The sequence below is a fragment of the Erythrobacter sp. genome, from assembly GCF_038133525.1.
Lineage (GTDB): Bacteria > Pseudomonadota > Alphaproteobacteria > Sphingomonadales > Sphingomonadaceae > Qipengyuania.
Window position 1 is genome coordinate 19,817 of record NZ_JAYPTL010000003.1, and the last position, 56,508, is coordinate 76,324.

Sequence of the window (56,508 nt, forward strand, 5' to 3'; positions counted from 1 at the left end):
GATCGCTATCGTCGCAACCCTGCGTTTCGCCGTTGGGCGAAAGGCGTACGCCAACCCGGTCCGCGCCCCAGACGTCGACCAGTGCGGTCAGAACTTCACGCAGGAAACGCGTGCGATTTTCTGGTGAGCCACCATATTCGTCGGTGCGCAGATTGGTCTTGTCGCGGAGGAACTGGTCGACGAGGTAACCGTTAGCGCCGTGCAATTGCACACCGTCGAAGCCGGCCTTCTTGGCGTTTTCCGCGGCATGGCGATAGTCCTCGACCACGCGGGCGATTTCTTCGACTGACAGCTCGCGGGCCTGTTCGTACGGCTTGCGACCCTCAGGGGTATGCGCGTGGTCGGGGGCAGTGGTCGCACTGGCGGAAACAGGGGGCTGACCACCCAGGAAGATCGGGTGGACCAGGCGGCCCATATGCCAAAGCTGCATGACGATCAGTCCGCCTTCGGCGTGGACCGCATCGGTGGTCAGCTTCCAACCTTTGACCTGTTCTTCGCTCCAGATGCCCGGAGCGGCCGGCCAACCCGAGCCTTCGACGCTGATGCCGGTGGCTTCGGAGATGATCAGCCCGGCACTGGCGCGCTGGCGGTAGTAGGTGGCCATCATCTCATTCGGGATCGAACCGGGTTGGTCCGAGCGGCCACGGGTGAGTGGGGCCATGAAGATGCGGTTCTTCGCTTCGAGGGCACCCATTTTCAAAGGCTGGAAAAGTGGCTCGTGCATGCGGGCAGATCCTTTTTGCTGGCGCGTCTGGTGCATTGAGCTAGGTGCCAGTCATGGGCAGCGCAACCGGGGCAATGGACAAGAATGGCTTTCAGCCCAGCGCATGGCACTTTGCCGCGCTGCTGGGTGGCAACGCCGCGCTGGCGATCGGGCCGTGGTTCGTGCGACTGGCCGACACGGGACCGGTTTCGCTGGGTTTCTGGCGACTATTGCTGCCACTGCCGATCCTGCTGCTGTTGGCGCGACGCGAGTCAGGCGAGCAGCGCCTCGATCGTAGGCGCGTTTTCTGGATCGCTTTTGCAGGCATCGCTTTCGCGCTTGACCTTGTTGCCTGGCACATCGGCATTCACCTGACGCGCCTCGGCAACTCGGTATTGCTGGCCAATTCGGGCAGCCTGTTCCTGATGATCTGGGGCCTCTTCCAGTTGCGGCGGGCACCCCACGCAAACGAAGCGGCGGCGATTGTCGCCGCCCTTGCCGGGGGGGCGATCCTATTGGGGCGCAGCTTCGAGATTTCGGCAGAAACGTTGCTCGGGGACCTGCTTTGCCTCACGGCGGGTGCATTTTACGTGTTGTATTTGATCCCAGCGCAGAAAGCCCGCCAGGGGCTGGGACAGTGGACCGTCCTGTCGCTGGTCAGCATCGCAGGTGCACCTGTGCTGTTGCTAATCGCGCTGGCCGCGGGAGAGCCAGTCTTGCCTAGTACGGCTGGCTGGCTGCCCGTCGTTGCCATGGCCACGACAGGGCAACTCGTCGGCCAGGCACTGATCGTCTATTCTTTGCGGCACTTCCCCCCATTGATCATCGGTCTTGCGCTGCTGAGCCAACCCGCGCTTGCCGCGCTGGTCGGCTGGCTGGCTTTCCGCGAGACACTGGCGCCTGCGGACGTCCTCGGCATGGGCCTGGTGGCCGCAGCGCTGCTGATCGCGAAGCTGGCAGAACCGCGCTCAGCGGCACCGCGCCGACGGTAGGCTATTCCTTTCCGCTGCCGATCTCACGGTTCAGGAAGGCGAGTAGTAGCGCTGCACGCTTGGCGTCTTCCTCGTGATCGGCGCCGACCGAATGGCCGCCCTCCTTGTACTCGTGATAGTAGACCGTCTGACCCAGCGCCTCGTGTTTCGCCGCCATCTTGCGCGCGTGGCCCGGGTGGACCCGATCGTCGAGCGTTGAGAGATAGTAGAACACCGCTGGATAGTCACTCACCGCCTCGAGGTTCTGATACGGAGACCAGGTGCGCATGAAGTCCCAATCTTCAGGCACATCTGGATTGCCATATTCGGCGATCCATGAAGCCCCGGCGAGCAACTTGTTGTAGCGCCGCATGTCGTCGAGTGGACTGCCCGAGATGACCGCGCCATAGAGATCAGGACGCAGGTTCGCCACCGCACCGACCAGCACACCGCCGTTCGAACGGCCCGATGCAGCGATGCGGCCCGGTTCAGCGAGCCGTTCCTTCACAAGGTCGTCGGCCACCGCATTGAAATCGTCGAAGGCATTGATGCGCTTCTCGCGCAGCGCGTCCTCATGCCAGCTTGGTCCGTATTCGCCCCCGCCGCGGATATTGGCGAGGACGTAGGCATTGCCGCTTTCCAGCCAGAGCAGCGCCAGCGGGCCGCTGCGGTAGGGTTCGGCGGTGAGGTACTTCGGCGTCTGTGCGCTACGGAAGCCGCCATAGGCGTGGATCAGCGTCGGCAGTGGACCTGCGGTGCCCTTGGGCCGGACAATGTAATAGGGAACGCGCGTGCCATCTTTCGAGGTGGCGAAGCGCTGCTCAACCGCGAATTTGCTGGCGTCGAACTGCGCGGGCTGGCTGGCGACCACGCGTGCCTCTCCCTCGGCAGACACTGCATAGAGGGTTGGTGGGGTCAGCATGCTCTCGACTGTGACGAAAGCTGTGTCACCCTTGCCGCTGGTCGTGGCGAGCTGGATCGTGCTGTTGACCGGCAGGTCCATCGCGCGACTGCTCCAGCCGTCGGGGCCGGGTGTCAGCTCGAGCAGCTTGCCCGAGACATCGTCGAGCACCTTTACCCATAGCTTGGCTTCCGAATTGTCGACTTCCTCGATCGCCTGCGACGCGGTGGGTCGGAAGACCACCTCAGGGGTCACCTCGCGGCCGGCGACGGCATCATCCAGCGACCATGCAACCAGGGCGCCGGCTTCGATCTCTCCCCCGGGCAGAGCGAGCGGGGAATTGAGTTTCGCAATTACCCGGCCAGCCAGGACCGCCTCATATTCCGCATCTTCGGGGAGGGGCAGGGCAACGGACGATCCGTCATCGCGGACCAGCGCGTAGCTATCGGTCCAGAAGGTCACGCCCCGGCGAATGAAGTGCCAGCGCGTATCGCCATCGAGGACCGAGAAACCGTTCAGGCTGATGTCGCTCTCTTCCCCTTCAGCGATCAGCTCTGCCTGTGTGAATTCGGTGCCGCGCTTCCACAGCTTCACAAGGCGGGGATAACCTGATTCGGTGAGGCTGCCCGGACCCTCGTCGGTGCCGACGAACAGCGTATCTTCGTCGAACCAGTCGACGTTCGACTTCGCCTCGGGGAGGGTGAAACCGCCTTCGATGAACTCGCCTGTCGCAAGGTCGAACTCACGCACGACATCGGCATCGGTCCCGCCCGGGCTCAGTGAGACGAGGCAGCGGCGATACTCCGGTGCGAGGCAGTTTGCCCCGTGCCAGACCCAGCTCTGCCCTTCGTCCTTGCCCAGCTGATCGACGTCAATCAGCACCCGCCATTCCGGCTCGCCAGTAAGGTAGCTGTCGAGCGATGCGATCCGCCACAACCCGCGGGGATTGGCAGAGTCACGCCAAAGGTTGACGACTTGGTCGCCATAGATCGCCGTGGGCATGGCGATCTGCCGGTCGTCGTCGAGTATCTGTTTCGCCCATGCGCGGGCGACGGGATATTCGGGAGACTTGGTCAACAACTCTTCGGTCGCCGCGTTCCAGACATCGACCTGTTCGAGCGCACGCTCGCCCTTGATCTCCTCGAGCCAGATGTACGGGTCCTCCGCGTCGGTATCCTGCGCGAGGATCGGGCTTCCCCCAAATGCGAGCGCGGCGGCGAGCGCCAGGCGTGCGACCATCTCTTTATCTCTCCTGCTATGTTTCGTCGGCAAGATACCAGCTTGCGCCTGCATTGGTGCCGTCTGGCATGCTGCGAATTTCTCGGATCGAATCGATCGTCAGCCGAGGTTGGTCCCACGGGGATGTCACCCGAGCGAATGACGATGCAAATTCCATGCGAACCAGCTCTTTAGCTGCTTCTCCAGCTTCATCGGCGTTTTGGGCCAGGACAAAACGAGTGGCGAAGAAGCCGAACCTATTCTCGGGCTCACCGATTGGGTCCCCCGCAAAATTGTGGCCTTCCAGCATGACCTCAAAGGCTGCCATTAGGCCCTACCTAGATCACCCTTGCCGATCGTGCCGCTGGCCATTTCCAGCATGCGGTCGAGGCTTTGCTTGGCCTTAAGGCGCAGTCCTTCCTCGATTTCGATCCGCGGTTCGAGGTCGCGCAGACAGGCGTAGATCTTCTCCATGGTGTTGAGCGCCATGTAGGGGCAGATGTTGCAACTGCAGTTCCCGTCCGCGCCCGGAGCGCCGATGAAGGTCTTCTCTGGCAGTGCCTTTTCCATCTGGTGGATGATGTGCGGTTCGGTGGCCACGATCAGCGTGTCGCCATCGAAGGTTTTGGCGAACTGCAGGATGCCACTGGTCGACCCGACGTAATCGGCGTGGTCGATGATCACCGGCGGGCATTCCGGGTGAGCGGCAATGGGGGCGTTCGGATATTGCTCCTTGAGCTTGAGCAGCTCAGTCTCGCTGAAGGCTTCGTGGACGATGCAAACGCCCGGCCACAACAGCATTTCGCGCCCGAACTTGCGCGACAGATAGCCACCCAGGTGCCGGTCGGGGCCGAAGATGATCTTCTGCTCTTTGGGGATCTGGCTCAGGATCGTCTCGGCGGAAGAGCTGGTCACGATCACGTCGGACAGCGCCTTCACCTCGGTCGAGCAGTTGATGTAGGTCAGCGCAATGTGGTCGGGGTGCGCCTCACGGAACGCCTTGAACTTTTCGGGCGGGCAGGAATCCTCGAGGCTGCAGCCAGCGTCCATGTCGGGTAGCACCACAATCTTCTCCGGCGAGAGGATCTTGGCGGTGTCGGCCATGAACTTGACCCCGCAGAATACGATGACGTCGGCGTCGGTTTCCGCCGCTTTGCGGCTCAGTTCGAGGCTGTCGCCGACGAAGTCCGCCAGATCCTGGATATCCGCTGTCTGGTAGTAGTGTGCGAGAATGACCGCGTTCTTTTCCTTCCGCAGTCGATTGATCTCGTCGAGCAGGTCCTGCCCGGTGAGCGGCTTGGTCTGGTCGGTCATTCTCTTTCCCGTGCAATGCTTTTGCGGCGCTTATAGCCACAACGGATGCGAAGGCGAGTGCGTTCCGGTCAAGCGCCGTTGCGCGCTTCTCACATGGTAAAGCCGGGTGGCAGGAAGGCCTCCATCGGGCGTTCTGCGCCAGGAGTTCCGGCCAGTACCTGCTCGGTCAGCGAGACGCCAAAGGCGCTGTAGGCGATGATGTCAGAGACAATCTGCACGACGATGACCGAGCCTACGCCCCAATACCATGCTCGATGGATGCTGCCCGTGCGCCGCTTTTCAACCATCATGGCGATGATCGGAAAGATCAGCGGGATGAAGATCACTGCCCGCCAGGCGTTGGGTATCAGCAGCGGCAAAGGCAGGATCCGACCAATGCCCGGACCGGTCAGGATCGCCATCGCGCAGAACATCAGGCGACGATGCCATCCGGTGTATCGGCGGGCACGCAGTGCGGAGAACACAAGGGTCGCGAACAGCACCAGTTGCAACGAGTTGCTGATGAAGAACTCGTTCTGGTCGAAAAAGAACGGCCCACCCGTGCGACGCAGGCTGGTGATCATGATGACGAAGCCAAGCACCACCATGAGTGGAACCCAAAGAAAGGCGATGATGCCGAGCCGCCGGTGCAACGCGGTGTTATTGGCCGAAATCAGGCCGTTCTGCGCGACATAGATGGCCACCCAGCTGAAGAACACGCCGGCGTGGACGTGATAGATGACCGGCACGTCGAAAGTCGAACGTCCCATTGCGAGGTTTAACGAAAACCCGGCGACGATGACCGCCGCCATCACCAGTGCCATGATGAAGAAGAATCGCCGTTCGGCGATATCGTGTGCGGGGCGCGTGGGGGCGCCGGCTAGCGTTGCCATAAATCCCTCCGGTTGTGCGCGACCCACGTCAATCTTGTAATGGCGTGCCAATACGCCTCTGTGCTGATCAGGGGAAGTGGCGTTCAGTGACCTGGAATCGCCTGTCCGTCGATACGACGAACGACACTCACGCCGGGATTGCGTGGCGCCCTTAAATGGTCCGCCAGATACCGTCTGACCGCCGGGCCAGTCCGCGTCGCTCAAGATCGATCAAGTGGGCAGTGACCGACATCTCCGCCGCTTTGTGCAGTTTGGGATCCAGCCCCTTGTACATCTTGGGGATGAAATCGGCTGCGGCATGCGGGCCTTCCGCTAGCAGACGGACGATCTGGTTTTCGCGCTGGCGGCGGTGGCCGATCATTCCGCGCACCAGCTGGCGCGGTTTCTCGACCGCTTCGCCGTGAGCGGGGTAGTAAACGCGATCCTGTTCCCGCGCCTGGAGCTTTTCGAGGCTCTGCATATAGGCGCTCATGTCGCCATCGGGTGGGATCACCACACTGGTCGACCAGCCCATCACGTGATCACCGGTAAACAGTGCACCGCTCTCTTCCAGAGCGAAGCAGAGGTGATTGGAGACGTGGCCAGGTGTTGCGACCGCGGTGAGCGTCCAACCGGGGCCAGTCATCTGCTCACCGTCTTCCATCACCCGATCAGGTTCATAGGTGCGGTCGAACGCCGCGTCGGCGCGCGGGCCGCTGTCGTCGAGTACAAGTGGCGCGCAACCGACCACCGGGGCCCCGGTGCGCGCGGCGAGCGTCTTTGCCGCGGGTGAATGGTCGCGGTGTGTGTGGGTGCACATGATGGCGCAGACATGTTCGCCACCGAGCGCTGCATCGAGGGCGAGCAGATGCTCGGGATCATCTGGGCCGGGATCGATCACCGCACAACCGTCACCCAGGCCGACGATGTAGGTCTGCGTCCCGGTGTAGGTATAGGGGGAGGGGTTGGGCGCGAGCACGCGCCGCACCAGCGGTTCAAGTTGCATCGCTTGGCCGGTGGGCCAAGGTTTGGGGGGAGCGCCTGCCATACACTTGCATATGGGGTACCGGTTGGCCCATGTCACGCGCCGCCGCATAACAGGGAGAATCCATGGCCAACCGAATCCTCGTTCTCGACGCTGGAACAACGTCCACGCGGGCAATGATCTTCGCGCCTGACGGTGCGCTCGAGCGAGTTGCGCAGGAAGAGATTACCCAACACTATCCCGAGCCGGGCTGGGTCGAACACGACGCAACGGAAATTTGGGAAAAGACCCTCTCTTGCGCACGGCAGGTGGTGGGCGCCGCGGGGCAGAGCATTGCCGCGATCGGCATTACCAACCAGCGTGAGACTGTAGTTGCGTGGGATCGTTCGACAAGTCGACCACTAGCCCGCGCACTCGTTTGGCAGGATCGCCGCACGGCGGATTTCTGTGCCGGGCTAAAGGATTTCGGTCACGAAGAAGCGGTGCAGCGCAAGACCGGCTTGCTGCTTGATCCCTATTTTTCGGGCACCAAGATGCGCTGGCTTCTCGACAATAATGCGCAGGTTCGCGCCGCCGCCGCGTCGGGGACGCTGGCGATGGGAACGGTTGAAAGCTGGCTGGTGTGGAAGCTTTCTGGCGGTACCCACATTACTGACGCGAGCAATGCCAGCCGGACGCTGCTGCTCCCGCTGGATGGAGCGCAGTTTGACGAGGGACTGTGCGAACTCATCGGTGTGCCTCGGGCCGTGTTGCCCAAAGTGGTCGACACGCATGGAAAGCTCGCTGTGGCTCAAGCCGACTGGTTTGGTACGGAAATCCCCATCTGCGGTCTCGTGGGCGACCAGCAATCAGCTACCATCGGACAGGGTTGCCTGTCGTTCGGCGAAACCAAGGCGACCTATGGGACTGGGTCCTTCGTGCTGACCAACAAGGGGCAGGATATCCCGCATTCGGACAATCGCCTGCTGGGGACGGTGCTCTATCAGGAAAGCGGTGTGCGAACTTACGCGATCGAGGGTTCCTGTTTCGTTGCCGGAAGTCTCGTACAGTACCTTCGCGACCAGCTGGGCCTTATCGGGTCAGCAGCGGAAACCGAAGAGCTTGCCCGCTCGATCCCCGACAGCGGGGAAGTGATCATCGTGCCGGCCTTGGCGGGGCTTGGCGCGCCGCACTGGCAGCCCGAAGCCCGTGGCGTAATTGCTGGTCTCAGCTTCGCCAGTGGGAAGGCGCAGATCGCGCGTGCTGCGCTTGAAGCGATGGCGCATCAGACCCATGATCTCGCCACGGCTTTCGCTGCCGACGGTGCACCATGGTCACGCCTCAAGATCGATGGGGGGATGTGCGCCAATGACTGGATGGCACAGGATCTTGCCGACATCCTTGACCTGGAAGTCGAGAGGCCGGACTTCGTCGAAACAACAGCCCTGGGCGCAGCAATGCTTGCATCGGTGGGGGCGGGGATACACGCCACCTTGACCGACGCGGCTTCGGCAATGCGCGGCAAGACCCGCTGTTTCACGCCGCAGATGGACGCAGAAACGCGAAAGAGCCGGCTGGAGCGCTACGCCCGCGCTCGCGCGGCCGCTTGATCGGCTTATCTTTGGCCAAAGGCCTGCGCTATTCGACCTTGTAGTGCCTGAACGGGTGGGGAGGCGGCTTCCCGTTGCTGCCGCCAATCCCGATCGAGCCGTGCGACACGTGCGTGAAGCCGTTCGCTTTCATGGATCAGCTCTCGCGTTTCGGGTTCAAGCAACTCCAAGTTGGCAGGATCTGCCAGGCGCTCGTCCGGCAGGGCATTGTGGCGTCGCAACTGGCTCTCACTAAGCTCGCCCGAAAAATAAGCGCGCTGGTTGAGCAACCAGGCGAGCACATGCATCACCCGCGTGGTTGTGCGCAGTCCTTCGATCGAAAGCGCGATCTTCAAGAGATCGCTGGCCTCTTCCGCTTCCCCGCCCATTCGCAGATCGAAAACAGAGCGTGCATCATCCGCGAGAAGCAGGGCCTCTGCATAGAGGTCCTCGATGATCTCCTCGCTGATATCGCGCGATGCCATGGGACTTCATTACGCTCTTGTTACACTTGTGGCCAGCAGTCCGGAGAACGGTGTCCCGCACTGAAACGCGCCATCGCTCAGGCGATGATATCAGGGACCAGCGTGTCTTCGATCAGCGCGATCCGATCCTTGAGCTGGAGCTTTCGCTTCTTCAGGCGCGCGATCTGGAGCTGGTCGACAAAACCGTTGCGCTCCCCCGCTTCGCTTAGCGCGGCGATGGCAACGTCGAGATCGCGATGCTCTGTTCGAAGCATCTCCAGTCTCTTGCGCAGCTCTTGCTCGTTCACGCCCGTCCTTCCCGAATCTCGCTTCACCGCATGGCCTCAAGATCGGGTGTTTGTAAATCGGCAATAGTGTGGTTTGATACTGGGTCTGCGGCCCGTGCCGCACTGGCACGAGTCGCTTCTTGGGGTCGCAAACAACCCGCAAAGGAGACAACTCTATGCAATCATCCCATGTCGAAGCGCTGAAAGCCAAGCATGCCGGCCTCGAGGCCCGCTTGCATGTCGAGCAATCGCGTCCTGCGCCCGACGTAGCGATGATCCAGCAGCTCAAGAAGCAGAAGCTCCGCATCAAGGAAGAACTGGCTCGCTGCTGATCGGGTACAAGCGGATGCGGGGCCCCCAGCCCCGCTTCCGCAAACCCCCATTTTTGCTATAGGCTCGGCCTATGTCCGCTGCAGCCTCCGCCCGCCAAATCCTCACTCGCCTGCACGAAATCATGGCTGGGCGTACCCATGCCCAGCACAAGCTTGACCGCGTCGTCGAGACGATCGCCGAAAGCCTCCACTCCGAAGTCTGTTCAATTTACCTGCTGCGTGAAGGTGCGCTTGAACTTTACGCCACGCAGGGCCTTAACCCCGACGCGGTTCACATGACCCGAATGGGTCTGTCCGAAGGTCTTGTGGGGGCTATCGCGCGAAATATCGAAACGCTCAACCTGGCCGAGGCCAAGGCGCACCCGGACTTCCTCTATCGCCCTGAGACGGGCGAGGAAAAGTTCCATTCATTTGCTGGCGTGCCCATCGTCTACCGCGAGCGGGCGGTGGGTGTGCTTTGCGTCCAGCACGCTGATCCGCGGCGTTACGAAGAGGTAGAGATCGAGGCGCTACAGACCACGGCGATGGTGTTGTCTGAGCTCATCGCGCACAAAGAACTGGTCGACGATGTAGAGGCGATAGACCTCGGTAATACGAATACCGAGACTGAGGTGATCGAAGGACTCATCCTCGTTAAAGGCCTCGCGACTGGCCAGGCAGTGTTCCACCAGCCACGGATCGAGATTGACCAGGTGGTGGCTGAAGACATCGAGGCTGAACGCCAGCGCGTCTATCGTGCTTTTGACAAGATGCGCGAGCAGATCGACCAACTCGGCAAGGAGCCGGAATTCGGCAAGGGTGGCGAGCATGTCGAAGTGCTCGAGACCTACAAGATGTTCGCCTATGACGAGGGCTGGAGCCGTCGCATAAACGAAGCGATCGATAGCGGACTGACGGCAGAGGCGGCGATCGAACGCGTCCAACAGCGCACCCGCATGCGCATGCGCGAGATTGACGATCCCCTGCTGGCGGATCGGATGCACGATCTCGAGGATCTTTCGAACCGGTTGCTGCGTATCGTCTCCGGCCAACTGGGCACTGCCGCGACCCAAGGATTGCGGCGCGATTCGATCCTTATTGCGCGCAATTTGGGCCCCGCCGAGTTGCTGGAATACGACCGTCGGCGCCTAAAGGGTGTGGTGCTGGAGGAAGGCTCACTCACAGCCCACGTCGTTATCGTGGCGCGGGCCATGGGGATTCCGGTGCTCGGGCGCGTGACCGGTGTCTTGTCCAAAGTTAGCGAGGGCGACGAAGTCCTGCTCGATGCCGATCGCGGACTGGTAACCCTGCGCCCTGGGCAGGCTCTGCTCGATGCTTTCGACGCACGTTTTGCCAAGAACCGTGAACGCCAGGCCGCCTATGCGGAGCTGCGCGATGTGGAGCCGTTTACGAGGGATGGCACGCGGATAACCGTGATGATGAACGCCGGCCTGCGCGACGACATGAGTTCGCTCGCCATGACCGGCGCGGACGGAGTCGGGCTGTTTCGTACGGAGTTCCAGTTCCTGGTTTCCGCCACCCTGCCTGCACGCGATCGGCAGATGCGACTCTATCGCGATGTGCTCGATGCTGCTGGCGACAAGCCGGTAATTTTCCGCACCGTCGACATCGGCGGCGATAAAGCGGTGCCTTATCTCAATTCGCAGGTGGCCGAACGGGATGAAAACCCCGCAATGGGCTGGCGCGCGCTGCGTTTGTCGCTGGAGCGCGAGGGGTTGCTGAAAGCTCAGGCGCGTGCGCTTTTGGAAGCTGCGGCCGGCCGGCAGCTTTCGGTAATGTTCCCAATGGTGTCCGAACCATGGGAATTCGACGCTGCAAAACAGGTCTTCGAGGAGCAGCTCGATTTTCTGCGTGGGCGGCGCAGGTTGCTGCCTGAGGCTATCGAATATGGCTGCATGCTGGAAGTGCCGGCGCTGGCAGAGGTGCTCGAACAGCTGGTCCCCCGGCTGTCCTTCATTTCGGTTGGCACAAACGACCTGACTCAGTTCCTGTTCGCAGCCGATCGCGCGAACCCCAAGCTTGCCGAACGCTACGACTGGCTCAGCCCGGCGATCCTGCGCTTTCTTCAGCGGGTTGTGCGGGGTGTGGAAGGCTATCCGGTTAGGCTGGGTGTTTGCGGCGAAATGGGTGGGCGCCGGCTCGAGGCGCTGGCGCTGTTGGGCATTGGCTATCGCCGACTGTCCATTACACCAGCTGCCGTCGGCCCGATCAAGGAATTGGTGCGCAAGGTCGATTTGGATGAGATCAGCCAACAGATGACTTCCTGGTTGGCGAACCCGCCACGCAGTTTGCGTGAAGCCTTGAAGGCATGGGCGGACGAGCGCGGGATCGAAGCGGACTGATTTCGTCGCATCTGTGAAGCGGTTCGCCGGTTTGCCTTTTCCATGGTATATGCTGTGCTTGACAGGTGCCGCCCCTCTTCGCTTTCAGGTGAACCGGTCAAGAGGCGGGGTCACCTGCCAGGTCGCAAGTCGGGAATTCCATGGAAGAAGATGTCACTGCCGAAGAAACGCAAGCAAGGGCTGATGGCGTCGGGACCCGGTTGCGCAAGGCGCGAGAGCAAGCCGGGTTGGAGCTAGCGCAGGTCGCAGCGGAGACCCGCATTCCCCAGCGGCATTTGGAGGCGATCGAGCAAGGCAAGTTTTCCTCTCTTCCTTCGCGCACCTATGCTGTCGGATTTAGCCGGACATTCGCGCGAACTGTCGGTTTGGACGAGCACGAAATCATTGCTCAGGTTCGGGAGGAACTGGCTGCCGGCGATCCAGATGATCATGGCGCGCTGGCGCGCTTCGAGCCGGGTGATCCGGCACGGGTGCCTGATCGCAGATTGGCTTGGTTCGCTCTGCTTGCGACATTGCTGCTGCTTGGCGGCATTTACGCCTTCTATGAAAGCTACTTTGCTCCAGGAATTGACCCCGCATCACTCCATGACGAGCGTGTCCCTGCTGCAACCGCGTCCCAGGCAACTGCAAACCCATCCCGACAAGTCGCGCAACCGATCACGAATGGCCCAGTGGTCTTTACCAATGAGATCGACGGTACTTGGGTACGATTTTATGATGGCGCGGGCGAACGCCTTTTCGAAGGTATCATGGCTGCCGGGGATACCTATACGATCCCCGATGATGCCGTGGACCCGCAGATACGCACCGGTCGGCCCTATGCCTTTGCCATAACGATTGGTGGAAAGCCGGTGCCGCGCCTTTCGGAAAAGGATGAGGTGGTTTCGGACGTTCCAGTGGCGGCGACGGCTTTGTTGGCGCGGCCACCGGCACCGATAGCGACTCCCGCCCCCTCAGTCGTGGTGCCTGCTGTACCAGCGACTTGATGGAGTGACGCCCATTCGCCCCCTCACAAGGGGAAAAGCCCGCCTCCTACCCTCGACAGAACCGAGGGCCTGGGGCAATTTCTCAAGCTACGGATATCCCACGAGGAGCCTCACCGATGATCTTCGGACAAACCCTTCGCACGGCGGGCCTGGGCGGCGCGATAGTCGCGCTACTGGCCACAAGTGTTCCCGCTATCGCACAGGAAGAAAGCGCAGATATGCGCATTCGCCGTCTCGAGGCGGAAGTGCGTGCGCTGCAACGCAAGGTCTTCCCGGGCGGTGACGGGCGCTTCTTCGAGCCTGAGATTAGCGCTCAGCCAAATACGGCAAACACGCTCGTAACCCCGTCGACAACCGCAGTGACGGATATCCTGGCGCGCCTTGATGCACTTGAGGCACAGATTCAGCGACAGACCGCGCAGGTGGAAGAGAATTCGAACACATTACGGATCTTGACCGAGCGAGTTGCGATCCTTGAAACTCCACCCGCAGAAGTGGTTGCGGTTTCGCCACCGGAACCTGCACTCACACCGCCAAGCAGCGCCGTGTCGAGCAATGTCGAGCGCATGGCAGCCACTTCGCCGGCCAAGCCTGCGACCACTGCTGGCCCGAGCAGCGAACGACTTGCGGCAGTGCAGGCAATTGCCAAGCCGCAGACCGACGATGCTGGTGACGACGAATACAGCTATGGATTCCGCCTGTGGGACGCCAAGTTCTACCCCGAGGCCCAGCAGCAGTTGACGATGATGGTCGAGAAATATCCGACACACTCGCGCATCAGCTATGCGCGCAACCTGCTTGGCCGCGCCTATCTCGATGACGGGAAGGCCAAGGAGGCAGCACCCTGGTTCCTCAAGAACTATCAGGCTGACAAGAACGGCGCGCGGGCTGGCGACAGCCTGCTTTTCCTTGCCGAAGCAATGCTGGCTTTGAAGGACACCAAGCGCGCATGCATTGCGCTGGCGGAGTTTTCGGAAACCTACCCTGCGCTTGCGACGGGTCGCCTCCAGAGCCAGTACGATGCTGATCGTGCCAAGGTGAAGTGCAGTTGAGGTGACCCCGGATCCGCTTCTGGTCGAGCGGTTTCGCCAAGACTGCCTGCGATTGTGGGGCCAAGAGGAAGGTGATGCCCATCTGGGTATCGCCTTGTCCGGTGGACCCGACAGCCTTGCTTTAACGCTCCTGGCGCAGGCAGCCTTTCCGGGGCGGATTCATGCAGCCACGGTCGATCACGGATTGCGTAAAGAGAGTGCGGACGAGGCGCGTGAGGCCTCGCGAATTTGCGCTGCCATCAATGTAGAACATGCGATCCTCCCGGTGCAGGTCGCACAGGGAAATGTCCAAGCGGAAGCTCGCCGTGCACGATATGAGGCGCTGAGCGTTCACTTTGCCACGCAAGGGATCTTGACCTTCGCGACAGCGCACCACGCTGATGACCAGGCCGAAACCCTGCTGATGCGGCTCAATCGAGGCAGCGGCCTGGCAGGGCTCGCCGGTGTGCGATCAAAGTCCGTCTTTAAACCCCAAGGCACGACGAAGGAACTTTCGCTTGTCAGGCCCTTGCTCGGTTGGCGTAGGCACGAACTGGCTGCGATCGTCGCTGCATCTGGCTTCCGTGCTGCCCAGGATCCTTCGAACGACGATGAAGGCTTTGACCGGGTTCGCCTGCGCAAGGCTATTGCCGACCTGCCCTGGATCGACCCGTTGGCCATTGCTGCATCGGCGCGACACCTTGCCGAAGCGGAAGAGGTTATCGAGCAGCAAGTCGCCAGCGTAATGGATACCCTCATCTGGGAAGATGGTGCTTGTCTCTTCCCTTGTGGGCACCCGCGCATCATCGAGATCGGGGTGGTCGAGCGTATCTTGCGGCAATTGGGAGCCGATGATCTACGGGGCTCGGAGATTGCCAGGATGGTCGACCGGTTGCGCGAGAAAGAGAACGCATCGCTAGGGGGAGTCTTGGGTCGCCGCGTGATGTATGGGGCCGACGCCAGCCCCCAACAGGACATGATGCGTTTCGAGCCGGAGCCGCCGCGCAAATCTAGATGATGCTATCGCCCAGGCCGATTTGTCGGCCATCGGTAATCACCACCATGTCGCCCTTCTTGGCGATCGCAAACAGCCGACTGGCGAGGTCATCGGGGACGCCGACACAGCCATGGCTGGCATATCCGTTCTCGACCAGGTGACCACCGTGGATCGCCACCCCGTCGTTCGTCAGAAACAAGCTCCATGGCATGGGAGCGTTGCCGTATTTTTCCGAGACGTTGTGCCGATCCTTATAGAGGATCGGGAAATGGCCAACGGGCGTCGGATGTTCATCCGTGCCCAGCATTACCGCAGCCGCACCGATCTCATAGCCTCCCCGAAACACCGATATCACACGAGCCTGCAGGTCGACGGTCACCAGTAGCGGGCCTGGCGGGACGTCTTTGTCATCCCAATACCAGTCGCCGTACTTGATTGGCTCCTTGATCGGCAGGATACGTCGCACGGTGTAAAGTCGTTCGAAATCGGATTCTGCCTTGGCAGCGATTGCGCCCATTGGCTCAAGCTTTGGCGCAGGCGCGATCACCTCAGGCGTCACCTCGCTCATGCTCGGGACGCCGATAGCAATAGCGACGAACCCTGCGCCGACGGCCAGGGTTGCGCCCCCGATCCACTTGAGAATCGCCTCCATTGCCGGACTATGCGGCATGACATGCAGCAATTCCAGCGGAGGCATTTTGGCGTACCGTGCCGGAACACTGCCGCAGTAGTCAGTTCCTCAGCTGAAATGCCTCGCGCGCGACGGCTTCAACAGCTGTTTCATCGACTGGGCCTCGCGGGGCAACCCAACTGCCGCCGACGCAAAGGACCGGGTCGAAAGCGAGCCATTCCGGTGCGTTCTCCAGGGTTATTCCGCCAGTAGGGCAGAACCGGCATTGGCCGAATGGCGCTGCCAGCGCCTTGAGGGCAGGCAAACCACCTGCCGCCATCGCGGGGAAGAACTTGAAGTGGGTCAGGCCCAGATCGAGCCCGCGCATGATATCATCCGCGTTGGCGATCCCGGGGAGGAAGGGAATGCCCGCTTCGTTGGCCGCCTTGCCGAGGGGTTCGGTCAGGCCAGGCGATACGATGAACTCGCTGCCCGCCGTTATTGCAGCATCGAGCTCGCGTGCGTTGGTCACGGTTCCCGCTCCGACAATCGCGCCTTCAACCTGCTTCATCGCGCGAATTGCGTCGAGCGCCGCTGGCGTGCGCAACGTTACTTCCAGTACGCGCAACCCACCTGCGACCAGCGCGCGAGCAAGCGGCACCGCGTGCTCGACTTCGTCGACGACGATGACCGGGATAACTGGTGCAGTTTGCATGATGTCGGCGATAGGCATGCTCAGGTGATCCCGTGTTCGGAAGCATAGGCCGCTGCCGCGCCGAACAGGCCTGGCTGCGGAAGGACAATCAGTTTGACCGGAAGGCTAGCCATCATGGTCTCGAAGCGACCCTTTGCACGAAAGCGTTCGGCGAAGCCCGATTGCAGCAGCGTGTCGCGCAGGCGATAGCCCAGCCCGCCCGCGATCACGACGCCCTTGGCGCCATGTGCAAGCGCCATGTCCCCCGCGACGCTACCGAGCGAAAGGCAGAACCGGTCAACCGCCGCGGCAGCCAGACTGTCTTCGCCGCTCATGCCCTTGGTCCAGATCTCGATATCGTCGACCTCGGGCACCGCGCGGTTCTCCATCGCGGCCAGCGTCTGATAGATGTCGACGATCGCCGGGCCTGATACGACCCGCTCGGTCGAGACTCGAGTGTGGCGCTTGCGCAGTCGGGCGAGGATCGCATCTTCGATGCTATCGAGTGGGGCGAAATCGATATGCCCGCCCTCGGTGGCTGAAACGCGGTAGCTGCCATCGGCTTCGCGATAGAGATGGGCAACGCCAAGGCCTGTACCAGGGCCAAGTACGCTCAACCGTCCGGTTGCAGGCAGCGGGCCCTTGGGGCCAGTCAGGTGCAGGAACTGATCTTCGCCCGCGCGCGCCACGGCGTGCGCAACGGCCTCGAAATCGTTGACGATGGTGTAGTGTTCGACCCCAAGCTTTTCCTTCACCAGCGCCGGACGGATGATCCACGGATTGTTGGTGAACCGGATCACGTCGCCGCCGACGGGGCCAGCGATTGCCATCGATACGCGCGGGGGCAGGGTCCCGCCCTTGCGCTCACGAAAATCCTCCCAGGCGGTCTGGAAGCTGGCATGATCGACCGTGTGAAGCGTTTCAGGTTCGCCAAGTGTAATCGAGCCATCGGCTGCCACACTGGCAATTGCAAAACGCGCGTGGGTCCCGCCGATATCGACTGAAACGAGGTCCACGCTCAAAGTCCCCCGCTCGCAAGCATCGCCGATGCGCCGCGTTCGGCACCGTCGGCGAAGTTACGGAACATTGCGAAGAGTTCGCGGCCCATCCCCATATCCGAAGCAGGCTCTGCGGCTGGTTCGCGAGCCGACAGGTCGGCAGTGGTCGAAAGCGTCCCAGTCTGTGCGCAAACGCGCACGATATCGCCATCGCGCAGTTTGGCCAACGGCCCCCCTCCGAGCGCCTCAGGTGTGCAGTGGATAGCCGCCGGGACCTTGCCTGACGCGCCCGACATCCGACCGTCAGTGACCAGTGCCACGCGGTAGCCGCGATCCTGCAGGACGCCGAGGGCAGGGGTCAGCTTGTGGAGTTCGGGCATGCCATTGGCTCGTGGTCCCTGGAAGCGGACCACGACAACTACGTCCTTGTCTAGTTCGCCCCGCTTGAAGGCCTCGTTGACCGAAGGCTGATCCTCGAAGACGCGGCAGGGAGCCTCGATGGTCCACCGCTCGCGATCGACCGCGGACGACTTGAAGCATGCGCGGCCAAGATTGCCTTCGACCAGCCGCATACCGCCGTCAGGTTGGAAGGGATCGCTAGCCGGCCGGAGCATTTCGATGTCGCCCGATGGGCCGGGATCGCGCCATGCCAAGGCGTCGCCATCGATCCCTGGCTCCTGTGCATAGGCTTCGAAGCCATTTTCCCACACGGTCAGGATGTCGCGGTGCGCCAGCCCTTCGTCGAGCAGAGTGCCGATGACATAGCCCATGCCGCCTGCCTCATGGAAATGGTTCACGTCGCCCGATCCATTGGGATAGACGCGCGCGACCAGCGGCACTGCAGAAGACAGTTCGGCGAGGTCATTCCAGTCAAATGCGATCCCCGCGGCTCGTGCCATCGCAGGAATGTGGATCGCATGATTGGTCGATCCGCCCGTGGCGAGCAGGCCGATTGCCGCGTTGACGATTGCCTTCTCATCAACGACGCGGGCGAGGGGGCGGTAGTCGCCATCCTTGCCCATACCGACGAGGCGGTGTGTCGCTGCGCGGGTCAGTTCCTGCCGCAGCTTCGCGCCCGGCAGGACGAAGGCGGCACCCGGCACATGCAGCCCCATCATCTCCATCATCATCTGGTTGGAGTTGGCAGTGCCGTAAAAGGTGCAGGTGCCCGGCGAATGGTAGCTGGCGCTTTCGCTTTCGAGCAGTTCGTCGCGACCTACCTTGCCCTCTGCATATAGCTGGCGAACTCGCTGTTTTTCCTTGTTGGCGATGCCTGACGGCATTGGGCCGGAAGGAATGAAGATCGCGGGGAGATGGCCAAAGCGCAGGGCTCCCATCAGAAGGCCAGGGACAATCTTGTCGCAAATGCCCAGCAGCGCGACGCCGTCATACATCGCGTGGCTGAGTGCAACGACCGTCGACAGGGCAATGACGTCGCGGCTGAACAGCGATAGCTCCATGCCGTCCTGCCCCTGTGTCACACCATCGCACATCGCCGGAGTCGCGCCCGCTACCTGCGCGGTGGCGCCGACTTCGCGCGCCCAGATCTTCATCTGTTCAGGATAGCGGTGATACGGCTGGTGCGCCGAAAGCATGTCATTGTAGCTGGTGACGATGCCGAGGTTCGGCCCACGCGCGGCCTTGATCGCCTGCTGGTCTTCCTCGGCCCCAGCAAAGGCGTGGGCGAGGTTGGAGCACGACAGCGTGCCGCGATTGACCTGCCGTTCGCTCTCGCGCTCGGTCAACTCCAGATAGCTCGCACGGCTGGCGCGCGAATTCTCGATCACGCGTTGCGTCACGCGATGGATTGTATCGTTCAGGCTCTTACTCATCGTGCCAGCTTACCCCGCCGCGCTCAGCCAGGGCGATGGCCGCGCTGGGCCCCCAGCTGCCGGCGCCATAGGTCTTTGGTTTGATATCATTTTCGGACCACAGCTGGCGGATGGCATCGATCCATTCCCACTGTGCCTCAACCTCGTCGCGGCGGACGAACAACGTCTGGTCGCCTTCGACAAGGTCGAGCAATAGCCGCTCGTAGGCGATCCTGCGGACTGCACCTGAGAAAGCGTCATCCATCGCGATGTCGAGTGGAACCGGCCGGAGCCGTAGGCCTTCGCGATCGAGCCCGGGAACCTTGGCCATCATGGTCAGCTGGATATTCTCTTCTGGCTGGATGCCGATCACCAACCGGTTGGGCTGGGTCGTCGCGCCACGGCTTTCGAAAATCGAGTGTGGGATCGGGCGGAACTGGATCACGATCTCGGTCACACGCTCGGGCAATCGCTTGCCGGTGCGCATGTAGAAGGGCACGCCCTTCCAGCGCCAATTGTCGACGTGCGCCTTGATCGCGACGAACGTCTCGGTGTCGCTGTCCTTGCCCAGTTCTTCGTCGTAGCCAGGTACAGCCGTGCCGTTTACGGCACCTGCGCGATACTGCCCGGTAACCGTCTCGTCCTTTGCGACCGCGCGTAACGCCCTGAGGACCTTGACCTTTTCATCGCGCACGGCAGTCGCATCGAAACTTGTGGGTGGCTCCATCGCAACCAGAGCGAGAAGCTGGAGCATGTGGTTCTGAACCATGTCACGCAGCGCGCCACTATCATCGTAATAGGCGACGCGACTTTCGAGGCCGACCGTCTCCGCCACGGTGATCTGAACATGGTCGATATAGCGCGCGTTCCAGACCGGTTCGAACAACAAGTTGGCAAAGCGCAGCGCGAGGAGGTTCTGAACCGTCTCCTTGCCCAGGTAGTGGTCGATCCGGAAAATGCGGTCTTCGGGGAAGGCCCGCGCAACTGCATCGTTGATTTCGCAAGATGATGCGAGGTCGGTTCCGAGCGGCTTTTCGAGCCCAATACGGACGTTCCCTTCGGTCAGTCCGGCATGCTGCAAGCCTGAGATTGTCGCCTCGAACAAGCTTGGTGCTGTCGAAAGAAAGATTGCCAGGCCTTGCTTGTACTCGCCCACTTCACGGGCAAGCTCGTCATAGCCTTCGACCGTTGTCGCATCGACAGGGACGTAATGCAGCCGTCCAAGGAAGTGCTCCATTCCGCCGCGACGACACTCTGGCAGAAACCTCTCCAGTGCTTCGCGCGCGAAATTCCGGTACTCCTGGGTCGTCAGATCGGATCTGGCGGTGCCAACGATCTTCAGATCTTCAGCAAGCAGTCCGTCGACGTCGAGCGCGCATAGCGACGGGAGCAGCATTCGCTGGGCAAGGTCGCCGGTGGCACCAAATAACAGCAGGCGATCGGCTGTGAAGCTCATGCGTATGGCCTTACGGTCATGATCGTTCCCTCTCTTTGGCGGCGGTTACCAGTCCCAAGAGATTGGGGCCAGACTGCTGCATTCCTATTCTTTCGTCACGCGAACCGAGAGTGTCCCGAAGTTGCTGTGCCCGAAGCTGGTCAGGAAGCTAACGTCGGCGGCATCGCGGCCAACCCCGATGATGGCTGTTTCGCCAGGGTCGGCCATGTCGGTGGCATCGACAAGGTACCAAGTGCCAGAAGCACTGTTCGACGGGTCCGCGAGGAAGACCTCCGCGACTGCGTGAAAGTCGGGTGGGTCGACCCCCGGAGCATAGCAGGACACGTAGCGTGCGGGTATCGCGCTGGCGCGTGCAAGGCAGATCAGGACATGGGTGTAGTCGCGGCAGACACCACGCCGGGCCACGAAGCTGTCGACTGCTGTTGTTTCCGTTCCGGAGCTGCCAGGGGTGTAAGCGAAGTTCGAGGCGATCCAGGATCGAATCGCTTCAATGCGAGCGCCGCCGGAAAACGTACCGAACTCAGTTTCCACGAGTGCCTGGAACTGTTCCGCTGGGCAGTATCGACTATCGAGTAGATAGCCCACCGCCTCAGCGGGAAGTTCATGTGGAGCAAGCGAGGCAAGTTCGACCAAGGGAGGAGCAGATCGTTCGACACCTACTGAGGCACAATAGCTCACACTGACTTGACCAGAAGCCGGAAGCCAGATGCGTTCACCGATTCCCGCCTCGGCCATCACTCGGGTTAGGGTGGGGGCGGGATTTATGCGGGTTTCCGATGTCTCGACTCTCTGAGACGCGAGCCTGGCCACCTCGAACTGGAGCAACACGTCGGTTGCCTGTTCGACGGCGAAGGTAAACTCGGTTTCCAGATTGAGAATCATTTGATGGGTAATGCCCAAGAAGATCAAGGTTTCGAACAGTCGGCGGGCTGTATTCCATCAGTGTAGCCAGGACAAAAAAAGGGCTCCGTGAAGGAGCCCTTTTTGTTCGATTTGAGCAAGCTCTCAATCAAAGAGCCACTGCCAGATGTTCCAACGCATGATGGTACCTCCTGTTGATACAGTGGTAACCATCTATTAACCATATCTGTTTGTAAAGCCTAAACCATGTTTACCGCGCGGGTCTCCTGGGCTGTATCCTTGAATTCCAATAGGTTAGATAACGGGATGGGTCGCGAAAAGTAGTAGCCTTGGAGCTCGTCGCAGCCGATTTTGTTAAGAATTTCCATGTCCTGCGCCGTTTCGACGCCCTCAGCCACGATAGTGATTCGCGCTTCCCGACCCATCGAAACGATACTTGAAACGATTGCACGAGCTTTGGCGTCGCGGGCTAGGTTCGCCACGAATAGTCGGTCGATCTTCAATTCGTCGAATGGGAGTTCATAGAAGGTCTCGAAGTTCGCTGCGCCGACACCGAAGTCATCGATCGATATCCGCAAACCCAGCGCACGAAGTTCGTGGAGAATGGTCGACGCGGTTCCGAGATCGGCAATGCGCGAAGTTTCGGTGATTTCCAGCATCAGGAAGCGTGGATCGAACCGCGTCGCCTGAAGGATGTTTCTGACGATTCCGACGATACGCATGTCGCCCAGCAAGGTCGCCGAGATATTCACCGACATGGTGATCGTACGTCCGCGGAAGTGCAGAAGCTTGCCAGCAGAGCAGGCGCTTTGCAGCACGTACCGTGTGAGGTGCTCCATGCGTCCGGCTTTTTCGCACTGCTGGATGAAGTGCATCGGGTTGATGAAGCCACGGGCTGGATCGTGCCAGCGAACCAGTGCTTCTACCCCGACCATATGCCCGGTCGCGGTCTCGATCTTCGGCTGATAGACGCAGTATATCTCGCCCATCTCCATGGCTTCGTCGATCCGTGCGCGAAGCGATATGTCCCACAGCAAGTCCGACTGGATGCTGCTCTCGGCGAATTTGATGGGTTCGTGGGCTTCGGAAGTTTCCTCAGCGGCAGCCAGCGCAGCGACGATGCGACCCTGCGAATCGCCTTCGATCGCGGCAAGTCCGAACGTGATATCGACATCGATGGAGTGAGCATTGACCAACACTGGGGCGGCAAAGATGGCGCGCATGCCCTCCAGGTGCTCAATCAGTGCCTTGGTGTTGTCGCTGTGCGTGTACCATCCGATGTGGTGCCCGTCAGAATAGATCGCCAGTCCGGGATCGGCGGCGCGCAGTCTGTCGATGACCTTTATCAGATACGCGTTGCGGTCCTCGTTGCGCAGCGACTTCAGAACGCGCTCGTAGTTGTGCAGCTTGGCGATTACGACATGGCCTGAGGTCGCGCCTTCGCGGGTAAGCCGGGCTTCCAGCGCACGCAGGGTTGGAATACCGGTGTCCTGGTTGACCAGGGCGACCCAGTGCTTCCAGCGTGTGCGCGATCGGAACATCGCGTAAATCAGGCAGAGCCCTATCGCATAGGAAGCCTCAAGGCGGATGCCGAGGCGCGCCGCAACGGCGAGTGCAACCGGGATCCCGGCCGAAATCAGTGCGTATCCAACCCAACGACGCCGGCGATTGGTGCCGATCACGACCAGCAGCGTAAGCATGGCGGCAACGGCGGCCAGCATGATCCGGCCGTCGACAAAGCCAGTCCGGTCATTGCGGAGAGTTTCACCGGCATGGATTGGGATATAGCTAGCGGGGGCATTGGCGCCCTTCGGAATGCTAAGGCGAGTTCCTGAGACTTGGCGTTCATAGCCAATAACGACGTTCTTGCCCGCAAGATCGATCCTGCTGGATTTCGGGTTGCCCCTGTCCAGAAGTTCATCGAGTGAGAGCGTGGTCAGTTCCTGGCTTTGGAAGCCATAATCGATCTGGAACGTGCCTTGCTTCTTGCCGGCCCAACCACCCAACACCGCTCCCAGGGTTGGGATCTCGCGACCCTCGATGGGATAGGTGTAGCGACTGACCCATTTGACCCCGAAGTAATTCGTGTCCTGCTTGTCCGAGACTACCCGGCTTGCGTGCCCGGCAATTTCGGGAATTGTCCTGTAGACGACTTCCTGACCCTTCGCGTCGAGTTCGACCTGGTCGGCGAGGACAATGCGGGGGCCAAGATCGGCGATCGCGCGGGCAAGCGCGCCATCATACTGCGCTGACGAGGGCTCATCGAATGCGATATCGAGGTAGACCTTACCGACCCCCCGGCGTTCAAGCTCTTCGAGAGCTTGTGCCAGTTCGGCGCGGCGATGCCCAAGCCGGGGATCATCGAGATCGTCCGCTGAACTGAGGAATACGACGTTGGCAGGGGCGGTTTGACTGGCCAGCTTCGACTGGATCATCCAGGCGAATTGGTCGACTGGATTGAGCAGACTTGGAATGAGGATCGCGAAGGCAATCAACGCTGACCAGAACACGTGTCTTACGCGCGTGGACGCGCCTCCGCTGCCGAGCCGTGGCCAGCGAAGCGGTGTCCAGCGCAATGCGTTCAAGGCGCGGGTGGCGTCCATCGCAACCCTTATGGGCATCTTAAGTTTAAGAAAGTTTTGACAGAGAGCACCGCATTAGCCGCAAGCCTTGGCGATCTGCGGGATGCGATGGTGAATTTCGCGTTAGGGAATGAACTCCGCGAAAGCCCCCAAAGAGGGTGAATTTGGCTACCGGGTGCCGGAAAGGCCAGTCAAACCGGCACTCTAGATGGCAAATTTCCGCTAATCAAAGATGGTTAATTTCGCCCTGACGGCAATTTTGTTACCGAATTAGGCGGAAACAGCACCGAATAAATCGTGCGCGTCGCTTTCTTCGATATCGACTTTCACGATATCACCTTGGGTGAGCCTAGCAGGCACATTGCGCAGGAATACGTTGCCGTCGATCTCAGGTGCGTCGGCTTGCGATCGACCCGTCGCACCGATGTCGCCATCCTCGTCCGGCTCGCCAACTTCGTCGATGATGACGGAAATGGTCTGGCCAACCTTTGCCGCAAGCTTGGCCGCGCTGATGCGCTCGGTCACTTCCATGATCCGGGCGTAGCGCTCCTCCTTGATCCCTTCGGGTACGGGATTTGGCAGGACGTTTGCCTGTGCGCCCTCGACAGGCTCGAAGCGGAAGGCGCCGACGCGGTCGAGTTGCGCTTCCTCGAGCCAGTCGAGCAAGTAGAGGAAGTCGTCTTCGGTCTCACCGGGGAAGCCGACAACGAAGCTCGATCGGATAGCGATTTCCGGGCAAATCTCGCGCCAGCTCTTCAGCCGTTCGAGAACCCTAGCCTCATTGGCCGGCCGCTTCATCGCGCGCAGGACCGAAGGGCTGGCGTGCTGGAATGGGATATCGAGATAGGGCGTGAGCAGGCCTTCGGCCATCAGCGGAATTACCGCGTCGACATGCGGGTAGGGGTAGACGTAGTGCAGCCGCACCCAAGGCTGATCGCCTTCTGGTGTCTTGAGCCGTCCCAACTCGCGTGCAAGGTCGGTCATGTGGGCGCGTACGGAGCGGTCCTTCCACATGCGCTCTTCGTGGCGGGTATCGACGCCGTAGGCGCTGGTATCCTGGCTGATTACCAGCAGTTCCTTCGTCCCCGCGGCAACCAGCTTCTCTGCCTCGCGCAGCACAGCATCGATCCGTCGGCTGGCCAGTTTCCCGCGCAATTGCGGAATGATGCAGAAGGCACACGAGTGATTGCAGCCTTCCGAGATCTTCAGATAGCTGTAGTGCCGCGGGGTCAATTTGACATCGATTTGCGGGATCAGGTCGACAAAAGGACCCTGGGTCGGAGGCGCGGCCTCATGGACCGCCTCGACCACCTGTTCGTACTGGTGCGCACCGGTTACCGCGAGTACTTGCGGGAAGCGTGCGCGGATCACATCGGCTTCTTCGCCCATACAACCGGTCACGATCACGCGGCCGTTCTCGGCGATTGCTTCCCCGATCGCCTCCAGGCTTTCCTCCTTGGCGGAATCTAGGAAGCCGCAAGTGTTGACCAGAACAACATCGGCGCCCGCATAGTCCGGGCTCATGGCATAGCCATCTGCGCGGAGCTTAGTGAGGATCCGTTCGGAATCGACCAACGCCTTGGGGCAGCCAAGCGAAACCATGCCGACCTTCTTCTGGTCAGGGAGGGTGGTGGTTGTGGTCATACGCGCATGTTCCGTGAATTGCGCGGCCCCCTACACGCAACTTTGGCTTTGCGCTACCGGCAAGCCATGCGAATCACACTTACCAAGGGCGAACGAGCCGACCGTATCAATATTGATCGAGCCGACGGAACGCATGCAAGTTTCGACTTCCCGAAGAAGGGGCCGGTCCCGCACGATGCATATCACTTCTTCGTGGAGCGAGAGCTTGGAATGAAGGCGGGCTTCTGGGGCCTGGTTGCTGGAGGCATGGATCCCGAGGCGGTCGGACAAATGGCGGCGGAGGCAGGCCATGCCAGCGCCAAACGCGCGTGTGTGCCAGATGCGTCGATCGTCGAACTCCTGCAGGCCGAACGGCTGGTCGAATGCTTCGAAGCCGAGAGTTGGGGCGGCGGTTCGGACGACGCGGGGATCATGGCGATGGCCGAGCCTGGCTGGGCGTCATCGCATGTTCCCGCGCCGGCAGGAGTCGAGACTCGACTCGGTGCGATCCGCGCAGGTATCGTAGGTTTTTCAGAGACCTGGTGCGCGCTGGCTCAGCGTGAGGCAGTCATGCTGGAATGGGAGGGCTAATCTTTGGGCAATGTGAACCTGCTCACCGTTTTCCTTGCCGCACTGGCGTTCTTCGCGGTCGGCGCACTTTGGTACGGCGTCCTTTTCGGCAGACCCTGGCAGCGCGAGACCGGTGTTACTGAGGCACCGAAGGGCGGGCAGGTCGCCAAGATCATGGGGCTGACCTTTGCCTTCGAACTGCTGGTCTGCCTCATGCTCGGCCACAATATCGCGCGCACCAATCCGGCGCCGCACGTTATCATGATGATGGCGATCGGCTTTGGGCTGACCATTATGACGCCAGCGATCGGTATCAATTACCTCCACCAGAGAAGGTCGCTGACGCTGTTTCTGATCGACGCCGGGCACTTCGTTGCTGGAATGGCTGCGGCTGGCGGAGTATTCGTAGCCTTCGCTTAGGCTCGCGTGCCTTTACGACCCAACGTGCCCGTCACCGTGCTGCGTGCCGTTCACGGTGGGTATGATTTCGACGATGACGTCGCCGGGTTGCAGCGTCTGGCACTCTTCTTCCCAGAAGCCCAGCGCCTTTCCATCGCGATAGACGCGTAGGCCTCGCCCACCCGTCTTGAGTTCGGACAGGGAGCAACCGCATTCCTCTGCGGTGACTTGACGTTCGACCAGTTGCACCCGGCCGGACACCGAGGCGAGATCGGCGAGATAGTCCGCGATATGTTCGCCCTTGGCACTGCCTGCCAGCAGCAGGCCGGTAAAGCGCACGGGGTTGATGACGTTGTTGGCACCCGCCTGCCGCGCAAGCGATTCGTTGTCATCGGCGCGAACCACGGCGCTGATCGGCACTTCGGGTGCCAGTGAGCGAGCGGTCAACGTGATCAGTATGGTCGTATCGTCGCGCCCGGCGGAAATCAGCACGTTCGCCGCCTTGTCGATGCGCACGGCCTTGAGCGTCTCGTCGCGCGTAGCGTCACCTGCCATGACGTTGCAACCTAGCGCTTCGGCGTCATGCAGGCGGTCCTCACTCGGGTCGATGACGACGATGCGGCTGGGGTCGGTGCCACGTTCGATCAACTCAGCGACCGCTTCGGAGCCGGAAACCCCAAAGCCCAGCGCGACAATATGGTCGCTCAGTTTTTCCTGGATGCGGGCCATGCGCCACTGCTCCCATGTGCGTTTGATAAGGAAGTTATAGGCTGTGCCGACGAAGATGAAGAGCACGGCGAAGCGGACTGGGGTCACGATCACCGCCTCGACCAGTCGCGCCCGGTCCGAAATTGGCGCGATGTCACCAAAGCCGGTGGTGGTGATCGAGATCATCGTGAAATAGACCACGTCGAGGAAGCTGACTTCGCCGTCGAGGTTGTCCACCAGCCCGGTGCGATCCCACCAGTGGATCATGATCACCGCAAAGATCAGCAGGAACGCGGAGCCCAGGCGGATGCCGAGATCGCCCCACACCGGGATGCGGACGGCCCGGCGCAGTGGTTGGAAGCGCGCGGATCGGGCCTTGCGGCTTGCACTCATTCGCCGGCCCATCCCGCAAGCGTTGGTGCGCCCTGCTTCATCAGCCGTAACGGTCCGCCAGAGCGCCGAGCGAGGCGTGATGCGTGAGGTCGAGATGTAGCGGTGTTACCGAGATATATCCCTCGTCGATCGCTTCCAGATCGGTTCCGTGATCGAGCGTGTGCTCGATCGCTTCCAGTCCAAACCAATAGTAGTCATAGCCGCGCGGGTCACGCCCTTCGACCACTGTGCCTCGTGAATAATCATGGAAACCCTGTCGCACGATGCGAATGCCCTTCACTTCGGAAGCGGGCAGGGCGGGGAAGTTGACGTTCACCAGCGTGCGCTTCGGGAGTGGAGTTTCTAGTAGGGGGCCCAGGACCTTGGCACCCCATTCAATCGCCGCGCCGAATGGAACGTCGTCGCCCATTCCCTCGCGCGCATAGACCTGGCTCATGGCGACAGAACGCACGCCGGCCAGAGCGCCTTCGATGGCGGCAGAGACGGTACCCGAATAGGTGATGTCGTCGGCAAGATTGGCACCGCGATTGACGCCCGAGAGGATCAGGTCGGGTGGCCCGTCCATGACCTTGCGCAGGCCCAGCGTAACTGCATCGGTCGGGGTCCCCGTGACCGAGAAGCGTCGCTCGTCATGCTGCCGCAACCGCACCGGCTTGGTCAGCGTGAGCGCGTGACCCATGCCCGACTGCTCTTCGTCCGGCGCGCAGATCCAGATATCGTCACTGAATTGGCGCGCGATCTGTTCGAGAACGACCAGGCCCGGTGCGCGAATGCCGTCGTCATTGGTCAAGAGGATACGCATCAGACTTGCGGCTCCAATGTAGCGATACCGCCCATATAGGGTTGGAGAACTGTTGGGACAGTGACGCTGCCGTCTGACTGTTGGTAGTTTTCCATCACGGCCACCAGCGTGCGCCCCACGGCAAGGCCGGAGCCATTGAGCGTGTGGACGAAGGCGGTCTTCTTTTCGCCTTCGGGGCGGTAGCGCGCATTCATCCGCCGTGCCTGGAAATCGCCGGTGTTCGAGCACGAGGAAATCTCGCGCCAGGCGCCTTGCCCTGGCAGCCATACCTCCAGATCGTAGGTCTTGCGCGCGCCGAAGCCCAAATCGCCGGTGCACAGCAACACGCGGCGATAGGGCAGGTCCAGCGCCTCGAGGATGCTCTCGGCGCATTTGGTCATGCGCTCATGCTCGGCCTCGCTCTCTTCCGGACGACAGACGCTGACCAACTCGACCTTTTCGAACTGGTGCTGACGAATGAAGCCGCGCGTATCGCGCCCCGCCGCGCCTGCCTCGCTTCGGAAACATAGCGTGTGCGCGGTCATGCGGATCGGCTCGGCAAGATTCCCTAGGATCGTGTCGGCAACCGAAGCGGTCAAACTGACTTCGGAGGTAGGGATCAGCCAGCGCCCATCGGTCGTCCTGAAGCTGTCTTCGGCGAACTTGGGCAGTTTGTCGGTGCCGTACATGGCATCATCGTTGACCAGCACCGGCGGATTGCACTCGGTGTATCCGTTTTCCATGGTCTGCTTGTCGAGCATGAACTGCGCCAGCGCGCGGTGCAGCCGCGCCATGTTGCCGCGCAGGAAAGTGAAGCGGGCGCCCGACAGCTTGGCCCCGGTCTCGAAATCCATGCCGAGGGCAGGGCCAAGATCGGCGTGCTCCTTGGGCGCGAAATTGAACTCGCGCTTTTTCCCCCACTGGTGGACTTCGACGTTGTCGGATTCATCCGCCCCGCCGGGAACATCCGCAGCGGGTATGTTGGGCAGGCGGGCGAGAAGGTCCTCGAGTTCGGCCCCGGCGGCGCGCTCCGCCTCTTCCCATTCGGGCATCGACGTCTTGATCTCTGCGACCTCGGCCTTGAGTGCTTCGGCCTTGTCCTTGTCGCCTTGACCCATCGCCTGGCCAATGGCCTTCGACGCCTCGTTGCGGCGGCTCTGGGCCTGCTGGACTTTGGTCGAAGCCTCGCGCTTCGCCGCGTCCAACGCGACGATCCGCGCGGCCGCTGGCTCGGCACCCCGGCGGGCGAGTGCGGCGTCGAAAACTTCGGGATTGGCGCGGATAAAAGCGATGTCGTGCATGGCGGCGCGCTATGCCCTGTCCCCTCGCGCTTGGCCAGAGGCATGAGCGCGCTGCCACCAAACGAAAAGGGTCGGGGCACGCCCCGACCCTTCAGTCCAGGTCCTGGGAGGAGTTAGAACCTGTATTCAGCGGTAACGTAGAACCGGCGCGGATCGCCGTAGAAGCCGGTCAGGTTGCCCTCGAGGCCGAGGCGGGTCGCGGTCACGAAGTCGTAGCCCGCGACGATGTAGCGCTTGTCGAACAGGTTCTTGCCGTGGACGCCGATCGACCAGCGATCGCTGTCGTCGGTATAGACGATGCTGGCATCGACCAGGGAGAAGGCATCCTGGTCAAGCGGTCCGCGCAGTTCGAACTGGCTCGAATCGCCGCGCATCGAAACCGAACCGATGAAGTCCACGATACCCGTGGCGATCGGCAGGCCCAGATCGAAGCTGGCGCTGGCGGTGAAGTCCGGCGTGTTCTGGAACACGCGTTCGTCCGCCACGTCGTTGCCGAAAGAGTCGATGAAGGTGTTGAAATCAGCATCGAGGTAACCGATCGCCCAGTTGAACGCGAGCTGGCTGCCCGCCCCGGCGAAATCGCGCCCGACAATCGCCTTGCCTTCGACCTCGATCCCGTTGACGTCGGCGCTGCCGGCGTTCGAGGTGATGCCGATAAAGCTGTCACTTACGCCGTCGCCATTGCTGTCGAAGCCGACCGATCCGGGAATCTGGATGTCGGAATAGTCGCCCTTGAAGATTGCAAGGCCGATGAACAGGCGATTGTCGAGTAGTGAGGCCTTCCAACCGAGTTCATAGCTGTCGACCTTTTCGGGGGCGAAGCGCAGGAATTCGAACTGATCGTCATAATCACGATCGCCGTCGCCATCGAGATCGGGCGCCGCGGTCGACTGGCCGCGCGGGTCGAAACCGCCACCCTTGAAGCCCTTCGAGTAGGTGAAATACAGTGTGTGGTCGCGGTTGGGCTTGAAGGCCAGCGATGCGCGCGGTGTGAACTGCTTGAACGTGTCGCTGCCCGTGAAGTCGCTGGTAACCGCAATCGCGGTGGCCGTTGACGGCGGGAACAGGTCTGAGAAGCCACCGATGAAGGTGGTACGCAGGATCCGGCTGGACCGCTTGTCCCACGTGTAGCGCCCGCCGAGCGACAGGCTCAGTTGCTCGGTGATGTCGAAGGTGAAGTCGCCGAAGATCGAATAGGTTTCGGTATCCACGTCGCCCAAGGTTTGCGCGTTCAGGCCGGGCAGGCCGACTGCGGGCAGGGCACCGGTGGTGAAGAGCGCAACGTCGAAAGCCGTATAAGCATTGGCGTCGAGATAGTATGCGCCGAGTACGCCCGAAATCCGGTCGCCTTCGTACAGCAGCTGAAGTTCTTCGCTGAACTGCCTGTTGCGGTAGATCGCGGGAACATCGAGGTCGGCAGCAGGAAGGCTGTCGAAGTCGATCGGGGTGGTGGAGTGGTCCTTGCGATAACCGGTGATCGATTTCAGGGTGATGGTATCGCTCGCCTCATAGGCGATGGTCAGGCCGCCGCCATAGGCTTCGACTTCCTGTTCGACGACGTTGAGGCCCGCGCGCGTATCATAGACGCTGTCGAGCACCGGGGCGCCGCTGAACTGTCCGGCAAGGAGGCGGTGGCCCTGCCGAGGATCGGAGTTGTCCTTCACATAGTCGCCCGACAGGCGAATGAAGAGCGGGCCATCGTCGTATTCGATCGTGCCGCGTGCCGCCCAGACGTCCTTGTTGTAGTTCTCGACGCCAGGCTGGGTGAGGTTGTCGCCAAAGCCGCCGCGTGAAAGCCGGGCCCCGCTGGCGCCGATCTTCAGCGTGTCGCTGATCGGTGTCGAGGCGGAGAGGATAACGTCCGCCTGGTCATAGGAACCATAGGTCGCGCGAACCTTGACCTGCGTCTCGTCGGGCAGGCGGGCGGTAACATACTTGATCGCGCCGCCAATGGTATTGCGGCCGTAGAGCGTGCCCTGCGGCCCGCGCAGCACTTCGATCCGTTCGACATCATATATGTCGAGGACAGCAGCTTGCGGCCGATTGAGGTAGACGTCATCGACATAGAGGCCGACGCCCGCTTCGAAACCGGCGACCGGGTCCTGCTGGCCAACGCCGCGGATGAAGGCGGTCAGCGTGGTGTTGGTGCCGCGGCTCACCTCCAGTGTGAGGTTCGGAACTTCCTGCGCCACCTGCGTCAGGTCCTGAGTGCCCTTGAGGCCCAGTTCTGCGCCGGTGATCGCAGTAACCGACAGGGGTACGTCGGTAATCCGCTCTTCGCGACGGCGCGCCGTCACCACGATGACGTTGTCGTTTTCCTCAGCGACAGTGCCCGCATCGGCACTTTCCTGGGCATGGGCAGGAGCCGCGAGAAGGGCGATGGTTGCGACGCCGGCGGACAGGCCGGCAGCAAGCAGTTTGGTCTTGCGCATAGATTGGGTTCTCTCTCCCTGGTCTCTTTGGTACCCCAATACTGAAACCTGAACCACCTTTCAAGTTCGAACTTGTCGCAGATACATTTCCGGCTTAGGAGTGCTGCTGATGGAAGGGGTGGTAATGGATACCGCGACGAGCAATGCGGATCGTGTGCCACGCACCGATCGCGGGCGGAAAACGCTGCGCAAGCTACTGGATGCGGCGGCGAAAGAGTTCGCCGAACGCGGGTTCCACGATGCTTCGATCAGCGCGATCACCCGTAGGGCCGGTGTCGCGCTTGGCACCTTCTACACTTACTACGACAGCAAGGATGCGATCTTCCGTGCCCTTGTCAGCGACATGAGCGAGCGAGTCGGTGCAGCAGCGCGTGACGCCTTGGTGCCCGGGATGGACGCAGTCGAGGTCGAGCGTGCCGCATTGGAGGCATTCCTTCGCTTCGCGGCGGACAACAAGGCGTTGTACCGCATCATCGATGAAGCGGAATTCGTCGATCCGGAAAGCTATCGGGCTCATTATGAAACGATTGGCGACAGGATCGAAGAGCGCCTGCGTGCGGGTGTCGCTGAAGGAAAACTGCGCCCCGAAATCGGTACGCCCGAAGCTTGGGCGTTGATGGGGATGAACGTCTTCCTTGGGCTGCGCTACGCGATCTGGACGCGCGAGGGCGATCCCGACCCAACGGCGATTGCGCGAGCAGCCAATGCGATGCTGGAACTGGGCATAGCTGCCCGCAGCAAAGCGTAGATCAAGGAACCCCTTCGCGGCTCGCCGGTTCAATATGCAAAGGAGACATTTGCATGTTCGGCAAGATTATCGGAGCAGTCGCAGGCAAAAAGCTTGCCAACCAGACCAGCAAGATCGGTGGGGCCTCAGGGGCTGCGATTGGGGTAGTCGCCGCAAGTGTGCTGCGCAGAGTGAGCCTCCCAGCCATGGTTGCGTTGGGCGCTGGTGGTTACCTCGTGAAGAAATACGCTGACCGGCGGAAGGCGGCTGACGCTGGCTTTTCAGAAGGCGTGTGAGCGAGACATCTTACCGACGCGCGAACTGATTGCTCGGACGGGAATTCTCGACCGGGCAACGGGTTCCGCGATTGATCGAGCTGTTCTAAACTCTGGCCAGTTCATGTTCGGCCAAGGAGTTTTCGTGCCCAAAAATTCGTTGGATGCGTCGTTCGAATGGGCGATCGGCTGAGCCATGTGCGTCATTGCCTTCGCCTGGGACCATTCCCCGCAGTTCAAGCTCGCGCTGATCGGCAACCGCGACGAATTTTATGCGAGGCCCGCTTCCATGGCCGAGCAGTGGGATGACCGGCCACAGATTATCGGTGGCCGCGACCTCCAGGAAGGCGGAAGCTGGCTTGCAATTTCACCCGGACGCGGGGTAGCCGCGGTCACCAATGTTCGCGAAGGGGCACCGCAGGCCCGCCCGCTTTCTCGAGGATCGCTTCCCGTCCAGTTTCTCGAAGCACCGGATGAATTCCTTGAGCGGCAGGGAGATGATTTCGCCAACTATCGTCGCTTCAACTTCATCGGCTTCGTGCCCGGCCAAGCTGCCTATCGTTCCAACGCCGATGGCCTGATGGCCAAGGCACTCGACCCAGGGCTGCACCACCTTTCCAACGCAACCCTCAATGCGCCCTGGCCTAAGTCCCTAGCCTTGCGCGAAGCGCTCGATGCCTGGCTCGCGGCAGGGCAGTTCGATGATTACGATCCGCTCTTCGCAGCTCTGCGCGATACGCGCTGCGCCCCCGATGAAAAGCTGCCCGACACGGGAATAGGCATCGAGCGTGAACGCGCGCTAGGTTCACCATTCATCCGCACACCGGAGTACGGGACTCGCACCAGCAGCATCCTGCTGCTCGACCGGTCGTTTCGTGGCGTGCTGATCGAACGGCAATTCGACCGCGGGGAGCGCCAAGGGCTAGATAATTATGTCGAGATCGGCTGACCGAGCCGACTTCCCATTTCCGAACCTGCTCGAGTGGAAATGGTGGGCGCGACAGGGATTGAACCTGTGACCCCACCCGTGTGAACGACAAGATCTAGGACAAATACGGACCTGCGCGGACGCAGAATATACTTGAAAATCAAGGTCTTTCGTCTATAGTCGTCCTCAAGCGCGCGCCTGTGTTTTTCATACTTTTTTCATACTTTTTCGATTTGCGGCGCGGATGGAGAACGGTTTTCCGGACCTCAGCAAGATCGGATCGCGCGACAAATTGAAGCCGAGAGCGGACAAGGAGCCGCACTGGCAGCGCCTCCAAGCGGGCTGGTACGTTGGCTATCGACCCTCAAAGCTTGGCAGCTATGGAACCTGGTTTGCTCGCGCGTACGATGAGGATCTGCGGAAATACCGTCGAAAGGCACTCGGTCATTTCGGAACCCTCACGGGCAAGGATGTCTTTGCTGCCGCCAGAAAGGAAGCCGTTGCTTTCGCAGAGTTGGTCGAAAGCGGGGGAATTCAGGTCGAGACGCTGGAGACAGTGGCCGACGCATGTCGAGCCTACTTGAATGAAAAGCCGAGCGCGATCGCAGAAGGTGTGTTTCGACGCCATGTATTTGGGGACCCACTCGCGCAGACCAAGCTTTCAAAACTACGCAGACGTCACCTGAGTGACTGGCGAAAGCGTCTTGAAGATGCTCCTGCTTTGATCAGCAGGAGCAAAAAGGGCGACAAGCGATTCAAAGTCCGTTCGGCTGCTACTATCAATCGAGATATGGTGCCCCTCCGCGCCGCACTTTGGCGAGTTCTCGCTCCCGGCGCGCCGAGGTCGGACGCAGCTTGGCAGGAAGCACTAAAGCCTATCAAAGGTGCTGACCGGAGACGGGATCTCTATCTGGACAAGCAAGAGCGTCGTCGGCTGCTCGCCGAGCTAGACGCTGATATTGAGCCGTTTGTGCGTGCGCTCTGTCTGCTTCCGCTCCGGCCTGGTGCCTTGGCTGCGCTAAACGTCAGCGGCTTTGAAGAACGGACCAGAACACTTACGATCGGCTCGGACAAGAACGGCGTGCCCCGCCAGATTGCCGTGCCCGATAGCATCGCAAGCTTCTTGAGGGAGCAGTCCAAGAGTAAACTGCCATCTGCATGGCTGTTCACGCGCAGCAATGGAGTTCCCTGGTCGAAAGACACGTGGAAGGGTCCGATCAAGAAGGCTGTGCTTTCGGCTGGGTTGCCTACAAAAGCATCGGCGTACACCCTACGGCACAGTGTCATCACAGATCTGGTTCGCGGCGGCCTTCCTATTCTGACCATAGCGCAATTGGCGGATACAAGTGTCGCGATGATTGAGCGGCACTATGGGCACCTTGTTCGGAACGATGCCGAGGAAGCCTTGGCGCAACTCGTGCTCTGATGGTCCTACGATTCTGGGCTAGCTGGCCCCCGGCCATTCGACACGAAGCCTATGGGCTAATATGAATCGTAGTTGTTACTCTTCACGGCAATGAACCAGGCGCGCATTGAGTGCCAGAGCTTGGCGAGCGACAAGAGGTTCATCTTATTGATTGAGAATGTAGTCGCAGTGTCGAGAAGGCGCTCCGCTTGACCCTCGCCCGAACTTTCCGATCCAACTGCCTTGTCGAGAGGCAAAGACGCCAATCTCATGGCCGAGAGCGTTGCCTTCGAAAGGCGCTCGTGAAACTCGAGTCCAAATTCGATATCGGATTGCCGGACGATCGTTCCGTCGACGATGGCACCGTCAATCAGCTGAACGGAGACTTCATCTCCTGCCTTGAGTCACAACTGGTCATAAAGCGGATACCCGACCGGGAAATGTACTGGATCAAAGCTCTTTCAGTCGATCCCTGCGCTTGCTCGATCTTGGTCCTGAAATGGATGGTGTGTCGCACGTCCTTCCGCCAATTCTGGTCGGGAAAGAAACAAGTCACGATGGTGGCCCATATGGGTTGTGGGCGTGTTGGCATGGAAATATCCCGACAGCGCTGTCGAGACCTAGCTGTCCCAACGAGCCTAATTCAAGTCGCACCCCTTGGAAAAGCGGCCCCGCAAGCTTCCTCACACAACAATCGCGAGAGTGCTATCAGAGCAAATACAGCTACCGATCGAGGGCGAGGTTAACCATTTGCGGTAGTGTTTTCTGCCCGAACGCTTCCGCTGCCGGGACTTTGCTGGCCATGAGCGCAAGACCGGTAGCAGCTACGAACTGCAACTCAGATATCAATGCGGAATCGCTCTGGTATTGCCCCAGTTCGTCATAGCAATTCGACCGAATTGCGCGCCGTATTCGCTTGGGCTGACTCCAAACCGACGGGCGAAGACTGCGCGCATCCTATCGGAATCACCGAAGCCACAATCGTAGGCGATCGACTTGAGCGGCAACTCACCGGCCTCAAGTAAGTTGCGTGCGGCATCGACACGAGCCTGTTCGACGAATTCGCGCGGCGTTACTCCAGATTCTTGGGTGAAGTGCCGGCTGAAGCTGCGCACGCTCATGCCCGTCACGGCCGCCAGATCCTCCACTGAAAGCTCGTGCCGCAGGTGATCTAGAACGTAGGACGGAATGCGTGCCACCAGCGAGTCCTCTGGCGGCGTCTCGGCAAGGAAGGGACTGAATTGGGACTGTCCACCGCGTCGCTGGGTGACGACGACGAGGTGCTTGGCGACTGCGAGAGCGATCTGCGCCCCGTGATCCTGCGCGACCAGCGCCAGCGCCATGTCGATGCCGGCCGTTATTCCAGCCGAAGTGACGAGCCGGCCGTCGCGCACGAAAATGCGGTCAACCTCGACTTTCGCCTGTTTCTTTCACCGCCTCTCGCGGACAATGCGGGCCGACCAGCTATTCCGTACCCCGCGCCAATGCGCAAGCGGGTCGGGGAAGGGTGAAGGCATTCCAATGCCGCGCTTCGGGCAAGCGGCCAGGCACTTCAACATAAAGCGAGGGAGCTCGAGAAGGCCTATTCGGGCAGCAATTTCGGAACAACTGCCGCAATGCATGAACGGCAATCGCGACGATCCAGGCATACTAGTCCTTTGTCAATTCAGGCAGGGGAGTCCGCAAAATGAAGACCTGGATTGTCACCGGCGCATGGCGCGGCTTTGGCCTCCGCATTGCCAAGCCATCCCTTGAACAGGGCGACCATGTCATAGTGACCGCGCGCAACACCAACGCCATGCTTGAGCGCTCGGTAATGGCGCGCGCGCTTGAGGGTGTTTGACCCCAGTATCGTCCTCCGCGGTGGAATTCCTTAGGAGTAAGGTATCGGTTCGGCCGTGAAGCCGCTCACTATCTGGCCAGGCAGCATCACGGCCGAGCGACCGCTGACAACGATTGCGCCGAGGAGCGCGCCTGCCGTATTGCCCCTGCCTTCCTGGCGGTAGGTGCCTCGCAGCGCGTAATGTCGCCCATTGACGCTGACCTTGTCGAAGCGAACCTCGAACTTGCCCGACTTGCCTCCGATCGCCCTCCCGGTCTTCCAGACAATAGTGCCAATCACCGATGACCCGCGCGGGATGACTACGGTACCGTTCTCGACGACGTCGCCTACAGTCGCGAACGCGACCTGATCGCCTTCCTTCATACGTTTGGAGGTGATTTCCTGGGTCGGCGTAAGCTCGAGCAGGGTGCCCTCGGGGAGTACCTTCGCCAGCTTTGGCGGTACTGACTCGAGCCGAAGGCCGAGCGTCGTATCCGTCGCCTTTGGGACATCGCTCGTCGCGACCTGTGCCGCGAGAGGCGTGCCAAGCAAGAGTGCGGCTACTGCCGCAAAACTGCGAAATCCCATGAACACGACCCCTCAAAGCTAGGCTGCCACAGCGGTAGCCTCATCTGTGCCCCATCGGCCAAGTCCCTTCGAGAGGCGCCGATAAAGCCTGTTCGCTCTCGATTGCCGCAAGGTTACACGCCCTTTGTCGCATCCTTCGATCCGGCCTCGACCGTTTGCCCCGTGGCTGTTTGGAAGGGCCCGGTCGATCCGCACGGCAATTGCTTCGACTCATGGAGGGTCCGGGAATAGTCGGGGCCTAGATAAAAATCCCGTTGAGGTACTCGTCTTCAGTATTACTCAGCCGGATTGGAGTTCCACTCAGACCTTACGCAATCGCCCCTAGTGTTATCCGGCAGCGTGAAATAATCGGATACTCGCGCTATGCTTGACGCCTCAATCGACTCGGGGGATCGATTATGCGCGCTGCCCTTGCATTTGCCTCGCTGACATTTTCCGTGCCGGCCCTGGCCCAGCTCGACGAGATTCGCTTCGGGAACCTCCACGCGCATACCTCCTATAGCGACGGCAGCGGGCTTCCCGAAGACGCCTATCGCATGGCCTGCGAGACCGGCCTCGATTTCTTTGCCGTAACCGAGCACAACCATGCCGCCGCCGATGGCAAGGGCGACCGGCGCGACGGGGTGATGATCGCGACCTCGCCGCAACTCTATTCGGGCGACCCTGCTTCGCTGGTGAGCGCCGCGGACCGCATGGACGAACCTGGTGACTGCATCGCGATTTACGGGCAGGAGTTCTCGACGATCAGCCAGGGCAACCACGTCAACATTTTCGACGTGTCTCAGGTGATCGATGTCGCCAACGGCCGCTTCGACCTCCTGGTCGAATGGCTGGAAACGAATCCCGATGGCGCAGGCGATTTTCCGCTGGTGCAGTTCAACCATCCCCGCGGTGGCAAGCGTGCGGCGAGGGACTATGGGCGCGACGATTTCTCGGGCGGCAGCGAACTTGCCTGGTTGCAGGCCCTGGGGCCGCGAGTCTCCTTGATCGAGGTGTTCAATGCCCCTGCCTTGAGGCCCGGGACAGGGCAGCGCACCCACGATCATGCATCCGAATATCGCCAGTACCTGAATCTTGGTTTCCATGTCGCGCCCAGCGTCGGCCAGGACAACCACTATGAAAACTGGGGACCTTCGACCGAGGCACGCGTTGGCGTAGTGGCATCCGACTTCTCGCGCCGGGGTATCCTCAATGCTCTTCGCGCGCGCCATGCCTATGCCAGCGAGGATCGCAACCTCAGGGTTATCTTCCGTTCGGGTCCCGCGCTGATGGGCGATGTTGTCGACCCACCCGCAATCGGTGCGGAACTGCCGCTGACGATCCAGCTCCTCGACGAGGACGAGCCCGATGCCGGCTATGTCGTCGATGTCTTTCGCGATGCCGCGGGCGGGCCGCCCGCGAGCCGCCCGGTCGAACGGTTTGAAATTACCGGCAACCAACCCACACCATTCGCGCTCGAAGGGGTACGCCTGGAAGCAGTGGGGGAGTATGTTTTCCTGCGCATAACCCAGTTCGGCGACGAAGCCGCCGACGATGACGAGCATCCCGACGACGATGTCGTCTGGACGGCACCCATCTGGTTCGAGCCGGCGCATATGCATGGTGAAGCCGCGTCCCTTGCGCGGGTCCGGATGACGGCGATGATCCCCGACCCGGTGGGCGAGGACCTGGACAATGAGCAGATCACATTCAGCAACCTGGGAGATGCCGCGGTGTCCCTTGTCGGCTGGCAGGTGCGCGACCTTGCCGGCAATGTCTGGATGCTCGATCCTCTCGTGAGTCTCGGTGTCGATGCGAGCGCGACATTGAAGCGACACGGTGCCCCGATGGCACTCAACAACAACGGCGACCGAATCGAGCTGGTGTCGCCGGACGGCAGCGTCGTACAGGTCTTCGCCTATGGCAGTGTGACGGCTGGCCAGGAGCTCGAGGTGCCCGACGATGCCAACTGAAACCCGACAGGCGAAAGTCAGGGGCGCGTCGCGCAAGGCGCCGGGCAGGGACCTCGTGGTCATGCTCGACGGAACCGGCAATGAACTAGGCCGCAACCTGTCCAATGTCCTCAAGCTGTTCCGGATCGCTGCGAAGACCGAGGAGCAACGGGTGTTCTACAACCCCGGTGTCGGCACGATCGGCAAGCCCAGCCGCTGGCGGCGCCTGCGCCAGAACGCGTCGAAAGTCTTCGGTCTCATGACCGGTTACGGCCTCGATGCCAATGTGCTCGAGGCCTATGGCTGGCTCTGCCGCAGCTGGAACGAAGGCGACCGCATCTGGCTTTTCGGGTTCAGCCGCGGAGCCTGGACCGCCCGCGTGCTCGCCGGGTTCATCCACATGGTGGGTTTGTTGAGGCCCGACCAGCTCAACCTGTGCGGCTATGCGCTGGTGGCTTACAAGAAGGCCTCGGAAGAGGACGATCTGCCGATCGCCTGGCACTTCGCACGCGTAAGTGCCGCGCGGCGCGCGACGATCCACTTCGTAGGCGTGTGGGATACGGTGAGCTCGGTTATCGTGCCGCGCAAGGATCGCCTCATCCCGAGTTTGGAGACCCTCCCCTATACCGTGGCCAACCCTTCGGTACGCATTTTCCGGCATGCCATGGCGATCGATGAGCGCCGCCGCATGTTCAGGCTAAGTCGCTGGGCTCCCGGACAGAAGTTTGTCGCCAATCCCTTCTCCAGGAGCGCGCCGCCGGACCAGGATGCGTGCGAACTGTGGTTTTCCGGTGTCCACTCCGATGTCGGTGGTGGCTACCGCGAGGAGGAAAGCGCGCTCTCGAAGTACCCGCTGATCTGGATGGTGGAGGAGGCGAAGCTGGCGGGCCTCTCGATCAACACCGCTATGTTCAATCACCTGGTGAGAGGGCGGCCCCGCAAGGGCAGCGAGCATCGCTATACGCCGCCCGACGCCGCGGCCGACCAGCACAACTCGCTCTCATGGGCCTGGTGGCCGCTCGAAGTGCTGCCGAAGCTCGCGAAACTGCGCGAGACCCGGCGGCATGGATGGGGCGTCTACTGGCCGCTTGGCGAGCGCCGCACGGTCGCTTCGGACGATGAGTTGCACCCGTCAGTGAAGGCTCGGCTCAAAGCGCGTGCCGACTACAGACCCACGAATCTACACGGTGGTGTCGGCGGCAAGGTTACACGCGATTGAGACCGTAAGCTCGACCGTGGGCTACCGGCCGTTCCTTTGATCGTTGGCACGCTGAGAAGCTCTTCCAGCGTCAGAGCGGATCGAGGCCTAGGCGAGTGCGCGCAGGCGCTGCGAGACGATATCGAGGATTTGCAGCCGGTCGAGGAACTCGGCGACAATGCGTTCATCCTCGCTGAGGCTATCCGCCAGCCGGTCGAGCTGGTCGGCTATGTCGAGCAGGCCGTCGCGTGTCGTGGCGGCGGGCGTTGTCCCCAAGGTCATTCGGTGGTGCGTATCGGCGACGGGATATCGATGCTTTGCTTCCTGAACGACGCGGTCCACTTCGCCCTGGCGTGCGTGGCCTGCCGCAAGCCAGTTCTGAACATCGATGCTGCGTTCGAACCGCAATCCAGCTTCGTCCCCACTGCGGCGCAATATCTTCCCCGTTACGGATAGGCTGCCTCGCCTTATCCGGCAGCGCTCTCCTGAATGAGGTAGATCGGGTCCAGCGACCAAGGCGCCGCCAGGCGACAGATTGCGAATTCGAACCGGGGCGGACATCGCATCGGTCAGGATGGTCCCCATCACGAACGTGTTCGTACGGGCTTCCTTCCTGCGCGATCTGTCAGCAGCATAGTCGACGGCAAGCGTTTCCATATGGATTTGATAGGTTTTTACCAAGAAGATTGGCCTTACCAATAATAAGTGGGAATACGTAAATCTCGGTTTGTCCCTTCTCTCCACTTGAGGCCATTCGATTTGGACAGCACTAGGTTTTTGTGAGAACGCGCCGAAGGCAGCCCAATCACGCTGGGTATGGTGCTCTTCCTCATGTGTTGTGGCTACCCAGAGGGTGAAACCCGGCTGTAGATTTCGACGATTAAGTCGAGAGCCACACGACCCCACTACTGCCAAGGCATCGCATCCAAGCTCGTTGCTTGAACTTGCTTCCAGGGCAAACTAGCTGGGCGATGATACTCGCGCCTTTTTGCACGAGTTCGGCGCGGGAGGGGGCTGAAGATGGACAGTTTTCGAGAGAATGCGGAGACCCTGATCGTCCTGACAGCTGACATCGTCGCGGCCCACCTTAGCAATAATCGCGTCGCCCTTGAGGACGTTTCGAATCTGATATCGAGTGTTCACGCGGCTCTCTCGGGCCTGGGAGATGCGGCAACTCGTCCTGAAGGCCGTGCAGATCCGGCTGTGTCTGTTCGGGCTTCCGTGAAGAAGGATCATCTTGTTTGCCTTGACTGCGGCAGGAAGCTGAAAACGCTCAAGCGCCACCTTTCGGTGGAACACGAACTCAGTCCCGCTGCTTATCGTCAACGCTGGAGCCTGCCTTTCGATTATCCAATGACAGCTTCCGCCTACAGTGAAACCCGCAAGGATCTCGCCAGGAGGTTCGGCCTCGGAAGGAAGCCGGTACAGCGGGCAGGCAAGAAGAAGAAGGTGTAAGCTGGCCCCGTGTCGGCGGTGGTCAATAAGGATCTGGGCCATTCGTGGGCGCTCGAAGGTGGGCAGTACCGAACCACAATGACTAACCCTCGCAGCCGATCCCGTCCCCATCGCGGTCGAGATGGCTCGCATAGCCTGGCTCGCCTCGGCGGACGGGCGCTGCGCCTGCCGCCCGGGCGGCGGCACAATTGGGATAATACACTTCGCCGTTGCTCGGGGGGGAGACCGACTGGCCCGCATTGGGTCCGCGATGGCAGTGACGTCCCCCGTTCTTGCGATCGTTGTGGCAGCCATCGGCCGCCAGGCCACCTGGGTGGGCTGCAATCGGGGCAGGGCCGAACAGGACATAGACGAGGCTGGCGAGCGCGATCAGCTGCAGGGCCATCAGGATCGCAAATTCGATTTTGAGGGGTGTAAGCGGTCCGGCCAGCGTAGCCGACGGGGACTCGCTTTCGGTATCGGGCATTCGCGTCCGGCTCTTTGGTATCGATGCGCCGGAACTCGCCCAGAACTGTTACGATGGAGAAACAGTTGTCGCTTGCGGGGAAATGGCGAAGGCGCAGCTCCAGGCGATGATCGGCAGCTCCCAGGTCAGCTGCTCCGGGAAGTCGACCGACAGTTTCGGCCGTATGGTCGCTGTCTGCCGGATCGGGAATCTCGATCTGGGACTGGCGATGGTCGAAGCCGGCTGGGCAACTGCCTATCGAAACTACAGTGACGTTTACGTCCCTGCCGAGACGCGTGCCCGGGCATTGCGGACCGGCCTTTGGCAATGGACCTTCCAGCCGCCGGAAGATTTCCGGTCAGCGCAGGAAACCCGCGAAGCTCCTTCGTCCGCGAACCGCGTGCCACACCAGCGGCAGGCCGGACCTGTGCGGAGGTGGGAACGCGATGCACAATGCCTGATCAAGGGGAACCGCAATCGGAAAGGCGAGTGGATCTACCACCTTCCGGGAATGCCTTATTACGATGCGACCCGCGCCGAAGAGTATTTTTGTACCGAAGCCGATGCCCGGGCTGCAGGTTATCGCCGTGCGATAGTTCGCTAGTACAGGCGCAATCAGGCTTGGTCCGCCAGGATGGAGCTCCTGGTAACCGGCTCAAAAGGTTTCTCCGGCCGACTTGCCCCTCCTCCTCCAGCGCGCGTGTCGGGTATGGCCGCACGGGCTGCGGGGATCATCCAGCTTTGCTTCACTTGCCCGGCGTCGCTGGGGCGCAGCGCCATATCTACGCCCGGCTTCGCATGAGAATGCGCGTTACAGCGCTGCGTACCGGAGGGAATCCGGAAGCAAGCAAGCCGGCATTGCGTGCAAGACGCCCGGTCGGGCGATCGTCCGTATAGAGTCCAACGATTGCATTGGTGGCGGCGTACAGCGGCCAGGTCGCCAGCCTGTGGCCGGCTTCAAAGCGCCGTAGGACGCGGAAGTTGCCGGGGTCTCCAGAGCTGCCGAAACCACTGGTCACAAGACGGGTCAGTCGCTCGGTACCCGCCAATCCCAGATTGAAGCCGTGCGCCGTGACAGGATGCATTCCCACTGCGGCATCACCGACAAGGACAGCCCTTGGCGCCACGAAGTGTCGGGCATAGCTTGTCGTTAGTGGGTAAAGGTGGAGCCGTGTCAGCGGCCGCATTTCCCCGAAGCGCCTGGCGAACCTCCGGGTCAGTTCTTCCGCCAGGTTGCAGTCGTCCATGGCAGCGAGACGTTGCGCCTCGCTATCGCGCAGCGTGACCACAACCGAGGCCTCGTGGCTGCCTAGCGGGAGCAGGGCCAATGTCTGCCCATTGTCGAACCATTCGGTTGCGATGCTGCCATGATGCCGTTCGATCGCGACCCGGCCCACCAACATCGATTTGCCAAGCCGATTCATGCTTGCCGCAATCCCCAGCTGTGCACGTAGTTCCGAAAAGCGTGAATCGGCCGCGACCAGCAAGGATCCCGCGCAAGTGTCGCCGTCGTCGAGTTCTATTCTTGCCTCGCTCTTTCCCGTCGTTGTCGATCGGGTTGCTCGGCCAGCAAGAAGTTCGATCGCCGGTAGTTTGCGAGCGGTTTCGAACAAGGCCCGGCGAATATCGCAGTTGGATACGAGCATGCCAAGGGGTTGCGCCTTGAAGCGCGGCGGTCCCAAGGTCAGTGCGAGTGGGGACTTTCCGTTGAGCACGCGTGCCGAGGCCAGGGGGTAAATTCTCCCGGAAGGGATGTTCTGCCATGCTCCAAGGCGTTTGAGCGCCGCGATCGACGAATGCGTAAGCGCAATCTCGCGCCCATCGAATGCAGGATCGGCGAGTTCCTCTTCCAGCATGCGTTCAATCAGGGTGACTGGAACATCTACCCTTGCCAAACCGATAGCGAGAGCGAGTCCGGCCGGACCGGCGCCGACGATGAGGACAGGCTTGGCCATATACGATGTCCTGGCTTGGCAGTGAAACTACCGGGTCACGATGTCGAGCGGGCTGCGTTGGGCGAGCCACGCGATATCGACTTCCGTCGGGTTGATACGAAGATGCCCCAGCGTCGGGCGATCCGGGCCGGCAAGGGCGTGCTGCAAGGCCCAGGGGCCACGGTAGCCGCGATGAACGAGATCGCGCGCGATCTCGAGCAGATCGTCGCGGCGGAGCAAGTCTGCATGGACTGTGGTTCGAACCTCGAAGGGAACCTTCTCTTGTGAGCCCAGCAAGTCGAGCGTCGAGGAAAAACGGTCCCATGCTGTGGTACCTGTTACCCCACGGAATCTATGCCGTGGCGCCTTGTAGTCGAGTGCTACCCGGTCGATGAGTCCCTCCGCCAGCAACAATGCTATCACATCCGGGCGCAGGCCGTTGGTGTCGAGCTTCAATGCGAATCCCATCCCGGCCACGCGCCGGGCGAAAGCATGCAACCCCGGCCAGGTGGTGGCTTCACCGCCGGACAATACGACTCCATCCAGCAGGCCTTGCCGCCGCTCTAGAAACGCAAGGACTGCCGCTTCGCCGAGGGAGCCCTTTCCAAGCACGATTTGGGGGTTTTGGCAGTATCCGCAGCGCATATTGCAGCCGGCCACCCAGACAATGCACGCGGTTCGTTCGGGAAAGTCGAGCATCGTGAAGGGGGTGAGCGCATGAAACGGTGACGCGGCACTGTCTTGCCCGTGTCGTGCCCTTTTCTTCAGAGAAGCCGCAAGGTCCATGTCAATGCTGGGGAGGGAAGAGGTTGCCAACCATTGCCGACGTCTCGGTAAAGTGACGTCGTTGGCGGTGCTCGCCCTGCTTGCCCTTGTTGAAGCTGTCGACAGGCCGGAAATACCCCATCACCCGAGTCCAGACCTTGGTCTTTTCCCCGCAGGAGGGGCATTCAGGTTGTTCCCCGTCCAGATAGCCATGCGTGTCGCAGACCGAGAAGACCGGAGTCAGGGTGACATAGGGTAAGCGAAAATTGGTAAGTACCTTCCTCAGAAAATCTCGCGCCGCGCCGGCGCTCGATAACTTCTCGCTCATGTAGAGATGCAGCACCGTTCCGCCCGTATACTTGCACTGCAGGTCGTCCTGCAATTCGAGCGCTTCGAAAGGATCGTCGGTGTAGTCGACGGGAATCTGGGATGAATTGGTATAATAGATGTTGTCGCCATTCCCGGCCTGGATGATGTCTGGAAACCGTTTCCGGTCTTCCTTGGCGAAGCGGTAAGTCGTGCCCTCTGCCGGGGTCGCCTCCAGATTGTAGAGGTTCCCGGTCTGCTCCTGGTAAGTGACCAGCTTCGTACGCATATGATCAAGGATGCCGAGCGCTAGTTCGACTCCGTCATGCCGGGTCAGGTCGGACGCATCCCCGGTGAAGTTCCGGACCATCTCGTTCATGCCATTGACGCCGATGGTCGAGAAATGGTTGCGAAGGAATGGCAGGTAGCGTGACGTGAAGGGGTAAAGTCCGCGATCGTACATCTGCTGGACGAAGGCGCGCTTCTTCTCGAGCGTCGATCTGGCAATCTCCATCAGCCGATCGAGCTCGCCCATCAGGCCCGGTAGGTCACCTTTGAAGCGATAGCCGAGCGCGGCCATGTTGATTGTCACAACACCCAGCGATCCCGTCATTTCCGCCGATCCGAACAGGCCGTTGCCGCGCTTCAACAGCTCCCGCAGGTCAAGCTGCAGTCGACAGCACATCGAACGCACCGCGCCAGGCGAATAGGCCTCCGGGTTGGGGCGGCGCTCGCCCGTGGCCGGGTCGCGAATGTACTGGCTGCCGATGAAGTTCTGGAAATAGGATGAGCCCACCTTGGCCGCGTTCTCGAAGATCGCGGTCGCGACCTTGCTGTCCCAGTCAAAGTCGTCGGTAATATTTACGGTGGGGATCGGGAAGGTGAAGGGCTGGCCCGTAGCATCGCCCTCGGTCATCACCTCATAGTAGGCTAGGTTGATCAGTTCCATCTCGGGAGCAAAATGCGCGAACGTCATATCCTCCAGGTCGCGCAATCCCATGTCCCGCGCCTGGGCCCGCGCGAACAGAACCGGGGCATCGATGGCCTTGAAGAGGTGTTCGTCGCGGTAGGTCGGATAAAGAGCCCGCAGATCTTCGGGAACGACAATATCGAGAGTGATATTCGTGAACGGGGATTGACCCCAGCGCGCAGGAACATTGAGGTTATAGACGAACTGCCTGATCGCCTTCTTGACCTCGGCGAAGTCCAGGTTGTCGTAGAAGACATAGGGCGCCAGGTAGGTGTCGAAGCTCGAAAATGCCTGCGCTCCGGCCCATTCGGACTGCAAGATGCCGAGAAAATTGCTCATCTGGCCCAGCGCCTCGCGAAAGTGCCGCGGTGGGCGCGAGGAAACGCGGCCTGCTACTCCGTTGAAGCCATCGTTTAGTAGCGCGCGAAGGGACCATCCCGCGCAGTAACCGGTCAGGCAATCGAGATCATGGATGTGAATGTCGCCGCGTCGATGTGCCAACCCTTCTTCAGGGGCATAGATCCGGTCGAGCCAGAAATTGGCGATGACCTTCCCTGCGACGTTGCTGATGAGGCCAGCATGCGAATAACCGACATTGGCATTCGCCTTGATTCGCCAGTCGGCTCCGGAGATATACTCACCCACGGTTTCTGTGCAGTCGATGCTGCTGCCTCGCTCGCGTGATAGCAGGCCTGTTACATGCGGATGGAAAGTGCTTTCACCCGCAGGCGAACTCTCCAGAGCCAAACCCTCCGATTTCGCTGCCATGACCCCTGATCTCCCTTCGATCTTCAAGCAGCAGACCACCTGCTGCGTCCCAATATCTTGTGGGTTGGAGTATCCATAACCACAATATGAAGAGATTCCCTTGATCGAAATCAAGGCGACAAGAATTTTCCGCGACTCGGCAGAGGTCTGCGATCGACCCTCGGCCGTCGGCCACGGGAGCTATGAGAGATCGCTCAACAGGAGTGGAGCTAGCCACGGGTGCGCCAGTTCCCCCAATCAGTACGAAGGCATTGCCCGCTCGATAATCCCGCGCGTGTCGACGACTGCGTCCGAACTTCCGTAAATCGATGCCGGTCGTGCCAGTCGCAGGCGACAGAATGCCTCGGCGACGGGGCTTTCGCCTATTACCAGGGCCGCTGCCTGTGCCCCGAGCGCCAGTCGCTCAACATAATAACGCGCGTGGGCTTCGCTGCTATTTGCGAAATCCAGTGCCTCGACCCAGCCATCGTAGACCGAAAAGCGACCTCGCGCGCTGACCAGCCATTCCCGCAACGCGTCTACCGCCTGCGGCTCGCGGTCGATGACGCGAAGGACGTCGAGTGCAATGACATTGCCCGAGCCCTCCCAAATCGCATTGAGGGGAGATTGCCGGAACAGTCGGGGCATCGGGCCATCCTCGACATAGCCACCTCCACCGAGGCACTCCATCGCCTCATACACCATGCCCGGTGAACGCTTGCAGACCCAGAACTTGGCTATCGGAGTCAGGAGCCTGCCGAGCGGATCTTGTGCGTCGAATGCACTGGCAACCTTGAACGCAAGCGCTGTTGCCGCCTCGCTTTCCACCGCGAGATCCGCGAGTACAGCTGCCATTGCCGGTTGGTCCACCAAAGTACGCTGGAACGCCGAACGATGGCGAGTGTGCCAGAGCGCTTCGGAGAGCGCCGCCCGCATGGTCGCCGCTGAGCCGACGATGCAGTCCAAACGCGTATGCTGGACCATCTGGATGATGGTCGGCACGCCTCTCCCTTCTTCGCCGATCCGCTCTGCATAGGCTGCATGGTATTCGATCTCCGACGATGCGTTCGAGCGGTCTCCGAGCTTGTTCTTGAGCCGCATGATACGAAATCCGGCGTTGCGCTCGCCATCAGGCATCCAGCGGGGGACCATGAAGCAGGTCAGCCCCACCTCGGTATAGGCAAGGGTCAGGAAGGCATCGCACATCGGGGCAGAGCAGAACCATTTATGACCGGTCAACCAATAGGCCCCATCGCCTGGTACGGCCCTGGTCGTGTTCGCGCGAACATCGGAGCCACCCTGTTTCTCGGTCATGGCCATGCCAATGGTGACGCCAGCCTTCTCCGCGGCAGGACGGTTCGATGGATCATACCGCGACGCCTTGACCTTCGCGATCCATTCGTCCCCGGCTTCAGGACAAGGGCGAAGGGCCGCGACAGCGGCGTAGGTCATTGTTATCGGGCAGCCGGTCCCCGCCTCGGCCTGGCCGAGGAGGAAGCCGAGAGCAGCATGGAGCGTGTGCCCGGCCTCGGTGCCGTCCCAGGCAACAGCCGCAGTTCCCGCATCCAAGCCCAGTGCCATCAATTGGTGATATGCGGGGTGGAACCGAATCTCGTCCACACGATTGCCGAACCGGTCATGGGTTTCGAGAACCGGTGGATTGCGGTTCGCTTCTACGCCCCATCCGATGACTTCTTCTGATCCTGTGCGGTTCCCGAAATGATCGAGTCGATCAAAGTGGCAAGCTGCGTCGGCTAAGTCTACGGCATCGCGAAGCGCTCGATCCGCAAGGAAGCGGTTGAAATTGACCAGTGGTGGCGGCTGGTTGATGACCTCGTGGGTGTCGCTGGCCGCACTCGGATGATTGGTCCTCATGTCTTCAGGTCCTCCTTCCCGAACGTCGTACTGCATCAGCGGCAATGACCTGGACTTCGCGGTTCGGGTTCAAGAAAGTCCACCTTGCCGCTGCTGAGGTGATAGTAGGCACCGACGACCATGAGCTTTCCTGTGCGCTGGGGCTCAAGCAGGGCGGGGGATGCTTCCTCGCGCAATTCGCGCACGACGCGGCGAACATTGCTCACCGCAGCAGCATCGACAATATGGTCTGCCCACGGATCAGTTTCGAGCACTGCAGGGAGCAACGATTGAAGGACCTTCGAGATATTCCCGCTAAAGCTTGCCTTGCCCCGAGCAAGCGAAACGGCCGCGTCCAGCGCACCGCAAGCCTCGTGACCCATGACAACAATCAAGGGTACTTGCAGGTTCGTCACCGCGAACTCGAGGCTGCCGAGCGCAGTCGTGCATAAGGTGTTTCCGGCATTGCGAATGATGAACAGTTCACCAAGTCCGCGCTCGAACAGCAGTTCGGGCGGTACCCGCGAATCCGAGCAGCTCAGATAGGCGGCGAAAGGACGCTGCGCCGCTGCGAGTTCGAGTCGACGCATCCGATCCATCGAAGGCTCGTAAGTCGTGTCGTCGAGAAACCGGCGATTACCTTCCTTGAGCAACTCAAGCGCTTCGTCGGGTGTGAGTTGGGGGACCTCCTCCATCTCCTTAGCCCGCCTTTCCATCTTTTCTTGGTGAGAGGTAGATGCCGATATTCCGAAGCAGCCACGGCATCATTCCGAGGACGAGCACGCCGACCGAGAGCAACAGCGCCGTGCCCCATTCCAGTTCGATTGCCGCCCATAGCCGGGCCGCAACGGCTGCTTGTACCGCAGCGAAGGCGAGCCATGCCGCCATGGGCATCGCCAGGGGACGGCCCGAATGGCCCTGGGTCACGCGGGTGACCATTGCTACGAGAAGGCTTCCGGCAAATCCGATCAGCAAGGCGTGATCTGGGCCGCGTCCCAATACCAGGGTTGCGGCATCCAGCGCCGTAAGTGCGAAGCCCACGGGGCCCCAGGCGAAACCCCAGATCAGCGCGTTTAACAAGCCCGGCGCGCTGCTGCGTGGCCACCATCTCCACACCATCACGCCGGTCACCGCCGCAAGCCCGCCGTTAGCCACGATGGCCAGCAAGCCGACGTCGAGTAGTTCTCCTGTCAGCCGGGCAAGGAGCAAGGTCCACAGAGCGAGGATGAGCCAATCGGGGCGCCAGCGGACATAGCCTTCCACCACGTTGCCGGCGAAGAACGGGACCATGCGGTGGGCGATCGTCAGGAAAATCGGGAGAAGGAAGCCGCCGATCCCGATGCGGTTCGCGTAGACCAGATATTCCGGTGAACCGCACCCGAGAAAGACGATCGTCGATAACAGGCCGAGAAGGCCGAATGACAGACCCGCAAGCGCCGACCATGCGTGCCAGCAGGCGGGCTTTCCGGCTTTCGATCCGCCCCAAAGCACACGAAGCAACACCGGAAGCGCGAAGGTCCAGCCAAGGGCGACCAGGCCGTAGCCCGTCGAAAGAAGTCTATCGGATCCGGTGGCCAAGGCGACAAGGACTGACACAGTGCCGATTAGAAGGGGAACACTGACAGGGACGAATTCCCGCAAGGCGAGATCGGGCAGACCGATCCATCGTGGGAACACGGTGAGTAGGAAGCCGAAGATGAAAGGAGCCAGGCCGAGATAGATCATGCTCGGACCATGCAGCAGCGTTGGCGGCATATCGGTAGCCGGAATTCCGGAGAGCCCTGAATGTAGCGCCGCCAATTGTGCCAGCCACCATAACAGAAGTCCGCCAAAGGCCAGCGAGCCAGTCAGGAAGGGTATCCGGTGGGGCGCTGCCAAAAGGAGTGACGGTTTCACGAAATTGTCCTTCTCAGATCAGCCCATGCGCGCCGGCCATCGCACCAAGAGTGGTGATCAATGCGAAGGCAGACAGGATGCGATGCATCAGCACCATCAACCGAAAGTCACGTTTCGGCGTTTGGGAATTGATCATCCGGCGATGGAGAAACAGCGGCTCGGCCACGAATAGCATGAGGAAGAAAGCCAGCCACAAGGCGAACATAGCGGACATCCACCAATAGGCGGGATCGGCAAACCGCCACCACATCTCGCCGCGCCAGGTCATCCAGAAGCCGGATGCCCCGGCCAGCAGAACCCAGACCTTGGCCTGGACCGAGAATCCCTGCTCGATCCGGTGAAAGGCATGGAGTCGGTCTGCGGGCGCTTCTGCTCTCGCTATTGCTGGCATGACGACAAAGGTCACGAACCAGACGCCGCCGATCCATCCGACAACCGCCGCTACATGGACTACGCGGGCAAGAGTGAAATCGTCGATCATTGTGTCGCGCTCCATGGGTGAATTGTCGGTCCACGACTTTGACGCGGATCAAATACTTTGGCTCGAAGCCTACTATCTGGACGGCTATGAACAAACCGCTCCTCTCGCTCGTCGCCAGCTTGCTGGCCGGTCTCTCGCCTGCAACGGCAATGGCGCAATCAGGTGATGACCTGCCCTTCGACCCCTATCTTGATCTCAGATACCGGCTCGAAATTGTCGATCAGGAGAACTTGCCCGAAGATGCCACCGCTTCGACGCTGAGGGTCAGGGGGGGGATCGAAACCGATGAATGGAGCGGGCTGAGTGCGCTGGTCGAGGGTGAGGCAATCGTCAGGATCGGGCCTGAAGACTTCAATGACACGGTCAGCGGGCAGCCCCTGTTCCCGGTCGTGGCAGACCCTTCCGATGTGCTGCTCAACCGCGCCTTCGTGCGGTGGAGGCCCCATGCATCCCTGGAGGCCGTTGCCGGGCGCCAGAAGGTCAATTTCGACAATCAGCGCTGGATCGGTTCCGTCGACTGGCGGCAGAACGACCAGACCTTCGATTTGGCTCAGATCACGGTGAAGCCGGTCGAGGGAGCCGCCATCGACTATGTCCACTCCTGGCGGGTCAATCGCATATTCGGACCGGATTCGCCGCAAGGGATCTGGCGTGACACAGACATTCACAATGTCCACGCGACTTACACCATCCCCTTGATCGGCACGGTCGCCGCCTATGGCTATTTCCTCGACATACCCGATGCGCCTGCGGCCAGTTCGCAAACGTTCGGAGTGCGGTTGTCGGGTGCGCAGCTTGTGGGGGGCAAAGTCAAGTTCCTGTATGCCGCAGAATACGCCAACCAGCGCGATCTTGGATCAAATCCAGCGAATTTTTCGCTGGATTACCTGCTGATCGAACCCGGCATCGCGGTTGGTGGCTTTACCGCCCGCGCAGGCTTTGAACGGCTTGAAGGCGACGGAGCTGTGGCCCTGCAGACCCCGCTCGCCACGCTGCATGCCTTCAATGGCTGGGCGGACAAGTTTCTGGCCACTCCGCCAGAAGGGCTACGCGATCTCTATGGCGACATCGGCTTCAAGTTCGGAGACGGTTCTGCACTCACGGGCTTGTTGCTGCGCGCTATCGTGCACGATTTCGGCGCAACCGAGGTCGATCGGCCCTATGGCCGCGAATGGAACCTGCTCGCGATGTATCCTGTCAGCAGCAACATCACGTTGCTTGCCAAGTTTGCGCACTATGACGCAGACGCGTTCTCTGTCGACACCACCAAGGGTTGGCTTCAAGTGCAGGTTTCTTTTTAGCGCGGGTCAGTTGGCACAAGGTCGGGCCGAGCAAGCCGGGACAGGCGTTCGCGGTTTGCGATTGTGACTTGCGCGCCATCTAGCGCCACGCCGTGGTTCTTCAGGGTGCTAAAAGCTCTCGAGAGGTTTTCCGGCGTCATCCCGAGCAGCGATGCAAGCAGGCGCTTCTCGCCACGAAGCTCGAATTGCTCGCGATTGCCCATACGGTTGCTGTATTCCAGCAGGTAGTTGCCGAGGCGCTCGGCCGATTGGCGCACTTTCATGTCGGTGAGCGCACGGACAAGATCGCGAGACCACAGTGCTAGCTCGTTCATTGTTGCCTGCATCAGGGCAGCGTCTTCGCGGATGGCGTCGCGCAACTGGCTGGCTGGGACCAGCAGAATACGCGACGAAGCGAGAGTTCGCGCCGACATCAGATAGGGCATATCGGTCACCGCGGCCGCAAGAATGTAGCTCGATACGGGCTCGACAATGCGCATCGTGGTATCGCGCCCGTTTCCCTCGACGAAGAGTTCGACCAGCCCATCGACAAGAACGTGAAGGAAATCCGCACCCTGTCCTGCCTCGAAGAGGGTGAGCTGTGGCGGGAAGACCTGCAAATAGGAGCCGGAGAGCACGATGTCCCGCTGCTTTTCGGCCATCTCGCGAAACAACGGAAGTCGGGCGATTTCAGGCTTCTCGCCGATTCTCATTGATGTCGGAGCTCCCACGAATTCTGCCGCGAGAACTAGCGCTCCACTTGATGTTTATCAAGGAAGGACTTGATGTCTTCTAAATCACCCAAAGGCACTTGTCATGCCGAAGCGATTTTGTCCGGCTTGCAGTTTGAAGTTTGATCAAAGTCAAAGAGGATGGGTTTGGGTGTCGGCAGTCGAAGGCTGTCACGCACTACTTGATGAGGGATCATGCCATGGCGAGCCAGGCGATTTCGAGCACCAGCGAACAGAACCGGGCCCTGGGCCTCAGTACATTCGCTTTCACGATCTGTTTTGCCGTTTGGACGATTTTTGCGATCGCAGGGATCGAGATCAAATCCGAACTCGGCCTGAGCGATACCCAGTTCGGCCTGCTGGTTGGCACACCGATCCTGACCGGATCGCTCAGCCGCCTCTTACTTGGCGTCTGGACCGATCAGCATGGCGGACGGATCATGTTTCCCGTGACCATGCTTGCCTCGGCGCTTTCGACTTTCCTGCTTTCCTACGCCGAAAGCTATGCCGTCATGCTGCTGGCGGCGCTCGGATTGGGCCTTGCCGGCGGTGGTTTTGCGGTCGGCGTTGCCTACGTCTCGAAATTCTATCCGCTCGAGAAGCAGGGCGCGGCACTCGGCTTCTTCGGCATGGGCAATGTTGGTGCTGCTGTTACGAAGTTCCTAGCCCCCTGGGTCATGGTCGCGATCGGCTGGCAAGGTGTCGCGCAAGTGTGGGCGGGCGCGCTCGCACTGGTAGCCGTGCTGTTTTACGTCTTTGCCGAGGACGACCCCGAATTCGCGGCCCGTAAGGTCAGCGGTGTCAAGGCACGAGGGTTGCTCGAACAGCTCGAGCCGTTGCGCAATGAGCAGGTGTGGCGCTTCTCGCTGTATTATTTCTTCGTGTTCGGAGCTTTCGTGGCACTGGCACTGTGGTTGCCCAACTACATGGTGGGCCTCTACGGCATCGACGTGAAACTGGCTGGCATGCTGGCGGCGACCTTATCGCTCTCGGCCAGCGTGTTCCGCGCCTATGGCGGCGTGCTGTCGGACAAGTACGGCGCGCGCAAGATCATGTATGCGACCTTTGGTGTCTCGCTGATTTGCCTGTTCATGCTGTCCTATCCGCAGACGGACTACATCATTCACGGCATCAAGGGCGATATCACTTTTTCGACCTCGATGAGCCTCGTGCCCTTCGTGGTAACCGTGTTCGTGCTGGGTTTCTTCATGTCGCTAGGCAAGGCGGCGGTCTACAAGCATATCCCGGTTTATTACCCTGAACATGTTGGTTCGGTCGGCGGGCTGGTCGGTCTGGTCGGCGGCCTGGGAGGCTTTGTCCTTCCGATCGTCTTCGGCGCGGTCAGCGACCTCACCGGCATCTGGACCAGTTGCTTCATGGTCCTGTTCGCTCTGGTCGGTATTGCATTGACGTGGATGCATATCGCCATTCGCCAGATGGAACAGAAGGCGAGTGGAATGGACACGCGCTCGCTACCCGAGTTCCCGGAAATGGCGGAGCTGCACGACCAAGCAAAGCATGCTGCCGCCACGCCAAGCAAGGTTCTTGTCGAGTGGAAACCGGAGGATACCGATTTCTGGGAGCAGACAGGCGAGAAGATCGCGCGGCGCAATCTCTATATCTCGATCCCTGCGCTGCTCCTGGCATTCTCCGTGTGGATGGTATGGTCGATGGTGGTCGCAAAGCTGCCGTCCATCGGTTTTGATTACACGACCGACCAGCTCTTCTGGTTGGCGGCGTTGCCTGGACTTTCCGGTGCGACGTTGCGGATATTCTACAGTTTCGTGGTGCCAATCTTCGGCGGGCGGCTGTGGACCACCATGTCTACCGCATCGCTGCTGATCCCGGCTTTCGGAATCGGCTATGCCGTCCAGAGCCCTGACACGCCTTACATCATCTTTCTGGTGCTGGCGCTGCTGTGTGGCTTTGGCGGCGGCAACTTTGCTTCTTCCATGTCGAACATCAGCTTCTTCTTTCCGAAGGCGCAGAAGGGGAATGCCCTGGCGCTCAATGCCGGGCTGGGCAATCTTGGCGTCTCGGTGATGCAGTTTCTCGTCCCCATCGTCATTGTCGCGGGGGTGTTCGGCGCACTGGGAGGAGGGCCGCAGCAGACCGCCGAAGGCGGCGAGTTGTGGTTGCAGAATGCAGGTTTCATCTGGGTGCCGTTCATTATGGCCTCCACCCTGCTAGCATGGTTCGGGATGAACGATATCGCTGATGCGAAAGCGAGCTTTTCCGAACAGTCGGTGATCTTCCAGCGCAAGCACAACTGGTTGATGTGCTGGCTCTACACCGGCACTTTCGGCAGCTTCATCGGATTTTCAGCCGGCCTGCCGCTCCTCGCCAAACAGCAGTTCCCCGACATCAACGTCCTTCAGTTTGTCTTCCTCGGGCCGCTGGTCGGTGCGCTCAGTCGCGCGGCCACGGGCTGGGTCTCGGACAAGTGGGGCGGGGCGCGGGTCACCTTCTGGGTGTTCGTGTCGATGATGCTCGGCGTTCTCGGCGTGATGTACTTCCTTCAGGTTGCCAGCTGGTGGGGCTTCCTGGGAATGTTCATCTTCATGTTCTTCATGACGGGTGTCGGCAATGCCTCCACCTTCC

Annotated in this window: 53 protein-coding genes (1 of these 53 running past the window's edge); 21 read left to right on the forward strand and 32 right to left on the reverse strand. The window is 60.8% G+C overall.

The features are described 5' to 3' along the window. A partial coding sequence (locus AAFM29_RS01330) for an alkene reductase (protein WP_341711016.1) occupies positions 1–724 on the reverse strand: 724 nt, incomplete at its 3' end. Positions 725–777: 53 nt separating this feature from the next. On the opposite strand from AAFM29_RS01330, the gene AAFM29_RS01335 reads away from it, so the two are divergent. Further along, positions 778–1,695: a DMT family transporter gene (locus AAFM29_RS01335; protein ID WP_341711017.1), complete on the forward strand. Its 918-nt coding sequence runs from the start codon at positions 778–780 to the stop codon at positions 1,693–1,695. Position 1,696: 1 nt separating this feature from the next. On the opposite strand, the gene AAFM29_RS01340 is transcribed toward AAFM29_RS01335, so the two are convergent. From AAFM29_RS01340 to AAFM29_RS01360, 5 genes are all read right to left on the reverse strand, one after another. Further along, positions 1,697–3,814, reverse strand: coding sequence for a prolyl oligopeptidase family serine peptidase (locus tag AAFM29_RS01340; RefSeq protein ID WP_341711018.1), 2,118 nt, complete (start codon positions 3,812–3,814; stop codon positions 1,697–1,699). Positions 3,815–3,830: 16 nt separating this feature from the next. Continuing rightward, positions 3,831–4,121 (reverse strand): hypothetical protein, encoded by a 291-nt coding sequence (locus tag AAFM29_RS01345; RefSeq protein WP_341711019.1) that lies wholly within the window; start codon positions 4,119–4,121, stop codon positions 3,831–3,833. Beyond that, on the reverse strand, positions 4,121–5,107 hold the full coding sequence (gene nadA / locus AAFM29_RS01350) for a quinolinate synthase NadA (protein WP_341711020.1): 987 nt from the start codon (positions 5,105–5,107) through the stop codon (positions 4,121–4,123). Before nadA ends, AAFM29_RS01345 begins: the two co-directional genes overlap by 1 nt. Before the next feature lie 89 nt (positions 5,108–5,196). Next, the gene (locus tag AAFM29_RS01355; protein ID WP_341711021.1) at positions 5,197–5,979 is read right to left on the reverse strand and encodes a hypothetical protein; all 783 of its coding nucleotides are present in this window, start codon (positions 5,977–5,979) and stop codon (positions 5,197–5,199) included. Between the two features lie 151 nt (positions 5,980–6,130). Next, positions 6,131–7,006 (reverse strand): MBL fold metallo-hydrolase, encoded by an 876-nt coding sequence (locus AAFM29_RS01360; RefSeq protein ID WP_341711022.1) that lies wholly within the window; start codon positions 7,004–7,006, stop codon positions 6,131–6,133. 62 nt (positions 7,007–7,068) lie between these two features. Here AAFM29_RS01360 and AAFM29_RS01365 point away from each other — a divergent pair, with 62 nt between their 5' ends. Beyond that, entirely contained in the window at positions 7,069–8,532 is a 1,464-nt protein-coding gene (locus AAFM29_RS01365) for a glycerol kinase (protein ID WP_341711023.1), read from the forward strand. Between the two features lie 5 nt (positions 8,533–8,537). Here AAFM29_RS01365 and AAFM29_RS01370 read toward each other — a convergent pair whose 3' ends face one another. Together AAFM29_RS01370 and AAFM29_RS01375 are read right to left on the reverse strand one after the other, a co-directional pair. Beyond that, positions 8,538–8,996: a DUF1465 family protein gene (locus tag AAFM29_RS01370; protein ID WP_341711024.1), complete on the reverse strand. Its 459-nt coding sequence runs from the start codon at positions 8,994–8,996 to the stop codon at positions 8,538–8,540. A gap of 77 nt (positions 8,997–9,073) precedes the next feature. Further along, positions 9,074–9,283: a YdcH family protein gene (locus AAFM29_RS01375; RefSeq protein ID WP_173215112.1), complete on the reverse strand. Its 210-nt coding sequence runs from the start codon at positions 9,281–9,283 to the stop codon at positions 9,074–9,076. 155 nt (positions 9,284–9,438) lie between these two features. Between AAFM29_RS01375 and AAFM29_RS01380 the strand changes: the two genes are divergently transcribed. The 5 genes from AAFM29_RS01380 to tilS all read left to right on the forward strand — a co-directional run bounded on the left by AAFM29_RS01380 (position 9,439) and on the right by tilS (position 14,971). After that, positions 9,439–9,594, forward strand: coding sequence for a YdcH family protein (locus tag AAFM29_RS01380; RefSeq protein ID WP_341711025.1), 156 nt, complete (start codon positions 9,439–9,441; stop codon positions 9,592–9,594). A gap of 71 nt (positions 9,595–9,665) precedes the next feature. Beyond that, entirely contained in the window at positions 9,666–11,936 is a 2,271-nt protein-coding gene (ptsP, locus tag AAFM29_RS01385; RefSeq protein ID WP_341711026.1) for a phosphoenolpyruvate--protein phosphotransferase, read from the forward strand. A gap of 140 nt (positions 11,937–12,076) precedes the next feature. Beyond that, positions 12,077–12,922 carry a helix-turn-helix domain-containing protein gene (locus AAFM29_RS01390; RefSeq protein WP_341711027.1) on the forward strand — a complete coding sequence of 282 codons (846 nt, stop codon included), beginning with the start codon at positions 12,077–12,079 and terminating at the stop codon, positions 12,920–12,922. Positions 12,923–13,038: 116 nt separating this feature from the next. Beyond that, positions 13,039–13,974: a hypothetical protein gene (locus AAFM29_RS01395; protein ID WP_341711028.1), complete on the forward strand. Its 936-nt coding sequence runs from the start codon at positions 13,039–13,041 to the stop codon at positions 13,972–13,974. A 1-nt stretch (position 13,975) separates the two neighbouring features. Beyond that, the gene (gene tilS, locus AAFM29_RS01400) at positions 13,976–14,971 is read left to right on the forward strand and encodes a tRNA lysidine(34) synthetase TilS (protein ID WP_341711029.1); all 996 of its coding nucleotides are present in this window, start codon (positions 13,976–13,978) and stop codon (positions 14,969–14,971) included. Here the strand turns inward: tilS and AAFM29_RS01405 are convergent. From AAFM29_RS01405 to rimO, 8 genes are all read right to left on the reverse strand, one after another. Beyond that, complete coding sequence (locus tag AAFM29_RS01405; RefSeq protein WP_341711030.1) at positions 14,964–15,647, reverse strand: L,D-transpeptidase family protein; 684 nt, start codon at positions 15,645–15,647, stop codon at positions 14,964–14,966. The genes tilS and AAFM29_RS01405 overlap by 8 nt on opposite strands. Before the next feature lie 34 nt (positions 15,648–15,681). After that, the gene (gene eda, locus AAFM29_RS01410) at positions 15,682–16,293 is read right to left on the reverse strand and encodes a bifunctional 4-hydroxy-2-oxoglutarate aldolase/2-dehydro-3-deoxy-phosphogluconate aldolase (RefSeq protein WP_341711031.1); all 612 of its coding nucleotides are present in this window, start codon (positions 16,291–16,293) and stop codon (positions 15,682–15,684) included. A 2-nt stretch (positions 16,294–16,295) separates the two neighbouring features. Then, the gene (glk, locus tag AAFM29_RS01415) at positions 16,296–17,270 is read right to left on the reverse strand and encodes a glucokinase (protein ID WP_371830702.1); all 975 of its coding nucleotides are present in this window, start codon (positions 17,268–17,270) and stop codon (positions 16,296–16,298) included. 2 nt (positions 17,271–17,272) lie between these two features. Beyond that, positions 17,273–19,084, reverse strand: a complete 1,812-nt coding sequence (edd, locus tag AAFM29_RS01420; protein WP_341711033.1) for a phosphogluconate dehydratase — start codon at positions 19,082–19,084, stop codon at positions 17,273–17,275. Next, the gene (gene zwf, locus AAFM29_RS01425; RefSeq protein ID WP_341711034.1) at positions 19,077–20,519 is read right to left on the reverse strand and encodes a glucose-6-phosphate dehydrogenase; all 1,443 of its coding nucleotides are present in this window, start codon (positions 20,517–20,519) and stop codon (positions 19,077–19,079) included. The genes edd and zwf overlap by 8 nt, the downstream gene beginning before the upstream one ends. An 84-nt stretch (positions 20,520–20,603) precedes the next feature. Further along, positions 20,604–21,401, reverse strand: a complete 798-nt coding sequence (locus tag AAFM29_RS01430) for a transglutaminase family protein (RefSeq protein WP_341711035.1) — start codon at positions 21,399–21,401, stop codon at positions 20,604–20,606. Between the two features lie 218 nt (positions 21,402–21,619). Then, positions 21,620–24,001: an EAL domain-containing protein gene (locus AAFM29_RS01435; RefSeq protein ID WP_341711036.1), complete on the reverse strand. Its 2,382-nt coding sequence runs from the start codon at positions 23,999–24,001 to the stop codon at positions 21,620–21,622. A gap of 231 nt (positions 24,002–24,232) precedes the next feature. Then, positions 24,233–25,606, reverse strand: a complete 1,374-nt coding sequence (rimO, locus tag AAFM29_RS01440; RefSeq protein WP_341711037.1) for a 30S ribosomal protein S12 methylthiotransferase RimO — start codon at positions 25,604–25,606, stop codon at positions 24,233–24,235. Between the two features lie 66 nt (positions 25,607–25,672). Here rimO and AAFM29_RS01445 point away from each other — a divergent pair, with 66 nt between their 5' ends. After that, entirely contained in the window at positions 25,673–26,176 is a 504-nt protein-coding gene (locus AAFM29_RS01445; RefSeq protein WP_341711038.1) for a hypothetical protein, read from the forward strand. 12 nt (positions 26,177–26,188) lie between these two features. After that, positions 26,189–26,575, forward strand: a complete 387-nt coding sequence (locus tag AAFM29_RS01450; RefSeq protein WP_341711084.1) for a DUF1761 domain-containing protein — start codon at positions 26,189–26,191, stop codon at positions 26,573–26,575. A gap of 12 nt (positions 26,576–26,587) precedes the next feature. Here AAFM29_RS01450 and AAFM29_RS01455 read toward each other — a convergent pair whose 3' ends face one another. From AAFM29_RS01455 to AAFM29_RS01470, 4 genes are all read right to left on the reverse strand, one after another. Continuing rightward, positions 26,588–27,655 carry a potassium channel family protein gene (locus AAFM29_RS01455; RefSeq protein WP_341711039.1) on the reverse strand — a complete coding sequence of 356 codons (1,068 nt, stop codon included), beginning with the start codon at positions 27,653–27,655 and terminating at the stop codon, positions 26,588–26,590. A gap of 40 nt (positions 27,656–27,695) precedes the next feature. Continuing rightward, entirely contained in the window at positions 27,696–28,457 is a 762-nt protein-coding gene (surE, locus tag AAFM29_RS01460; RefSeq protein WP_341711040.1) for a 5'/3'-nucleotidase SurE, read from the reverse strand. After that, positions 28,457–29,737 (reverse strand): serine--tRNA ligase, encoded by a 1,281-nt coding sequence (serS, locus tag AAFM29_RS01465; protein WP_341711041.1) that lies wholly within the window; start codon positions 29,735–29,737, stop codon positions 28,457–28,459. The genes surE and serS overlap by 1 nt, the downstream gene beginning before the upstream one ends. Before the next feature lie 113 nt (positions 29,738–29,850). Then, the gene (locus AAFM29_RS01470) at positions 29,851–32,169 is read right to left on the reverse strand and encodes a TonB-dependent receptor domain-containing protein (protein ID WP_341711042.1); all 2,319 of its coding nucleotides are present in this window, start codon (positions 32,167–32,169) and stop codon (positions 29,851–29,853) included. Between the two features lie 109 nt (positions 32,170–32,278). Here AAFM29_RS01470 and AAFM29_RS01475 point away from each other — a divergent pair, with 109 nt between their 5' ends. The 4 genes from AAFM29_RS01475 to AAFM29_RS01490 all read left to right on the forward strand — a co-directional run bounded on the left by AAFM29_RS01475 (position 32,279) and on the right by AAFM29_RS01490 (position 35,525). After that, positions 32,279–32,917, forward strand: a complete 639-nt coding sequence (locus tag AAFM29_RS01475) for a TetR/AcrR family transcriptional regulator (protein ID WP_341711043.1) — start codon at positions 32,279–32,281, stop codon at positions 32,915–32,917. Between the two features lie 53 nt (positions 32,918–32,970). Continuing rightward, entirely contained in the window at positions 32,971–33,192 is a 222-nt protein-coding gene (locus AAFM29_RS01480; RefSeq protein ID WP_341711044.1) for a hypothetical protein, read from the forward strand. Positions 33,193–33,367: 175 nt separating this feature from the next. Beyond that, on the forward strand, positions 33,368–34,120 hold the full coding sequence (locus AAFM29_RS01485) for an NRDE family protein (RefSeq protein ID WP_341711045.1): 753 nt from the start codon (positions 33,368–33,370) through the stop codon (positions 34,118–34,120). Between the two features lie 223 nt (positions 34,121–34,343). Further along, positions 34,344–35,525: a tyrosine-type recombinase/integrase gene (locus tag AAFM29_RS01490; protein ID WP_341711046.1), complete on the forward strand. Its 1,182-nt coding sequence runs from the start codon at positions 34,344–34,346 to the stop codon at positions 35,523–35,525. A gap of 824 nt (positions 35,526–36,349) precedes the next feature. On the opposite strand, the gene AAFM29_RS01495 is transcribed toward AAFM29_RS01490, so the two are convergent. After that, positions 36,350–36,703 carry an AraC family transcriptional regulator gene (locus AAFM29_RS01495; protein ID WP_341711047.1) on the reverse strand — a complete coding sequence of 118 codons (354 nt, stop codon included), beginning with the start codon at positions 36,701–36,703 and terminating at the stop codon, positions 36,350–36,352. 42 nt (positions 36,704–36,745) lie between these two features. On the opposite strand from AAFM29_RS01495, the gene AAFM29_RS01500 reads away from it, so the two are divergent. Further along, positions 36,746–37,015 carry a hypothetical protein gene (locus AAFM29_RS01500; RefSeq protein WP_341711048.1) on the forward strand — a complete coding sequence of 90 codons (270 nt, stop codon included), beginning with the start codon at positions 36,746–36,748 and terminating at the stop codon, positions 37,013–37,015. Between the two features lie 176 nt (positions 37,016–37,191). Continuing rightward, positions 37,192–37,347: a hypothetical protein gene (locus AAFM29_RS01505; protein WP_341711049.1), complete on the forward strand. Its 156-nt coding sequence runs from the start codon at positions 37,192–37,194 to the stop codon at positions 37,345–37,347. Between the two features lie 30 nt (positions 37,348–37,377). On the opposite strand, the gene AAFM29_RS01510 is transcribed toward AAFM29_RS01505, so the two are convergent. Then, entirely contained in the window at positions 37,378–37,914 is a 537-nt protein-coding gene (locus AAFM29_RS01510) for a hypothetical protein (RefSeq protein WP_341711050.1), read from the reverse strand. A gap of 398 nt (positions 37,915–38,312) precedes the next feature. Here AAFM29_RS01510 and AAFM29_RS01515 point away from each other — a divergent pair, with 398 nt between their 5' ends. After that, on the forward strand, positions 38,313–39,866 hold the full coding sequence (locus AAFM29_RS01515; protein WP_341711051.1) for a CehA/McbA family metallohydrolase: 1,554 nt from the start codon (positions 38,313–38,315) through the stop codon (positions 39,864–39,866). Further along, the gene (locus AAFM29_RS01520; RefSeq protein ID WP_341711052.1) at positions 39,856–41,064 is read left to right on the forward strand and encodes a DUF2235 domain-containing protein; all 1,209 of its coding nucleotides are present in this window, start codon (positions 39,856–39,858) and stop codon (positions 41,062–41,064) included. Before AAFM29_RS01515 ends, AAFM29_RS01520 begins: the two co-directional genes overlap by 11 nt. A gap of 87 nt (positions 41,065–41,151) precedes the next feature. On the opposite strand, the gene AAFM29_RS01525 is transcribed toward AAFM29_RS01520, so the two are convergent. Beyond that, positions 41,152–41,700, reverse strand: coding sequence for a PilZ domain-containing protein (locus AAFM29_RS01525; protein ID WP_341711053.1), 549 nt, complete (start codon positions 41,698–41,700; stop codon positions 41,152–41,154). Positions 41,701–42,063: 363 nt separating this feature from the next. Here AAFM29_RS01525 and AAFM29_RS01530 point away from each other — a divergent pair, with 363 nt between their 5' ends. Further along, on the forward strand, positions 42,064–42,498 hold the full coding sequence (locus AAFM29_RS01530) for a MucR family transcriptional regulator (RefSeq protein WP_341711054.1): 435 nt from the start codon (positions 42,064–42,066) through the stop codon (positions 42,496–42,498). Positions 42,499–42,580: 82 nt separating this feature from the next. Here the strand turns inward: AAFM29_RS01530 and AAFM29_RS01535 are convergent, their stop codons facing one another. Then, positions 42,581–42,964 (reverse strand): excalibur calcium-binding domain-containing protein, encoded by a 384-nt coding sequence (locus tag AAFM29_RS01535; RefSeq protein WP_341711055.1) that lies wholly within the window; start codon positions 42,962–42,964, stop codon positions 42,581–42,583. Here AAFM29_RS01535 and AAFM29_RS01540 point away from each other — a divergent pair. Then, entirely contained in the window at positions 42,903–43,547 is a 645-nt protein-coding gene (locus AAFM29_RS01540; protein WP_341711056.1) for a thermonuclease family protein, read from the forward strand. The genes AAFM29_RS01535 and AAFM29_RS01540 overlap by 62 nt on opposite strands. 178 nt (positions 43,548–43,725) lie before the next feature. Here the strand turns inward: AAFM29_RS01540 and ubiM are convergent, their stop codons facing one another. The 7 genes from ubiM to AAFM29_RS01575 form a co-directional block, all read right to left on the reverse strand. Next, on the reverse strand, positions 43,726–44,898 hold the full coding sequence (gene ubiM / locus AAFM29_RS01545; protein WP_341711057.1) for a 5-demethoxyubiquinol-8 5-hydroxylase UbiM: 1,173 nt from the start codon (positions 44,896–44,898) through the stop codon (positions 43,726–43,728). A 27-nt stretch (positions 44,899–44,925) separates the two neighbouring features. Further along, the gene (locus AAFM29_RS01550; protein ID WP_341711058.1) at positions 44,926–45,663 is read right to left on the reverse strand and encodes an anaerobic ribonucleoside-triphosphate reductase activating protein; all 738 of its coding nucleotides are present in this window, start codon (positions 45,661–45,663) and stop codon (positions 44,926–44,928) included. Position 45,664: 1 nt separating this feature from the next. After that, complete coding sequence (locus AAFM29_RS01555) at positions 45,665–47,686, reverse strand: ribonucleoside triphosphate reductase (protein ID WP_341711059.1); 2,022 nt, start codon at positions 47,684–47,686, stop codon at positions 45,665–45,667. 237 nt (positions 47,687–47,923) lie between these two features. Next, positions 47,924–49,540, reverse strand: a complete 1,617-nt coding sequence (locus tag AAFM29_RS01560; RefSeq protein WP_341711060.1) for an acyl-CoA dehydrogenase family protein — start codon at positions 49,538–49,540, stop codon at positions 47,924–47,926. Positions 49,541–49,575: 35 nt separating this feature from the next. Next, on the reverse strand, positions 49,576–50,214 hold the full coding sequence (locus AAFM29_RS01565; protein ID WP_341711061.1) for a carbonic anhydrase: 639 nt from the start codon (positions 50,212–50,214) through the stop codon (positions 49,576–49,578). Between the two features lie 4 nt (positions 50,215–50,218). Continuing rightward, positions 50,219–51,415 carry an NnrS family protein gene (locus AAFM29_RS01570; RefSeq protein WP_341711062.1) on the reverse strand — a complete coding sequence of 399 codons (1,197 nt, stop codon included), beginning with the start codon at positions 51,413–51,415 and terminating at the stop codon, positions 50,219–50,221. 13 nt (positions 51,416–51,428) lie between these two features. Then, positions 51,429–51,893, reverse strand: coding sequence for a hypothetical protein (locus tag AAFM29_RS01575; RefSeq protein ID WP_341711085.1), 465 nt, complete (start codon positions 51,891–51,893; stop codon positions 51,429–51,431). Between the two features lie 89 nt (positions 51,894–51,982). Here AAFM29_RS01575 and AAFM29_RS01580 point away from each other — a divergent pair, with 89 nt between their 5' ends. Then, a complete protein-coding gene (locus AAFM29_RS01580) occupies positions 51,983–53,197 on the forward strand; it encodes an alginate export family protein (protein ID WP_341711063.1) in 1,215 nt (404 codons plus the stop codon). Here AAFM29_RS01580 and AAFM29_RS01585 read toward each other — a convergent pair. Continuing rightward, on the reverse strand, positions 53,194–53,889 hold the full coding sequence (locus AAFM29_RS01585) for a helix-turn-helix domain-containing protein (protein WP_341711064.1): 696 nt from the start codon (positions 53,887–53,889) through the stop codon (positions 53,194–53,196). The genes AAFM29_RS01580 and AAFM29_RS01585 overlap by 4 nt on opposite strands. A gap of 218 nt (positions 53,890–54,107) precedes the next feature. On the opposite strand from AAFM29_RS01585, the gene AAFM29_RS01590 reads away from it, so the two are divergent. Continuing rightward, on the forward strand, positions 54,108–56,508 hold the 5' portion of the coding sequence (locus AAFM29_RS01590) for an MFS transporter (protein WP_341711065.1). Its footprint extends 347 nt past the window's final position; the window shows 2,401 of its 2,748 coding nt (coding positions 1–2,401); the start codon lies at positions 54,108–54,110; its stop codon lies beyond the right edge, outside the window.

Bases quoted from the DNA above. Each gene is read 5' to 3' on its own strand.
- AAFM29_RS01335 (WP_341711017.1), top strand. From the start codon at position 778: ATGGGCAGCGCAACCGGGGCAATGGACAAGAATGGCTTTCAGCCCAGC.
- AAFM29_RS01340 (WP_341711018.1), bottom strand. From the start codon at position 3,814: ATGGTCGCACGCCTGGCGCTCGCCGCCGCGCTCGCATTTGGGGGAAGC.
- AAFM29_RS01345 (WP_341711019.1), bottom strand. From the start codon at position 4,121: ATGGCAGCCTTTGAGGTCATGCTGGAAGGCCACAATTTTGCGGGGGAC.
- nadA (WP_341711020.1), bottom strand. From the start codon at position 5,107: ATGACCGACCAGACCAAGCCGCTCACCGGGCAGGACCTGCTCGACGAG.
- AAFM29_RS01355 (WP_341711021.1), bottom strand. From the start codon at position 5,979: ATGGCAACGCTAGCCGGCGCCCCCACGCGCCCCGCACACGATATCGCC.
- AAFM29_RS01360 (WP_341711022.1), bottom strand. From the start codon at position 7,006: ATGGCAGGCGCTCCCCCCAAACCTTGGCCCACCGGCCAAGCGATGCAA.
- AAFM29_RS01365 (WP_341711023.1), top strand. From the start codon at position 7,069: ATGGCCAACCGAATCCTCGTTCTCGACGCTGGAACAACGTCCACGCGG.
- AAFM29_RS01370 (WP_341711024.1), bottom strand. From the start codon at position 8,996: ATGGCATCGCGCGATATCAGCGAGGAGATCATCGAGGACCTCTATGCA.
- AAFM29_RS01380 (WP_341711025.1), top strand. From the start codon at position 9,439: ATGCAATCATCCCATGTCGAAGCGCTGAAAGCCAAGCATGCCGGCCTC.
- ptsP (WP_341711026.1), top strand. From the start codon at position 9,666: ATGTCCGCTGCAGCCTCCGCCCGCCAAATCCTCACTCGCCTGCACGAA.
- AAFM29_RS01390 (WP_341711027.1), top strand. From the start codon at position 12,077: ATGGAAGAAGATGTCACTGCCGAAGAAACGCAAGCAAGGGCTGATGGC.
- AAFM29_RS01395 (WP_341711028.1), top strand. From the start codon at position 13,039: ATGATCTTCGGACAAACCCTTCGCACGGCGGGCCTGGGCGGCGCGATA.
- AAFM29_RS01405 (WP_341711030.1), bottom strand. From the start codon at position 15,647: ATGCCTCCGCTGGAATTGCTGCATGTCATGCCGCATAGTCCGGCAATG.
- eda (WP_341711031.1), bottom strand. From the start codon at position 16,293: ATGCCTATCGCCGACATCATGCAAACTGCACCAGTTATCCCGGTCATC.
- edd (WP_341711033.1), bottom strand. From the start codon at position 19,084: ATGAGTAAGAGCCTGAACGATACAATCCATCGCGTGACGCAACGCGTG.
- zwf (WP_341711034.1), bottom strand. From the start codon at position 20,519: ATGAGCTTCACAGCCGATCGCCTGCTGTTATTTGGTGCCACCGGCGAC.
- AAFM29_RS01430 (WP_341711035.1), bottom strand. From the start codon at position 21,401: ATGATTCTCAATCTGGAAACCGAGTTTACCTTCGCCGTCGAACAGGCA.
- AAFM29_RS01435 (WP_341711036.1), bottom strand. From the start codon at position 24,001: ATGCCCATAAGGGTTGCGATGGACGCCACCCGCGCCTTGAACGCATTG.
- rimO (WP_341711037.1), bottom strand. From the start codon at position 25,606: ATGACCACAACCACCACCCTCCCTGACCAGAAGAAGGTCGGCATGGTT.
- AAFM29_RS01445 (WP_341711038.1), top strand. From the start codon at position 25,673: ATGCGAATCACACTTACCAAGGGCGAACGAGCCGACCGTATCAATATT.
- AAFM29_RS01455 (WP_341711039.1), bottom strand. From the start codon at position 27,655: ATGAGTGCAAGCCGCAAGGCCCGATCCGCGCGCTTCCAACCACTGCGC.
- surE (WP_341711040.1), bottom strand. From the start codon at position 28,457: ATGCGTATCCTCTTGACCAATGACGACGGCATTCGCGCACCGGGCCTG.
- serS (WP_341711041.1), bottom strand. From the start codon at position 29,737: ATGCACGACATCGCTTTTATCCGCGCCAATCCCGAAGTTTTCGACGCC.
- AAFM29_RS01470 (WP_341711042.1), bottom strand. From the start codon at position 32,169: ATGCGCAAGACCAAACTGCTTGCTGCCGGCCTGTCCGCCGGCGTCGCA.
- AAFM29_RS01475 (WP_341711043.1), top strand. From the start codon at position 32,279: ATGGAAGGGGTGGTAATGGATACCGCGACGAGCAATGCGGATCGTGTG.
- AAFM29_RS01480 (WP_341711044.1), top strand. From the start codon at position 32,971: ATGTTCGGCAAGATTATCGGAGCAGTCGCAGGCAAAAAGCTTGCCAAC.
- AAFM29_RS01485 (WP_341711045.1), top strand. From the start codon at position 33,368: ATGTGCGTCATTGCCTTCGCCTGGGACCATTCCCCGCAGTTCAAGCTC.
- AAFM29_RS01490 (WP_341711046.1), top strand. From the start codon at position 34,344: ATGGAGAACGGTTTTCCGGACCTCAGCAAGATCGGATCGCGCGACAAA.
- AAFM29_RS01505 (WP_341711049.1), top strand. From the start codon at position 37,192: ATGAAGACCTGGATTGTCACCGGCGCATGGCGCGGCTTTGGCCTCCGC.
- AAFM29_RS01510 (WP_341711050.1), bottom strand. From the start codon at position 37,914: ATGGGATTTCGCAGTTTTGCGGCAGTAGCCGCACTCTTGCTTGGCACG.
- AAFM29_RS01515 (WP_341711051.1), top strand. From the start codon at position 38,313: ATGCGCGCTGCCCTTGCATTTGCCTCGCTGACATTTTCCGTGCCGGCC.
- AAFM29_RS01520 (WP_341711052.1), top strand. From the start codon at position 39,856: ATGCCAACTGAAACCCGACAGGCGAAAGTCAGGGGCGCGTCGCGCAAG.
- AAFM29_RS01525 (WP_341711053.1), bottom strand. From the start codon at position 41,700: ATGGAAACGCTTGCCGTCGACTATGCTGCTGACAGATCGCGCAGGAAG.
- AAFM29_RS01530 (WP_341711054.1), top strand. From the start codon at position 42,064: ATGGACAGTTTTCGAGAGAATGCGGAGACCCTGATCGTCCTGACAGCT.
- AAFM29_RS01535 (WP_341711055.1), bottom strand. From the start codon at position 42,964: ATGCCCGATACCGAAAGCGAGTCCCCGTCGGCTACGCTGGCCGGACCG.
- ubiM (WP_341711057.1), bottom strand. From the start codon at position 44,898: ATGGCCAAGCCTGTCCTCATCGTCGGCGCCGGTCCGGCCGGACTCGCT.
- AAFM29_RS01550 (WP_341711058.1), bottom strand. From the start codon at position 45,663: ATGGACCTTGCGGCTTCTCTGAAGAAAAGGGCACGACACGGGCAAGAC.
- AAFM29_RS01555 (WP_341711059.1), bottom strand. From the start codon at position 47,686: ATGGCAGCGAAATCGGAGGGTTTGGCTCTGGAGAGTTCGCCTGCGGGT.
- AAFM29_RS01560 (WP_341711060.1), bottom strand. From the start codon at position 49,540: ATGAGGACCAATCATCCGAGTGCGGCCAGCGACACCCACGAGGTCATC.
- AAFM29_RS01565 (WP_341711061.1), bottom strand. From the start codon at position 50,214: ATGGAGGAGGTCCCCCAACTCACACCCGACGAAGCGCTTGAGTTGCTC.
- AAFM29_RS01580 (WP_341711063.1), top strand. From the start codon at position 51,983: ATGAACAAACCGCTCCTCTCGCTCGTCGCCAGCTTGCTGGCCGGTCTC.
- AAFM29_RS01585 (WP_341711064.1), bottom strand. From the start codon at position 53,889: ATGAGAATCGGCGAGAAGCCTGAAATCGCCCGACTTCCGTTGTTTCGC.